The organism is Streptomyces sp. NPDC028711 (assembly GCF_055565415.1).
This window is the reverse complement of sequence record NZ_JBVHUJ010000013.1, coordinates 1-56,743: the sequence shown is the minus strand read 5'-3', so window position 1 is coordinate 56,743 and position 56,743 is coordinate 1. Positions and strand designations below refer to the sequence as shown.

47 protein-coding genes and 2 tRNA genes (1 of these 49 cut by a window edge) are annotated in these 56,743 nt (G+C 73.0%); 17 read left to right on the top strand and 32 right to left on the bottom strand.

The window, feature by feature from the left end; all coding sequences use genetic code 11:
* Positions 1–384, bottom strand: partial view of an SOS response-associated peptidase gene (locus tag ACZ4VK_RS31630; RefSeq protein ID WP_468359660.1) — the beginning only. 432 nt of this gene lie to the left of the window's left edge; 384 of the gene's 816 nt are visible here — the first part of the coding sequence; its start codon is at positions 382–384; its stop codon lies off the left edge, out of view.
* Between the two features lie 49 nt (positions 385–433).
* On the opposite strand from ACZ4VK_RS31630, the gene ACZ4VK_RS31625 reads away from it, so the two are divergent.
* The 4 genes from ACZ4VK_RS31625 (at position 434) to ACZ4VK_RS31610 (ending at position 3,939) form a co-directional block, all read left to right on the top strand.
* Positions 434–1,129: a M50 family metallopeptidase gene (locus ACZ4VK_RS31625; protein ID WP_468359657.1), complete on the top strand. Its 696-nt coding sequence runs from the start codon at positions 434–436 to the stop codon at positions 1,127–1,129.
* A gap of 21 nt (positions 1,130–1,150) precedes the next feature.
* Positions 1,151–2,506, top strand: a complete 1,356-nt coding sequence (gene aroA, locus ACZ4VK_RS31620) for a 3-phosphoshikimate 1-carboxyvinyltransferase (RefSeq protein WP_468359654.1) — start codon at positions 1,151–1,153, stop codon at positions 2,504–2,506.
* 3 nt (positions 2,507–2,509) lie between these two features.
* Positions 2,510–3,523, top strand: coding sequence for a ribosome small subunit-dependent GTPase A (gene rsgA / locus ACZ4VK_RS31615; RefSeq protein ID WP_468359651.1), 1,014 nt, complete (start codon positions 2,510–2,512; stop codon positions 3,521–3,523).
* Between the two features lie 92 nt (positions 3,524–3,615).
* Complete coding sequence (locus tag ACZ4VK_RS31610; RefSeq protein ID WP_468359649.1) at positions 3,616–3,939, top strand: DMT family transporter; 324 nt, start codon at positions 3,616–3,618, stop codon at positions 3,937–3,939.
* Here ACZ4VK_RS31610 and ACZ4VK_RS31605 read toward each other — a convergent pair.
* Positions 3,831–4,484: a TetR/AcrR family transcriptional regulator gene (locus ACZ4VK_RS31605; RefSeq protein WP_468359646.1), complete on the bottom strand. Its 654-nt coding sequence runs from the start codon at positions 4,482–4,484 to the stop codon at positions 3,831–3,833. The two genes, ACZ4VK_RS31610 and ACZ4VK_RS31605, sit on opposite strands and share 109 nt — an antisense overlap.
* Positions 4,485–4,600: 116 nt before the next feature.
* Between ACZ4VK_RS31605 and hisN the strand changes: the two genes are divergently transcribed.
* Positions 4,601–5,410: a histidinol-phosphatase gene (hisN, locus tag ACZ4VK_RS31600; protein WP_468359643.1), complete on the top strand. Its 810-nt coding sequence runs from the start codon at positions 4,601–4,603 to the stop codon at positions 5,408–5,410.
* Between the two features lie 139 nt (positions 5,411–5,549).
* Positions 5,550–5,939: a CBS domain-containing protein gene (locus ACZ4VK_RS31595; RefSeq protein ID WP_468359640.1), complete on the top strand. Its 390-nt coding sequence runs from the start codon at positions 5,550–5,552 to the stop codon at positions 5,937–5,939.
* A 76-nt stretch (positions 5,940–6,015) separates the two neighbouring features.
* Here the strand turns inward: ACZ4VK_RS31595 and ACZ4VK_RS31590 are convergent, their stop codons facing one another.
* Positions 6,016–7,485, bottom strand: coding sequence for a catalase (locus ACZ4VK_RS31590; RefSeq protein ID WP_468359637.1), 1,470 nt, complete (start codon positions 7,483–7,485; stop codon positions 6,016–6,018).
* Between the two features lie 148 nt (positions 7,486–7,633).
* Here ACZ4VK_RS31590 and ACZ4VK_RS31585 point away from each other — a divergent pair, with 148 nt between their 5' ends.
* Entirely contained in the window at positions 7,634–8,053 is a 420-nt protein-coding gene (locus ACZ4VK_RS31585) for a Fur family transcriptional regulator (protein ID WP_468359634.1), read from the top strand.
* A 168-nt stretch (positions 8,054–8,221) separates the two neighbouring features.
* Here ACZ4VK_RS31585 and ACZ4VK_RS31580 read toward each other — a convergent pair.
* The 4 genes from ACZ4VK_RS31580 to ACZ4VK_RS31565 form a co-directional block, all read right to left on the bottom strand.
* Positions 8,222–8,295, bottom strand: a tRNA-Met gene (locus ACZ4VK_RS31580).
* 72 nt (positions 8,296–8,367) lie between these two features.
* Positions 8,368–10,332, bottom strand: a complete 1,965-nt coding sequence (locus tag ACZ4VK_RS31575; RefSeq protein WP_468359631.1) for a tetratricopeptide repeat protein — start codon at positions 10,330–10,332, stop codon at positions 8,368–8,370.
* 204 nt (positions 10,333–10,536) lie between these two features.
* A tRNA-Met gene (locus ACZ4VK_RS31570) sits at positions 10,537–10,610 on the bottom strand.
* Positions 10,611–10,655: 45 nt separating this feature from the next.
* A complete protein-coding gene (locus ACZ4VK_RS31565; protein ID WP_468360182.1) occupies positions 10,656–13,553 on the bottom strand; it encodes a UPF0182 family membrane protein in 2,898 nt (965 codons plus the stop codon).
* A 135-nt stretch (positions 13,554–13,688) separates the two neighbouring features.
* On the opposite strand from ACZ4VK_RS31565, the gene ACZ4VK_RS31560 reads away from it, so the two are divergent.
* The gene (locus ACZ4VK_RS31560) at positions 13,689–14,240 is read left to right on the top strand and encodes a PPA1309 family protein (protein ID WP_030320796.1); all 552 of its coding nucleotides are present in this window, start codon (positions 13,689–13,691) and stop codon (positions 14,238–14,240) included.
* Positions 14,241–14,314: 74 nt separating this feature from the next.
* On the opposite strand, the gene ACZ4VK_RS31555 is transcribed toward ACZ4VK_RS31560, so the two are convergent.
* The 4 genes from ACZ4VK_RS31555 to ACZ4VK_RS31540 form a co-directional block, all read right to left on the bottom strand.
* The gene (locus ACZ4VK_RS31555) at positions 14,315–15,412 is read right to left on the bottom strand and encodes a YlbL family protein (RefSeq protein ID WP_468359628.1); all 1,098 of its coding nucleotides are present in this window, start codon (positions 15,410–15,412) and stop codon (positions 14,315–14,317) included.
* A 64-nt stretch (positions 15,413–15,476) separates the two neighbouring features.
* Positions 15,477–15,611 carry a hypothetical protein gene (locus tag ACZ4VK_RS31550; protein WP_468360222.1) on the bottom strand — a complete coding sequence of 45 codons (135 nt, stop codon included), beginning with the start codon at positions 15,609–15,611 and terminating at the stop codon, positions 15,477–15,479.
* Positions 15,612–15,909: 298 nt separating this feature from the next.
* Positions 15,910–16,371, bottom strand: a complete 462-nt coding sequence (locus tag ACZ4VK_RS31545) for a molybdenum cofactor biosynthesis protein MoaE (RefSeq protein WP_389683559.1) — start codon at positions 16,369–16,371, stop codon at positions 15,910–15,912.
* A 138-nt stretch (positions 16,372–16,509) separates the two neighbouring features.
* Positions 16,510–17,619 (bottom strand): SDR family oxidoreductase, encoded by a 1,110-nt coding sequence (locus ACZ4VK_RS31540; RefSeq protein ID WP_468359625.1) that lies wholly within the window; start codon positions 17,617–17,619, stop codon positions 16,510–16,512.
* 256 nt (positions 17,620–17,875) lie between these two features.
* Here ACZ4VK_RS31540 and ACZ4VK_RS31535 point away from each other — a divergent pair, with 256 nt between their 5' ends.
* Both ACZ4VK_RS31535 and ACZ4VK_RS31530 read left to right on the top strand, forming a co-directional pair.
* Complete coding sequence (locus ACZ4VK_RS31535; protein ID WP_468359622.1) at positions 17,876–19,306, top strand: zinc-dependent metalloprotease; 1,431 nt, start codon at positions 17,876–17,878, stop codon at positions 19,304–19,306.
* Positions 19,303–19,824, top strand: a complete 522-nt coding sequence (locus tag ACZ4VK_RS31530) for an NUDIX hydrolase (protein WP_468359619.1) — start codon at positions 19,303–19,305, stop codon at positions 19,822–19,824. The genes ACZ4VK_RS31535 and ACZ4VK_RS31530 overlap by 4 nt, the downstream gene beginning before the upstream one ends.
* 79 nt (positions 19,825–19,903) lie before the next feature.
* Here ACZ4VK_RS31530 and ACZ4VK_RS31525 read toward each other — a convergent pair whose 3' ends face one another.
* The 4 genes from ACZ4VK_RS31525 to ACZ4VK_RS31510 form a co-directional block, all read right to left on the bottom strand.
* Entirely contained in the window at positions 19,904–20,659 is a 756-nt protein-coding gene (locus ACZ4VK_RS31525; protein ID WP_468359616.1) for an AIM24 family protein, read from the bottom strand.
* Positions 20,660–20,678: 19 nt separating this feature from the next.
* Positions 20,679–21,359, bottom strand: a complete 681-nt coding sequence (locus ACZ4VK_RS31520) for an AIM24 family protein (RefSeq protein WP_468359613.1) — start codon at positions 21,357–21,359, stop codon at positions 20,679–20,681.
* 14 nt (positions 21,360–21,373) lie between these two features.
* Positions 21,374–23,065 (bottom strand): TerD family protein, encoded by a 1,692-nt coding sequence (locus ACZ4VK_RS31515; protein ID WP_468359610.1) that lies wholly within the window; start codon positions 23,063–23,065, stop codon positions 21,374–21,376.
* Between the two features lie 132 nt (positions 23,066–23,197).
* A complete protein-coding gene (locus tag ACZ4VK_RS31510) occupies positions 23,198–23,773 on the bottom strand; it encodes a M48 metallopeptidase family protein (RefSeq protein WP_468359607.1) in 576 nt (191 codons plus the stop codon).
* 234 nt (positions 23,774–24,007) lie between these two features.
* Between ACZ4VK_RS31510 and ACZ4VK_RS31505 the strand changes: the two genes are divergently transcribed.
* Entirely contained in the window at positions 24,008–25,204 is a 1,197-nt protein-coding gene (locus ACZ4VK_RS31505) for a TOMM precursor leader peptide-binding protein (protein ID WP_468359604.1), read from the top strand.
* Between the two features lie 41 nt (positions 25,205–25,245).
* Positions 25,246–26,595, top strand: coding sequence for an ABC1 kinase family protein (locus ACZ4VK_RS31500; RefSeq protein WP_468359601.1), 1,350 nt, complete (start codon positions 25,246–25,248; stop codon positions 26,593–26,595).
* A gap of 81 nt (positions 26,596–26,676) precedes the next feature.
* Here ACZ4VK_RS31500 and ACZ4VK_RS31495 read toward each other — a convergent pair whose 3' ends face one another.
* The 5 genes from ACZ4VK_RS31495 to ACZ4VK_RS31475 all read right to left on the bottom strand — a co-directional run bounded on the left by ACZ4VK_RS31495 (position 26,677) and on the right by ACZ4VK_RS31475 (position 30,565).
* Positions 26,677–26,859, bottom strand: a complete 183-nt coding sequence (locus ACZ4VK_RS31495) for a hypothetical protein (RefSeq protein ID WP_468359598.1) — start codon at positions 26,857–26,859, stop codon at positions 26,677–26,679.
* A gap of 108 nt (positions 26,860–26,967) precedes the next feature.
* Positions 26,968–27,291 carry a hypothetical protein gene (locus tag ACZ4VK_RS31490; RefSeq protein WP_468359595.1) on the bottom strand — a complete coding sequence of 108 codons (324 nt, stop codon included), beginning with the start codon at positions 27,289–27,291 and terminating at the stop codon, positions 26,968–26,970.
* Entirely contained in the window at positions 27,288–27,656 is a 369-nt protein-coding gene (locus ACZ4VK_RS31485) for a WhiB family transcriptional regulator (RefSeq protein WP_389683572.1), read from the bottom strand. Before ACZ4VK_RS31485 ends, ACZ4VK_RS31490 begins: the two co-directional genes overlap by 4 nt.
* A 172-nt stretch (positions 27,657–27,828) precedes the next feature.
* On the bottom strand, positions 27,829–28,212 hold the full coding sequence (locus ACZ4VK_RS31480; RefSeq protein WP_468359592.1) for a hypothetical protein: 384 nt from the start codon (positions 28,210–28,212) through the stop codon (positions 27,829–27,831).
* Positions 28,213–28,384: 172 nt separating this feature from the next.
* Positions 28,385–30,565 (bottom strand): ATP-dependent DNA helicase UvrD2, encoded by a 2,181-nt coding sequence (locus ACZ4VK_RS31475; RefSeq protein ID WP_468359589.1) that lies wholly within the window; start codon positions 30,563–30,565, stop codon positions 28,385–28,387.
* A 147-nt stretch (positions 30,566–30,712) separates the two neighbouring features.
* Between ACZ4VK_RS31475 and ACZ4VK_RS31470 the strand changes: the two genes are divergently transcribed.
* Complete coding sequence (locus ACZ4VK_RS31470; RefSeq protein ID WP_468359586.1) at positions 30,713–30,967, top strand: mycoredoxin; 255 nt, start codon at positions 30,713–30,715, stop codon at positions 30,965–30,967.
* Between the two features lie 103 nt (positions 30,968–31,070).
* Here the strand turns inward: ACZ4VK_RS31470 and sigJ are convergent, their stop codons facing one another.
* Positions 31,071–32,006: an RNA polymerase sigma factor SigJ gene (gene sigJ, locus ACZ4VK_RS31465; protein ID WP_468359583.1), complete on the bottom strand. Its 936-nt coding sequence runs from the start codon at positions 32,004–32,006 to the stop codon at positions 31,071–31,073.
* Positions 32,007–32,189: 183 nt separating this feature from the next.
* On the opposite strand from sigJ, the gene ACZ4VK_RS31460 reads away from it, so the two are divergent.
* On the top strand, positions 32,190–32,630 hold the full coding sequence (locus ACZ4VK_RS31460) for a YybH family protein (RefSeq protein ID WP_468359581.1): 441 nt from the start codon (positions 32,190–32,192) through the stop codon (positions 32,628–32,630).
* A gap of 98 nt (positions 32,631–32,728) precedes the next feature.
* Here ACZ4VK_RS31460 and nudC read toward each other — a convergent pair whose 3' ends face one another.
* The 6 genes from nudC to ACZ4VK_RS31430 all read right to left on the bottom strand — a co-directional run bounded on the left by nudC (position 32,729) and on the right by ACZ4VK_RS31430 (position 43,749).
* Positions 32,729–33,676, bottom strand: coding sequence for an NAD(+) diphosphatase (gene nudC / locus ACZ4VK_RS31455; protein ID WP_468359578.1), 948 nt, complete (start codon positions 33,674–33,676; stop codon positions 32,729–32,731).
* 53 nt (positions 33,677–33,729) lie between these two features.
* Entirely contained in the window at positions 33,730–35,157 is a 1,428-nt protein-coding gene (locus tag ACZ4VK_RS31450; protein ID WP_468359575.1) for a dipeptidase, read from the bottom strand.
* A 10-nt stretch (positions 35,158–35,167) separates the two neighbouring features.
* A complete protein-coding gene (locus ACZ4VK_RS31445; protein WP_468359572.1) occupies positions 35,168–38,623 on the bottom strand; it encodes an ATP-dependent helicase in 3,456 nt (1,151 codons plus the stop codon).
* Positions 38,624–38,716: 93 nt separating this feature from the next.
* The gene (locus ACZ4VK_RS31440; RefSeq protein WP_468359569.1) at positions 38,717–39,523 is read right to left on the bottom strand and encodes a hypothetical protein; all 807 of its coding nucleotides are present in this window, start codon (positions 39,521–39,523) and stop codon (positions 38,717–38,719) included.
* Positions 39,524–39,628: 105 nt separating this feature from the next.
* Positions 39,629–43,171, bottom strand: coding sequence for an ATP-dependent helicase (locus tag ACZ4VK_RS31435; protein WP_468359566.1), 3,543 nt, complete (start codon positions 43,169–43,171; stop codon positions 39,629–39,631).
* Between the two features lie 221 nt (positions 43,172–43,392).
* Complete coding sequence (locus ACZ4VK_RS31430) at positions 43,393–43,749, bottom strand: MGMT family protein (protein WP_468359563.1); 357 nt, start codon at positions 43,747–43,749, stop codon at positions 43,393–43,395.
* Positions 43,750–43,941: 192 nt separating this feature from the next.
* Here ACZ4VK_RS31430 and ACZ4VK_RS31425 point away from each other — a divergent pair, with 192 nt between their 5' ends.
* From ACZ4VK_RS31425 to ACZ4VK_RS31415, 3 genes are all read left to right on the top strand, one after another.
* Complete coding sequence (locus ACZ4VK_RS31425) at positions 43,942–46,575, top strand: lysylphosphatidylglycerol synthase transmembrane domain-containing protein (RefSeq protein WP_468359560.1); 2,634 nt, start codon at positions 43,942–43,944, stop codon at positions 46,573–46,575.
* A gap of 215 nt (positions 46,576–46,790) precedes the next feature.
* Complete coding sequence (locus ACZ4VK_RS31420; protein WP_468359557.1) at positions 46,791–48,356, top strand: alpha/beta hydrolase; 1,566 nt, start codon at positions 46,791–46,793, stop codon at positions 48,354–48,356.
* A gap of 94 nt (positions 48,357–48,450) precedes the next feature.
* Positions 48,451–50,013: an alpha/beta hydrolase gene (locus ACZ4VK_RS31415; RefSeq protein WP_468359554.1), complete on the top strand. Its 1,563-nt coding sequence runs from the start codon at positions 48,451–48,453 to the stop codon at positions 50,011–50,013.
* Between the two features lie 72 nt (positions 50,014–50,085).
* Here ACZ4VK_RS31415 and moeZ read toward each other — a convergent pair whose 3' ends face one another.
* The 5 genes from moeZ to ACZ4VK_RS31390 all read right to left on the bottom strand — a co-directional run bounded on the left by moeZ (position 50,086) and on the right by ACZ4VK_RS31390 (position 56,404).
* Positions 50,086–51,264 carry an adenylyltransferase/sulfurtransferase MoeZ gene (gene moeZ / locus ACZ4VK_RS31410; protein ID WP_389683587.1) on the bottom strand — a complete coding sequence of 393 codons (1,179 nt, stop codon included), beginning with the start codon at positions 51,262–51,264 and terminating at the stop codon, positions 50,086–50,088.
* Positions 51,265–51,327: 63 nt separating this feature from the next.
* Positions 51,328–52,074, bottom strand: a complete 747-nt coding sequence (locus tag ACZ4VK_RS31405) for a spherulation-specific family 4 protein (protein ID WP_468359550.1) — start codon at positions 52,072–52,074, stop codon at positions 51,328–51,330.
* A complete protein-coding gene (locus ACZ4VK_RS31400) occupies positions 52,062–53,033 on the bottom strand; it encodes an NAD-dependent epimerase/dehydratase family protein (RefSeq protein WP_389683589.1) in 972 nt (323 codons plus the stop codon). The genes ACZ4VK_RS31405 and ACZ4VK_RS31400 overlap by 13 nt, the downstream gene beginning before the upstream one ends.
* A gap of 202 nt (positions 53,034–53,235) precedes the next feature.
* Positions 53,236–54,666, bottom strand: a complete 1,431-nt coding sequence (locus ACZ4VK_RS31395; RefSeq protein ID WP_468359546.1) for a hypothetical protein — start codon at positions 54,664–54,666, stop codon at positions 53,236–53,238.
* Between the two features lie 13 nt (positions 54,667–54,679).
* Positions 54,680–56,404, bottom strand: a complete 1,725-nt coding sequence (locus ACZ4VK_RS31390; protein ID WP_468359544.1) for a glycosyltransferase — start codon at positions 56,402–56,404, stop codon at positions 54,680–54,682.
* Between the last annotated feature and the right edge of the window lie 339 nt (positions 56,405–56,743).

The following is a 56,743-nucleotide window of genomic DNA, read 5'->3' as shown; positions in this document are numbered from 1 at the left end:
CCCCTCGACCTCCAGGTCGCGCTCCCCCGCCCCGGTGACCCACTCGTAGTAGCCGTCGGCGGGCAGGATGCACCGGCGGGCGGCGAAGGCCCGCTTGAAGGAGGGCTTCTCGTCCAGGGTCTCCGCGCGCGCGTTGATCATGCGGGCGGCGCCCTCCGGCGACTTCGCCCAGGACGGTACGAGGCCCCACTTCAGCGCGCGCAGCTGGCGAACCGGACGGGGTGATCCGGCGTCCTTCAGAGGACGCTCCAGAACGGCCCAGACCTCTTTGGTGGGGGCCACGTTCCAGTCGGGGGCCAGGGTCTCCTCCGGCTCCCACTTCTCCACGCCGAAGACGTCGACGAGGTCCTCGGGCCGCCGACTCGCTGCATACCGTCCGCACATACGTGCCAGACTGCCACGATCCCCGACCCCCCGAGGAGCGGCCCGAACGATGGACCTCTCGCTGGACCTCTTCAGCCCGCAGGACGCCCCGGCCGAGTGGCTGGTGATCGCCACCGGTGTCGCCGCGCTCGCCGTCACCGTGCCCCGCCGCGTCTGGCTGCTCGCCCGCAACGCGATCACCATCGCCCACGAGGGCGGCCACGGGCTCCTCGCCCTCGCGACCGGGCGGCGCCTCGAAGCGATCCGGCTGCACTCGGACACCAGCGGTCTCACCGTGAGCCGGGGCCGCCCGACCGGGCTCGGAGTGGTCCTCACCCTGGCCGCCGGCTATCCCGCGGGCCCGCTGCTCGGCCTCGGCGGCGCCGCCCTGCTCGGCGTCCACCGGGTCACCCTGCTGCTGTGGGTCGCGACCGCCCTGCTCCTCGCGATGCTGGTGATGGTCCGCAACGCGTACGGGGTCCTCACCGTCGTCCTGACGGGCGCGACCTTCCTCCTCGTCTCCTGGCTGACCGCCCCCGAGGTCCAGTCGGTCTTCGCCTACGCGGTGGTGTGGTTCCTGCTCCTCGGCGGCGTCCGGCCGGTCTTCGAGCTCCAGTCGAAACGGCGCCGCGGTGGTGCCCCCGACTCGGACGCGGACCAGCTGTCGCGGCTCACCCATGTGCCCGCCGGCGTGTGGCTGTTCTTCTTCCACGCGGTGTCGATCTCGGCCCTGATCGGCGGCGGTCGCTGGCTCCTGGGCTACTGACTCCCCCGTACAGTGAGTTCCATGACCGCAGCTGCTTCCGCGCACACCGACCCGTCCACCGACCTCTGGCCCGCTCCGTACGCCCGCGGCGCCGTCGACGCGACCGTCACCGTGCCCGGCTCGAAGTCGGTCACCAACCGGGCCCTCGTCCTCGCCGCGCTGGCCTCCGAGCCCGGCTGGGTGCGCCGCCCGCTGCGCTCCCGTGACACCCTCCTGATGGCCGAGGCGCTCCGTTCCCTCGGCGTGCGGATCGACGAGACCGTGTCGTCCAGCTCCTCCGTCGGGGGCGGCCCCGAGGACTCCGGCGAGGCCTGGCGGATCATCCCGTCCCCGCCGCACGGCCCCGCGACCGTCGACGTCGGCAACGCCGGCACGGTCATGCGCTTCCTGCCCCCGGTCGCGGCGCTCGCCGACGGCCCGGTGCGCTTCGACGGCGACCCGCGGTCCCACGAGCGCCCGCTGCACGGCGTGATCGACGCGCTGCGCGCGCTCGGCGCCCGTATCGACGACGACGGCCGGGGCGCGCTGCCCCTGACCGTGCACGGCGCCGGCGGTCTGGACGGCGGCACGGTCGAGATCGACGCCTCCTCGTCCTCCCAGTTCGTCAGCGCGCTGCTGCTTTCCGGTGCCCGCTTCAACCAGGGCGTCGAGGTGCGGCACGTGGGGACGCGGCTTCCCTCGCTGCCGCACATCCGGATGACCGTCGACATGCTGCGCGCGGTCGGTGCCCAGGTCGACGAGCCGGAGCACGGCGGCGCGCCGGACGTGTGGCGGGTGTCGCCGTCGGCGCTGCGCGGCCGGGACCTGGTCGTGGAGCCCGACCTGTCGAACGCGCAGCCGTTCCTGGCGGCCGCCCTGGTGACCGGTGGCCGGGTGACGGTCCCGGACTGGCCCGCGCGGACCACCCAGCCCGGTGACGCGCTGCGGGAGATCTTCACCGAGATGGGTGGTTCCTGCGAGCTGACCGACGCGGGTCTGACGTTCACCGGCACGGGCCGGATCCACGGCATCGACGTGGACCTGGGCGAGGTCGGTGAGCTGACGCCGGGCATCGCTGCGGTCGCGGCCCTCGCCGACTCGCCTTCCACGCTGCGCGGGGTCGCTCATCTGCGGCTGCACGAGACGGACCGGCTCGCGGCGCTCACCAAGGAGATCAACGAGCTCGGCGGTGACGTCACCGAGACCGAGGACGGTCTCCACATCCGCCCGCGCCCGCTGCACGGCGGCGTCTTCCACACGTACCACGACCACCGCATGGCGACGGCCGGCGCGATCATCGGCCTCGCGGTCGAGGGCGTCGAGATCGAGGACGTGGCGACGACGGCGAAGACCTTGCCCGACTTCCCGACGATGTGGACCGAAATGCTCGGGGTCTGAACCATGCGGCGTTACGGCAAGCACACCGACGAGGACGACATCCGCCAGCGGCCCAACCGCAAGGGCACCCGTCCCCGGACGACCCTCCGCCCGAAGCACGAGGACGCCGTCGAGGGCATGGTCCTCACCGTGGACCGCGGCCGGCTGACCTGTCTGGTCGACGACCGGTTCGTGACGGCGATGAAGGCGCGCGAGCTGGGCCGCAAGGCCGCCGTGGTCGGCGACCGGGTCTCGATCGTCGGCGATCTGTCGGGCGAGAAGGACACCCTGGCCCGGATCGTGCGGATCGGTGAGCGCAGCTCGGTACTGCGCCGAACGGCCGATGACGACGACCCGTACGAGCGGGTGGTCGTCGCCAACGCGGACCAGCTGGCGATCGTCACCGCGCTCGCCGACCCGGAGCCGCGCCCCCGGCTGATCGACCGCTGCCTGGTCGCCGCGTACGACGGCGGGCTCACCCCGCTGCTCGTCCTCACGAAGTCGGACCTGGCGCCGCCGGACGCGCTCCTGGAGATGTACGGCGCGCTCGGTGTGCCGTACGTGGTGACGACCCGCGACGAGTTCGTCGACGGGGTGGCTGCCGAGCGGGTGCACGAGCACCTGAAGGGGCGGACGACCGCGTTCGTCGGGCACTCCGGTGTCGGCAAGACGACGCTGGTCAACGCCCTGGTGCCGGCGGACCGGCGGCGGACCACGGGCGTGGTCAACGCGGTCACGGGCCGCGGTCGGCACACCACCACCTCGGCGCTCGCGCTGCCGCTGAACGACAAGGAGGGCGGCTGGGTCATCGACACCCCGGGCGTGCGCTCCTTCGGCCTGCACCACGTCGATCCGTCCCGGGTGATCCTGGCGTTCCCCGATCTCGTGCCGGGTACGGAGGGCTGCCCGCGCGCGTGCGGCCACGACGAGCCGGACTGCGCGCTCGACGCGTGGGTGGCGGAGGGGCACGCCGATCCGGCGCGGCTCGAATCGCTGCGGCGGCTCCTCTCGACGCGGGAGCGACGCGAGGGCGACTGAGTCGTCCGCGTTTACGGCCGACCGCGACCGGTAAGTGCATAATCGCACCAAGTGCGACGAAGCAGTCACCGACGGCGTGGGAGGCACTGACGATGGCGTGGCTGCTGGTGGTGGTCGCAGGCTTCCTGGAGACCGGTTTCGCGGTCTGTCTGAAGCTCTCGCACGGATTCACCCGGTTGTGGCCGACGATCGCCTTCGCGATCTTCGCCATGGGGAGCTTCGGCCTCCTCACGCTCGCGCTGCGGAAGCTCGACGTGGGTCCGGCGTACGCGGTGTGGACGGGGATCGGCGCGGCCGGGACGGCGATCTACGGCATGGTCTTCCTCGGCGACCTGGTCTCCACGCTCAAGATCATCTCGATCAGCCTGGTGATCCTCGGAGTCATCGGACTCCAGCTCTCCGGCTCCTCGCACTGACCGTCGGTCCCCGCCCGCGGGTCGTACGGGACGGCGGGGGCCACGACATGGCTGAGGGCGAGCCGGACGGCGAGTTCGCAGCCCGCCGCCCACCGTTCGCCCGCGCAGGCCGCGGTCGCCGCCACCAGCTCGCCCGGCGCGGGCGGGCCCTCGTCGGCGCGGCGCTGGGCGGGTACGGCCGCCGGGCGGGCGCCGGGTCTGGCGGGCCGGGGCGCCGGGAGGCGCGCGTCCCAGGCGCCGGTGAGCAGGGCCCGGAGGACGGGCCGTGTGGCGGCCCTGGTCACGATCCACTCGGCGACGGCGATCAGGTTCCGCTCGGGCGGTGCCGGGGCGGCGAGCAGCTCCCGGACGCCCTGGAGATAGGCGTCGGCCTCCCGCCGTACCAGGGCGCGGGCGAGCCCCTCCTTGCTGCCGAACTCGTTGTAGAGGGTCTGCCGGGAGACCCGGGCGGCCGCGGCGAGGTCGGCCATCCGCACGGCGGACCAGGGCCGGTGCGCGAGCGCGGCGAGGGCGGCGTCGAGCAGGGCCTCGCGGGCGGTCGCCATCGGCACCTCCGGGAGGGAACGGTTCTCCGCCCAGCGTCGGCAGCCGTTCACGCCCTGTCAAGGGCGCCGGTGGACGGTTCTCCGGTCGGGGTTCGCACGGGGATAGAGTGCCGACCATGGCCGATTACCACGATGATCTGCGTCTCGCCCACGTCCTCGCGGATGCCGCCGACGCGGCCACCATGGACCGTTTCCAGGCGCTCGACCTCAAGGTCGAGACGAAGCCGGACATGACTCCGGTGAGCGAGGCCGACAAGGCGGCCGAGGAGCTGATCCGGGGACAGCTCCAGCGGGCCAGGCCGCGGGACGCGATCCTGGGCGAGGAGTACGGCGTGGAGGGCTCGGGCCCGCGCCGCTGGGTGATCGACCCGATCGACGGCACGAAGAACTATGTGCGCGGGGTGCCGGTCTGGGCGACCCTGATCGCGCTGATGGAGGCCGGCGAGACCGGCTTCCAGCCGGTGGTCGGCGTGGTGTCGGCCCCGGCGCTCGGCCGGCGCTGGTGGGCGGCGAAGGGCCTGGGGGCGTACACCGGGCGCAGTCTGGCCTCGGCGACCCGGATCGGGGTCTCGAAGGTCGCCTCCCTCGAGGACGCCTCCTTCGCGTACTCCTCGCTGAGCGGCTGGGAGGAGCAGGGCCGGCTCGAGGGTTTCCTGGACCTCACGCGCGCGTGCTGGCGGACCCGGGCGTACGGCGACTTCTGGCCGTACATGATGGTCGCCGAGGGTTCCGTGGACATCTGCGCGGAGCCGGAGCTCTCGCTGTGGGACATGGCCGCGGTGGCGGTCGTGGTGCAGGAGGCCGGCGGTACGTACACGGGGCTCGACGGCCGGCACGGCCCGCACAGCGGCAACGCGGCCGCGTCGAACGGGCTGCTCCACGGTGAGCTGCTGAGCTACCTCAACCAGGAGAACGCGGAGGGCTGAGCGCCGCCGACACCACCGGGGCGCGCCTCGCGCGCCCCCTTGTCAGACCCCGCGCGCGGTGCCACGCTCAGCATCATTCCCCTTGTGAACTTGTGAACCGATTCCCATGGGGCGGTTCACCAAGGAGGTGGCTCCGTCCATGCTCGTTCGTGACGCCATGAGTTCGGTCGTCCTCACCATCGGCCCGGCCCACACCCTCCGGCAGGCGGCCCGGCTGATGTCGGCGCGCCGCGTCGGCGCCGCCGTCGTCCTCGACACCGACGCCGGCGGGCTCGGCATCCTCACCGAGCGCGACATCCTCAACTCCCTCGCCGTCGACCAGGATCCCGACGTCGAGACGGCGGGCTCCCACACCACCCGCGACGTCGTCTTCGCCGCGCCCACCTGGACCCTCTCGGAGGCGGCCGAGGCCATGACCCACGGCGGCTTCCGCCACCTCGTCGTCCTCGACGACCGGGGGCCCGTCGGCATCGTCTCCGTACGCGACATCATCCGCTGCTGGATCCCGGCGCACAGCGTGGCCGGCTGAGGCGCCCGCGCGGGCACGCGGAAGCGGGCCGGATCCCGTACGGAAATCCGGCCCGCTCCCCCTACGGCAAGCGCCCTCAGCCGCGCAGGGCCTGGACCGCGGCCTCCAGCCGCTTGCCGAAGTCACCGTCCGCCTGGCGGAAGTTGTTGATGGCCCGCTCGGCGATGTCGTCACGCGAGACCTTGGCGATGAAGCCCGCCAGGTTCTCGACGAGACGGCCCTTCTCGTCCTCCGACATCAGGCGGTAGAGGTTGCCCGCCTGCACGAAGTCGTTGTCCTCGGAGTGGATCGGCGCCGCCTGGTCGCCGGTGACGCCGGTGACCGGGAGCGGCTGCCACAGCGGACGGTCCGTCTGGAACGGGCCGCCGAAGCTGTTCGGCTCGTAGTTCTTCGCGCCCTTGTGGCGGCCGTCGTAGAGGAAGCCGTCACGGGAGTTGGTGCGCGCCTCGGTGGCGTGCGGGCGGTTCACCGGCAGGTGGTCGGCGTTGATGCCGACGCGGTAGCGGTGGGCGTCGCCGTAGGCGAAGAGCCGGCCCTGGAGCATCTTGTCCGGGGACGGGCCGATGCCGGGCACGAAGTGCGCCGGGCTGAAGATGGACTGCTCGACCTCGGCGAAGACGTTCTCCGGGTTGCGGTTGAGCTCCAGCTTGCCGATCTCGATCGGCGGGTAGTCCTCGTGCGGCCACACCTTGGTGAGGTCGAACGGGTTGAAGCGGTAGTTCGCCGCGTCGGCCGCGGGCATGATCTGGACCTGCACGGTCCAGGTCGGGAAGTCGCCGCGCTCGATGGCCTCGCGCAGGTCGCGCTGGTGCGAGTCCGGGTCCTCGCCGGCGAGGCGGTTGGCCTCGGCCTGGGTGAGGTTCTTGATGCCCTGGTCGGTCTTGAAGTGGTACTTGACCCAGAAGACCTCGCCGGCCTCGTTGTTCCACTGGAACGTGTGCGAGCCGTAGCCGTTCATGTGGCGGTACGAGGCGGGGATGCCGCGGTCGCCGAAGAGCCAGGTCACCTGGTGGGTCGACTCCGGGGAGAGGCCCCAGAAGTCCCAGACGTTGTCCGCCTCCTGCGAGCCCGTGTACGGGTCGCGCTTCTGGGTGTGGATGAAGTCGGGGAACTTGATGGCGTCCTTGATGAAGAACACCGGGGTGTTGTTGCCGACGAGGTCGTAGTTGCCCTCTTCGGTGTAGAACTTCAGCGCCCAGCCGCGGGGGTCGCGCACCGCGTCCGCCGCGCCGAGGTTGCCCGCGACGGTGGAGAAGCGCAGGAAGGTCTCGGTCTCCTTGCCGACCTCGGAGAGGAACGCGGCACGCGTCCACTGCGAGACGTCACGGGTGAGCGTGAAGGTGCCGTAGGCGCCCGCACCGCGGGCGTGGACCACGCGCTCCGGGATGCGCTCACGGTTGAAGTGGGCGAGCTTCTCGAGGAGGAGCTGGTCCTGCACGAGGACCGGACCGCCGACGCCCGCCGTCTCGCTGTTCTGGTTGTCGGCGACCGGCGCGCCGGCCTCCGTGGTGAGCGGTCCCTGCGTCACGTGCGCCTCCTGCGTCATTCCTGCGTGTCCTGTCCTTCGGCCGAGCCCGGTGGGCCTCTTGGCCGATGCCGTTTCAGATCCTACGATAGACATTGTCTAAGTCAAGTGAACTTCCAAAGTCACACCCGTTCGGGATCAAGGTCCCGCGACTGTTAGGCTGGCCCTCATGAGTGACCTGTTGGAACGACTGCGCGGACGCGGCTGGCGGATGACCGCGCAGCGGCGTGTCGTGGCCGAGGTCCTCGACGGGGACCATGTGCACCTGACCGCCGACGAGGTCCACGCGCGCGCCGTGTCGCGACTGCCCGAGATCTCGCGTGCGACCGTCTACAACACGCTGGGCGAGATGGTCACCCTCGGCGAGGTCATGGAGGTCGCGACCGACGGACGCGCCAAGCGGTACGACCCCAACGCCCACCGGCCGCACCAGCACCTCGTCTGCGGGCGCTGCGGCGCGATCCGCGACGTCCACCCGGGCGGCGACCCGCTGGCGGACCTGCCGGACACCGAGCGCTTCGGTTTCACGATCTCGAACGTCGAGGTCACGTACCGGGGCATCTGCCCGAGCTGCGCGACGACCGCCTGAGCGACGACCGCCTGAGCGACAGACACAGAAAGCCCCCGCCGGTGCGGGGGCTTTCTGCGTGGTTGCGGCGTTGCGCGAGGGAAGAGCACATTCCCTGGAACAACGACGGAACAACGACGAAGGCCCGGATCCGATCGGAATCGGATCCGGGCCTTCGTTGCTACTGAGTAGCGGGGACAGGATTTGAACCTGCGACCTCTGGGTTATGAGCCCAGCGAGCTACCGAGCTGCTCCACCCCGCGTCGGTAAACCTGACTCTACGGGACCCCCGTCACCAGCGCAAATCCGTTAACGCGGGGGGTGCGGCGGACGCGCTACGCCGTCAGCTCCTGGTGCAGCGCCTCGCTCAGCCGGGCCGCCCGCTCGGCGACCTCCGCCGGCCCGAGCTCCACCGCGCGGGCACACCAGCGGCGCCCCTCGGTGAGCTCCCCGCGGCGCGCCGCGAGCAGCGCGAGCCGGAGGGCGGCGCGGCCGTGCCCGGCCCGGGCGGCCCTGGTCCACCAGAGGGCGGCCTCCCGCTCACTGCCCTCGCGGGCGAGGAGCAGCCCCAGGTTGAAGGCGCCGTTGCGGCTGCCCGCCTCCGCCGCCTCCCGGTACCAGCGGTCGGCCTCCGCCAGGTCGCCGCGCCCGGCGGCGAGCATGCCGACCCGCACCTGGGCACGCCGGTGCCCCTGCTGGGCGGCCCGCTCGTACCACTCCTCGCACTCGGTCTTCTCCTCCCGGGACGCGCCGAGGACGGCGGGGCCGGGGTCGGGGCGACGCGCGTCGAGCACCGAGGCGAGCCGGAAGGCGGCCTCGGCGCTGCCGCCGCCGGCCGCGCAGCGCAGGTGCCGCTCGGCGGTCCGCTCGTCGCCGTCGCGGAGGGCTGCGATGCCGACCTGGAGGGCGGCCTCGGTGTGCCCCGCGGCGGCGGCCCGCTCGTACCAGACGAGGGCCGTACGGTCGTCGTCACGGCCGGCGTGGAGGATCCCCAGGTTGAAGGCGGCGTCCACGCTGCCCGCCTCGGCGGCCTTGGAGAACCAGGGCTCCGCGCCGTTGGCGTCGCCTGCCTGGAGGAGCAGCACGGCGAGCGCGTTGGCGGCCTCGCGGTGGCCCGCGTAGGCGGCGCGCCGGTACCACTGCTCGGCCTGCGGGATGCGGTCCTGGGCGGCACAGAGCAGCCCGAGGTTGTACGCGCCGTTCACGTCGCCCGCGTCCATGGCGGCCCGGTACCAGCGCTCGGCGGTCTGCTGCTCGCCCCTGGCGGCGTGCAGGGCGCCGAGGGCGTTGGCGGCATTGCCGTCGCCGTCCTGGGCGGCCCGCAGCCACCACACGGCGGCGCTCTCCTCGTCGCCCGCGTCGCGGAGCAGGAAGCCGAGCGCGCAGGCGGCCTTGGCCTCGCCCTCCTTGGCGGAGCTGAGGTACCAGCGGCCGGCCTCCTTGAGCTCGCCCCGCTGCTCCAGGATCGCGCCGAGGTGCAGCGCGGCCCGCCGGTGGCCGCGCGCGGCGGCCTGCCGGAACCACTGCTCGGCCTCGGTCGGCTCTCCCCCGGGCTCGCCGACGGCACGCCCGGCAGCGGCGCCCGTGGCGCTCGCGCCGGTGGGCACGAGGGCGCCCGTGCCGGGCACCCTGAGCCGGGTGCCGGTGTCGTGGGGTCCGCGGGTCGTCTCGGTGGCGCGGCGCTCCAGGGCGAGGGCGAGCCGGTACGCGGCCTCGCGGTGGCCCTGTTCGGCGGCGGCGCGCAGCCAGCGCTCGGCGCCGACGTCGCTGCGGTGCTCCAGGAGGTCGGCGAGGGCGTACGCGCCGAGGGCGTGGCCCTGCTCGGCGGCCTGGCGCAGCCAGTACTCGGCGGCCGGCTCGTCGCCGCGCTCGCGGTGGTGGCGGCCGAGGGCGTGGGCGGCGGGCGCGGAGCCCGCGACGGCGGCGACCCGCCACCAGCCGGCGGCCTCCTCGGTGTACCCGCGCTGGTGCAGCAGGACCCCGAGGTTGTTGGCGGCGGCCCGGTCGCCCTCGGCGGTGGCGCCGCGCAGATAGGGCTCGGCGCCGTCGAGGTCTCCGCGGCGCAGCAGCAGCGCGCCGAGGGCGCTCATCGAGGCGAGGTCGCCGTGCTCGGCGGCCCGTCGGTGGCGGGCCTCGCTCTCGGTCTCGTTCTCGGTGTCGGCATCGGTCTCGGCGGTGGTGTCGACGGCCGCATCGACGGCCCCTACTGCCTCGATGATCTCGTCCGCGGCGTTCCTGGCGTGCCGCTGCACAAACCGCCCTGTCTCCAACAGAGTTGCCCTGTCCCCCATAAATACCATCGTCGCACCACCCGCAACCCGAGCACACCTGGTATACCGCAGCCAGTGAGGTCACTCAGCGTTTTGTCGACATGCCCACAGAGAGACAAGTCAAACACGACTCACGCCAACTCGCCCCCTCCCTACCGCTCTTCGGACCCCCCGTGCACGCCGACACACGACGAGGGCCCGGATCCTTATGGATCCGGGCCCTCATCCTCTGAGTAGCGGGGACAGGATTTGAACCTGCGACCTCTGGGTTATGAGCCCAGCGAGCTACCGAGCTGCTCCACCCCGCGTCGGTGAACCAACAGTACCACGGACGCGGGATGGAAAACCTCAGGTCAGCCGCTTGATCCCGTCGCCTTCAGCTTCGCTCCGGCCTCCGCTGCCCGCTGGAGGGCCGCCTGGAGCTCGTCCTGCGCCTTGCCGTACGCGGCCCAGTCGCCCTTCGCCAGGGCCGCCTCGCCCTCGTCGTACGCCTTCTGGGCGTCGGCGATGGCCTTCTTGAGCGCGGCGTCGTTGGTGACCGGCTGCTCGGGGGTGCCCGGCGGGTCCGTGGGCGACGTGGGCGGAGCCGTGGGGGCGTCCACTCCGAAGACCGCGTTGAGCGCCCCGGTGAGGGTGTCCTCGAACACCGTGGTGTCCTTGGTCGTGTCACCGTCCGGCTGGTCCGCGTCCACGTACGACACGGCGACCTTCTTCAGGAGCGGGTAGAGCGCGTTGCGTCCCTGGGCGTACACCGGCTCCACGTACAGGAAGCCGCCGTCGAGCGGGACGGTCAGCAGGTTGCCGTACTGGATGTCGGAGTCGGCGCCCTTCATGTCCCGGACGAACGTGGCGACCGCGGGCAGACCGTTGAGCTTGCTCTGCACCTGCGCCGGACCCGGCACGTCCTCGGTGACCCGCAGCAGCCTCAGCCGGCCGTACTCCTTGCTGGTGGCGTCGGCGTCGACCGCCATGAAGCCGCCCAGGTTGGGGCGTCCGTTCGGCGTGAACGTCGTCGTCAGCGAGAAGCGCTGCGCCGTGTCCCCGGGCATCTTCATGCTCAGGTAGTACGGCGGGACCGCGTTGCCCTCCTTGTTGGTCGGGTCGTCCGGCACCTGCCAGGCGTCCGAGCCGCTGTAGAACTGCGCGGGGTCGGTCACGTGGTAGCGGGTCAGCAGCTCGCGCTGGACCTTGAACATGTCCTGCGGGTACCGCAGGTGCTCCAGGAGGTCGCCCTTGATCTCGGCCTTCGGCTTGACGGTGTCCGGGAAGGCCTTCATCCAGGTCTTCAGGACCGGGTCCGCGGTGTCCCACTCGTAGAGGGTCACCTTGCCGTCGTAGGCGTCGACGGTGGCCTTCACCGAGTTCCGGATGTAGTTGACCTGGTTCTGCTGGGCGACGACCGTGCGCTGCTGGTTGCCGACGGTCAGCGAGTCGGCCGTGGTGTCGCCGAGCGTGGTGCGCGAGGCGTACGGGTAGCCGTTGGTCGTCGTGTAGGCGTCGATGATCCACTGGATCCGGCCCTCGACGACGGCCGGGTAGGCGTCGCCGTCGATGGTCAGCCAGGGCGCGACGGCCTCGACGCGCTCCTTCGGGGTGCGGTTGTAGAGGATCCGCGAACCGTCGCCGATGGCCCCCGAGTAGAGGATCTGCGGCTCACTGAAGGCCACCGCGTACGCGGCGCGGTTGAAGGCGCTGGAGAGGCTGACGCCGCTCTTCTCCTTGTAGCTGGTGGTCTTCTCGCCGTTCTCCTCGTAGTCGAGCTCCTTCTGCGGGCCGCCCACGATCGAGTACTGGTCGGTCTTCTCGCCGTAGTAGATCCGCTGCTCGTACGGGCCGAGCGTCCCCTTGGTCGGCAGGCCGGCCTCGGTGAAGACCGGGGAGCCATTGGCGTCCGTCTGCGTACCCGAGGCCATGATCGCCCCGTAGCCGTGGGTGTACGTGAAGTGGTCGTTGATCCAGTTGCGCTTCGGGATGCCCCTGATGTTGAGCTCGCGCAGACCGACGACGGTGTCCTTGCCCTGGTAGCGGTCCACGTCCAGGGTCGTCGGGAACTGGTAGTACTTCCGCTTCTGCTCCAGCTGCTGGAACGTCGGCGACACGATGTTCGGGTCGAGGACGCGGTAGCTGGCGGCCCCGTCCGCGTTCGCCCGCAGCTGGTCCTTGGCCTTCACCGTCGACTTGCCCGAGTAGTTCTCGGGCTTCGTCGCGTCGATCGCGTACGCCTTGCGGGTCGCGTCGATGTTCTTCTGGATGTACGGCGCTTCCTTGGCCTGCTCGTTCGGCTGGACCTGGAACTTCTGCACGATGGCCGGGTACAGGCCGCCGATCAGGATCGCGGAGAGCACCATCAGGCCGAAGCCGATCACCGGCAGCTGCCAGGTGCGGCGCCAGAGCGTCGCGAAGAACAGCACGGCGCAGATCGCCGCGATGCAGAACAGGATGGTCTTCGCCGGCAGGTACGCGTTGGCGTCGACGTACCGCAGGCCCGTCCAGTTCCCGGTGGCCTTGAAGTCGCTGGACTTCACGGCCAGGCCGTACCGGTCGAGCCAGTACGCCACGGCCTTCAGCGACACGAAGACGCCGAGCAGCACGGACAGGTGCCCGGTGGCGGCGGCGGTGGCCCGCGCGCCCGGGCTGGTGATCCGCAGACCGCCGTACAGGTAGTGCGTGAGCGCGGCGGCGATCAGCGACAGGACGGCGGCGGCGAAGCCGAAGGCGAGCAGGAAGCGGTACCAGGGCAGGTCGAAGGCGTAGAACGCCACGTCGAGCCCGAACTGCGGGTCCTTCTCGCCGAACTTCACGCCGTTGACCCACATCAGCCAGGTGCGCCACTGGCCGGACGCGGAGGCACCGGCGATCAGCGCCACCAGGGCGGTGACCGCGAGCAGCACCCACTTCTTGAACGGTGCGAGGCCCATCCGGTACCGGTCGAGGCTCTGCTGCTCCAGCGACATCGCGCTGAGCGGCGGCCGCAGCCGGTACGCCAGCCAGATGTTCAGGCCGACGGCGAGGCCCATGAGCAGACCGAAGACCGCGAAGAGGCCGATCTTGGTCCACAGGGTGGTGGTGAACACGGACGAGTACTGGACCGAGCGGTACCAGAGCCAGTCCGTCCAGAACCCGGCGAACATCACGAACGCCATGGCCAGAACGGCCAGCACCCCGACGGTCATGAGCAAGGTACGGGCCCGCCGGGACGGCCGGCCGACTCTCATCCTCGGCCCGGACGGGCTACCGCCGCGGTCCGGCATCTGGAAAGCCAACGTGCGCCCCTCGATGTTGATGCGTCTGAAAGCAGGCCCCGCGATCGTAGAGCCCACTGGTGCAACTTACTGAGGCTTTACCTAGTTCCCGTGTTCCGGGGAAGAGGAGGCAGGATATTGGTCATGTCCAACGTTTCCCCCTCCGGCCCGGCGATGGCCGCGAGCCCCCTCACCCGCGCGGTGCTCGAGATCGACGAGTACGCGGCGGGCCTCGGCTGGGATCAGCCGGCCCGTCTCTTCGCCCTTGTCGACACCGCCCGCCTGCGTGCCAAGGAACCCGCGCTCGCCTCCCAGCTGGGCCTGGGTGACGACGCCACCGCCTACACCCCGATCGAGCAGGACAAGCTGCCGCGCGGAAAGCCCCTCGACGAGTTCCTCGGCACGATCGCCTGGCCCGCGGGCGTGGCCGGCTGCGCCATGACGGTGGAGCGGCTCATGCTGCCCCCGTCGGCGGAGGCCCAGGTCCCGCAGGGCCTCAACGAGAAGCAGCTCGCCAAGTGGGTGGCCGCCCACCCGGACCGTCAGGAGGTACGCATGACCGTGGCCGTGCTGCGCGGCGGCGCGCGCGAGGCGGCGATCCGGCTGCGCGAGAAGGACACCGCGACCGAGGTCCTGACCGGCCCCGACCTGGTGCCGGGCCTCGCCGAGGCACTGGCGGCGACCTTCGAATCCTGATCCGCCCCCCGTACGGGAAGGGGCGTCCGGTCGTGTCGACCGGACGCCCCTTCGACGTATCGGCACGCGCGTGTTCAGTTCTTCGGGCTCTTCGAGCAGCTCGGCAGGGACGCCGTGTCGCCCTCGCGGAGCTTCTCCAGGGACTTCGTGGCGTCGTCGATGGTGTCGACCTTGACGAGGGTGAGCCCCTCGGGGGTGTCCGAGACGGCGGTCGCGCAGTTGTCGGCCGGGGTGAGGAAGTACTCCGCTCCGGCGTTCCGCGCGCCGACCAGCTTCATCTGGATACCGCCGATCGGGCCGACCTCGCCCGCGTCGTCGATGGTGCCGGTGCCGGCGACGAACCGGCCGCCGGTGAGGCTCTCCGGGGTGAGCTTGTCGACGATGCCGAGGGCGAACATCAGCCCGGCGCTGGGCCCGCCGACGTCCGCCAGGTTGATGTCGATCGTGAACGGGAAGACGTGGTCGGTACCGGCCTGGATGCCGACGACGGCCCGGTCGCCCTCCTCGGACGTCGTGGTCGTGATGACCACCTTCTTCGTGACGGTCGGCTCCCTGCGCGCCTTCTCGGCCGCGGCCGCCTCCTTGGCGGGCACGATCGTGAACTCGACGTCCTGGCCCGGCTCGCGCTTCGTGACCTGCTTGGCGACATCGGCCTGCGCGGCGATCGGCACCCCGTCGACGGCCTTGATCACGTCACCGGCGTGCAGCTTGCCCTCGGAGGGCGAGCCCTTGACCACGGTGCCCACGACGACCCGGGAGACCACCGGGATCCCCAGCTCCCTCAGGGCGGCCACCTTGGCGCTCTCCTGGGACTGGCTGAACTCCTCGGCGTTCTCCTGGCTCGACTGCTCCTCGGTCTTGCCGTCCGGGTAGAGCGTGTCGTGCGGCACCACCACGTTGTCGTGGGCCAGCCAGCCGTAGACGGCCTCGACGGCGTTCATCTTGTAGTCCGCGCTGGTGACCCGGACCGTCGTCATGTTCAGGTGCCCGTCGGTCGGGTACGTCTTGCGTCCCGAGATCTGCAGGACGGGCTCTCCCCTGGCGTCTCCGAGGGTGTTGACCGTGGGGCCCGGGCTCATCTCCGCGTACGGCACCGGGATCAGAACGCCCGCGATGAGCAGACAGATCAGGACCAGGGTGGAGGCGAGCATCGTCGCGGTGCGGCGTGGCATGGAACGACAGTACGGGACTCGTCTGTGGGTGCACCCGTGGGGCGGGTCCGTACGAGGCGGGCCGTCAGCTCGACGGCGAGGTGGTGACACCGCCGGCCGCGGCGGCCGGTTCGAGGTCCGTGCGAGCGGAGAGGGGGGTCGTGGCGTGGGCGCGTTCCATCGCGTCCCGGAAGCGTGCGTAACCGGCGAGCTCCGCCACGTCACCTATGGTCTTGTTCCTCTGCGCCCAGCTTCCCCATATCGCCGCGCCGACGACTGCGAAAAGCGGAATCAGCAACCAGGCCAGCGCTGCCATCCCGACCTCCCATCCCCAGTGAGCTGCTCAGCAGACTCTGTCATCCGTGAGGTCAACGCTCGCGCTTGGGGGCCGGTTACGCAAATCGGGCGTTCGGCTACGGGGTGTCGGCGCGTCGGCTTGCGTGGATGGTGGACGCTCAGCAGGCGCCGACCCTCCCCCAGCCTCCGGCCGGGGGGACCCCCGAACAGGGGGCGGAGGCTCAGCAGGCGCCGACCCACTCTTCGGTGCCGTCGGAGAACGTCTGGTGCTTCCAGATCGGGACCTCGTGCTTGAGGTCGTCGATGAGCTTGCGGCAGGCCTCGAAGGCCTCCCCACGATGCGGGCAGGAGACGGCGACGACGACCGCCAGGTCGCCCACACGGAGGTCGCCCACGCGGTGGACGGCGGCAAGCGCGCGGACCGGGTAGTCGGCGACGACCTTCTCCGCGACCCGGCGCAGCTCCGCCTCCGCCGTGGGGTGGCAGGAGTAGCCGAGGGCGTCGACGTCCGCGCCGCCGTCGTGGTTGCGCACGGTGCCCACGAAGAGCGTCGTGCCGCCGGAGGCGTCGTCCCCGACCGCCCGGAAGACCTCGTCGAGGGAGAGCGGGGTCTCCCGGATCGCGAGGAGCTTGATGGGGTCGGCGGCGGCCTGCTCGCCGGGGTGGTCAAACGTCGGTGCCATGGCCCCATCGTGCCGCACGCGCGCGAGATACCGGAATAGCGGTTTCGACCGGCGGTCGGCGGCCGCCGTAGGAGGGTCCTACAGACCGCGCGGGCCCGGCCCCGCCCGTCGATCCCGCGCGGGTCCGGCCCCCGCCCGTCAGATCCCGCGCCGCTTCCGCATCTGCCGGACGAGCGCCGCCGTGCCGAGCAGCGCCACCGTCGCTCCCGCCGCACCGGCCGCCGTGGCGTCCTTGCGGCCCAGGCGGCGGCCGGCGACCGTGTGGCGGCCCTCGACCTCGTCGAGGAGCGCGGTGAGGACCTCCTCGTTCGTCCACTTCGGCCGCCAGCCGGCGTCGTGCAGCCGTCCGACGCTCACCACCCAGGGGTGCATGGTGTACGCGAGGTCGCCGGCCGGGGACGGGGTGAGGCCGATGCGGTGGAGGCGGGCCGCCGCGCCGAGGGCGACGGCGGAGGGCAGCTCCATGCGCCGGATGCCGGAGAGCTCCTCGACCTCCTCCTGTTCCAGCCAGCCCTCGCAGCCGACGGCGAGCTCCCCTTCGACCTTTTCGAGCGCCGCGTACTCCAGGGCGCTGACCAGGTCGTCGACGTGGCAGAACTGCCAGGTGGGCCGGGAACCGGCGACGACGAGCAACCGGGGCGACTCGAAGTAGCGGGTCAGCGCCGTGTCCGTACCCCCGACGAGGACGGCCGGGCGGACGACGGTGACGTGGAGGCCGGGGTGCGCGCGGGGCGCCCGGCGGCCGAGGCGCTCGATCTCCAGCATGTCGCCCACGCCGGTGGCCTCGGCCGTGGCCCTGAGCTCGGCGTCCTCGGAGAGCGGGATGTCGTTGTCGGGCAGGGCGCCGTAGACCATCGCGGAGGTGCAGAGGACCACCCGGTGGACACCGGCGGCCGCCGCGGCGGTCAGGACGGTCTGCGTGCCGCGCACGTTGTAGGCCGTCCGGGCGGCGGGATCGGTCTCCAGGTCGAGATCGACGGCGAGGTGCACGACGACGTCCGCGCCGCGCAGCTTCTCGGCGATGGCCGGGTCGCGCACGTCGAGGATGTGCCACTGCGCCTCGGCGACCTCGCCCCGGCGCTCGTCGATGGCGACGACCTTCTTGATCTCGTCGGAGGCGGCGAGGCGCCTGGTCAGCAGGTCACCGACGCCGGACGCGGCACCGGTGACCGCGACGACGGGCCCGCGCGCGGCTGACCGGGTTGAGAGGTTTCGCGCTCCGCGAACCTGAGGATCTGGGGAACTCACCGGGCGTCTCCAGCGGTTGTCTTCAGTACGTACACGCATGACGCGTACGGACCAGGTGGCGTCCATCCTGCCGCAGGGCACGGCCCGGCGGAGCACCGAGCCCATTTCCGGCCCGGATGTCGGGTGGTGTCCCGCCGACCGGGCCGGACCGGGGCCGCGAGCCCGGCCCGGTCGGAGGGACACCACCTACGCTGGTGGTGTGTAAGGGGCAGTCGCCGTCGGCAGGAGCCGGCGGCCCGAAGAGCCGAGGAAACCTGTGAGTGACACCCCATTCGGATTCGGCCTTCCGCCGGAGGAGCCGGAGGACGGCGACGAGGGCAAGAAGAAGGACCCCGCCGGAGGTGGCCAGGGGTCCGGTGGCCAGGGCGGCAACCCGTTCGGGGCGAACCCGTTCGGCTTCGGCGGGCTGCCCGGCATGGGCGGGCCGGGGGGCGCGGACAATCCGTTCGCGGCGATGTTCGGCTCGCTCAACCCCAACGACCTGGGTGCGGCCTTCCAGCAGCTCGGCCAGATGCTGAGCTACGAGGGCGGTCCCGTCAACTGGGACATGGCCAAGCAGATCGCGCGCCAGGTGGTGGCCCAGGGCACCGCCGACGGCACCAAGGACGCCAGCGTGGGTCCGGCCGAGAAGTCCGCGGTCGAGGAGGCCGTGCGCCTCGCCGACCTGTGGCTCGACCAGGTGACCTCGCTGCCCTCCGGGGCGAACACGGCGGTGGCGTGGAGCCGCGCGGAGTGGGTCGAGGCGACGCTGCCCGCGTGGCAGCAGCTCGTGGACCCGGTCGCGGAGCGCGTCGGCGCGGCGATGGGCGATGTCCTGCCGGAGGAGATGCAGGCCATGGCGGGCCCGCTGATCGGCATGATGCGCTCCATGGGCGGCGCCATGTTCGGCCAGCAGATCGGGCAGGCCGTCGGCGCGCTCGCCGGTGAGGTCGTCGGGTCGACGGACGTCGGGCTGCCGCTCGGTCCGCCCAACCGGGCCGCGCTGCTGCCGCTGAACATCGAGGCCTTCGGCAAGGACCTCGGCGTGCCCTTCGACGAGGTGCGGCTCTACCTGGCCCTGCGCGAGGCCGCCCACCAGCGTCTCTTCGCGCACGTGCCGTGGCTGCGGGCGCACCTGTTCGGCGCGGTCGAGGGGTACGCGCGCGGGATCAAGGTCGACACCTCGAAGCTGGAGGAGGCGGTGGGCCAGCTCGACCCGACGCAGCCGGAGCAGCTTCAGGAGGCGCTCCAGCAGGGCATGTTCCAGCCGGAGGACACCCCGCAGCAGAAGGCGGCCCTCGCCCGTCTGGAGACGGCGCTCGCCCTCGTCGAGGGCTGGGTGGACGCGGTGGTCCACGAGGCCGCGAAGTCGCGGCTGACCTCGGCGGACGCGCTGCGCGAGACGCTGCGCCGGCGCCGTGCGTCGGGCGGTCCCGCCGAGCAGACCTTCGCGACCCTGATCGGTCTCGAACTGCGTCCGCGCCGACTGCGGGACGCGGCGCGACTGTGGGCCTCGCTGACGGACGCGCGGGGGGTCGACGGCCGGGACGGGCTGTGGGAGCACCCGGACATGCTGCCGACGGCGACCGACCTGGACGACCCGGACGGCTTCGTGCACCGCGAGCACCTGGACTTCTCGGAGCTGGACAAGATGCTCGGCGAGGCGGCGAAGGGCGATGCCCCGGAGGACGGGGACGGCAAGGAGTGAGCCTCCACGACGACGCGGTCCTCGTACTGAAGGAGTACGGGGGCCAGGAGGAGCTGCGGCAGCTCTATCTGGAGCATCTGGACGCCCATCCCGACGGCATGTACAAGCCGTGCGGTGCCGGTCATCTCACGAGCAGCGCGCTCGTGATCGACCCGTCCCGGGCCCGGGTGCTCCTCACCCTGCACAGGAAGCTGGGCATGTGGCTGCAGATGGGCGGCCACTGCGAGCAGGGCGACGCGACGGTGGAGGCGGCGGCGCTGCGCGAGGCGACGGAGGAGTCGGGGATCGCGGGTCTGAGCCTGCTTCCGGGCGGTCCTGTGCGGCTCGACCGGCACCCGATCCCGGCGCCCTGTCACTGGCATCTGGACGTGCAGTACGCGGCGCTCGCGCCGGCCGACGCGGTGGCGGCGATCAGCGAGGAGTCGCTGGATCTGCGCTGGTTCGCGTACGAGGAGGTGGCGGGCGTGGCGGACACGTCCGTGGTCCGTCTCCTGGAGAGCACGCTCGCCCGTCTGTAGCGGGACAGCGGGACATGAGGAAGGGGCGGTCGCCCGGGCGACCGCCCCTCATCCGTGTCCGGTGCTCTGTGTCCGGTGCTCAGTTCCAGGCGTTGTTCTGGTTCTGGGCGTGGGAGCCGTGCTGGCCCGCGCCGAACTGGGCGGCGATGCCCTGGCCGATGGCCGCGTGCTGCGGGGGCATGACCTCGCTGGGCTGGACGAGCGCGAAGCCCTGGCCGAGGAAGCTGAGTTCCCAGCCCTCGCCCGTGTCACCGCGACGGCGACGGACGCTGGAGTTGGTCGTCTGCGCCTGCATCTGGACGCGCAGCGAGGTGGACCAGGCGACGATCGCGTCCGCGTCGACGTTGACGTACTTGTCGGGCGTGACGTGCATCATCAGCGGCTGCCCCGAGGTCATCAGGGCGACCTTGCCGCGGCCGGAGATGTTGAGCTGGTACTTGCCGGAGCCGGAGATGCCGTACTGGCTGTCGACGGCGATGACCTCGGTGTTGAGGGTCGAGTCGAGCGCCAGGACGTAGGCGCTGTCGACGGTCAGGCCCTCCTGCTCGACCTCCACGACGTGGACGTACTGGGCGAGGTTGGCGAAGTAGACCGTGCCCTGGCCGGAGCAGCGCATCAGGTCGAGGCCCTCACCGGTGCGGGCCTGGGCCCGCCGCTGGCTCGGGGTCTTGTACTCGCCGTCGAAGTCGAGGAGTCCCTGGTACGCCACCATGGCGCCCTTGCGGGCGAGGACGTCGTCCTGCCCGGTGAGGCTGACCCGCAGGAGCTGCGGGTTCTGGAGGACGTACCGCTCCTGGCTCTGCTGTTCGGCGTGGTTGAAAAGCGGGCTCTGCATGGTGTGTTCTCGCTCCCCCTCAGCCCCGGACCCGCAGGCGGTCGGTGCTGTCCTCGCTCGGCTGTACGACGACGATGCCCTGGCCCGAGAAGGCCATCTGGTAGGCCTCGCCGCTGCCCCGCCCGATGAGGGAGGAGGCCTTGAAGCTGCGCTTGCCCTTGACCTTGAGCGACGGCGACCAGGCGACGAGCGCGTCGGGGTCGACGTAGGTCTCGTCGTCGCCGCGGCCGCAGTCGACGACGATCGGCGTGCCGCGCGAGGTCAGCGCGACCCAGCCGGTTCCGGCGATCTCCACGTTGAACAGGCCCTGGCCGGCGAACTTGGCGAGGCCCTTGACCTGCTCGACGCCCCACTGGAGGTGGGCGTCGAAGGCGAGCACGTTGGTGCCGTTGACGGAGATCGAGTCGTTCTGGAGGTTGATCACGACGACGTCGGCGCCGTAGTCGGCGAGGTAGAGCAGTCCGTCGCCGGAGCACTTCATGATCGGCGCGCCCTCGCCGGTGGCCCACTGCTTGGCCACCTGGCGGGCGGCGGGCGGGTTGGGCTCGTAGGTGATGAATCCCTCGTAGGAGACCATCGAGCCGGTCCTGGCGTAGAGGTCCTGGCCGGAGGCCATGGCCACCTTGAGCATGGTGCGGCCGTGGTTCTCCATCCGGGCCGCGACGGGGGTCGGGGCGTAGCCCGCGAGTTGCTGGTTCATGACTTCGGGCTCCCTCAGACCTCGTAGGGCTGGACGACGATGAAGTTGCCGGGGGCTCCCCGGAACTGGAGGTTCACGGTCTCCCCGCTGTGGCCGGGGTAGGCGTTGCGCCGGAGCCGGACCTGGCTGGAGAGGATGACCTGGGACGCGGACGACCAGGCGACGACGGCGTTGCAGTCGGCGAAGGTCGTCGGCGTGACGGGCAGCACCACGGGGACGCCGTGGGTCTTCACGACGACGGTGCCGGTGCCCTGGAACTGCATGGTGAACAGGGCTCCGCCGGGGATGCCGTGGCCCTCGATGCGCCGGACCTCGTACTGGAGGGACTCGTCGAACGCGAGGACGTTCTCGGCGGAGACGCAGATGCCGTCGCCCTGGAGCTCGATCGGGTGCAGATGGGCACCTTCCTCGGCGAGGAAGAGCTGACCGCGACCGGTGCAGCGCATCAGCTGCATCTCCTGACCGGTGGCGTTGCCGACGATCCGGCCCGCGAAGCCCGCGCCCTTGTGGGAGAAGTCGACCTTGCCCTGGTACATGACCATGGAGCCCTGCCGGGCGAGGACGGGCGTGCCGCCCATGGCGAGGTCGACCCGCATGAGCTGCTGGTTCTGCGGGGTCCAGCGGGCGCCGGTGGCGGTCTCCTTGTACGGCGCGAGAGCGGCCGCGAGTCCGGGGCCGGTCGCCGGCACGCCCTGGGGCACGCCGTGCGGGACGCCGGGCTGCTGGCCGTACGGCGCCTGCTGCCCGTACGGCTGCTGCTGCCCGTACGGAGCCGGGGCGGCCTGGCCGTACGGCACCTGGCCCTGGCCCGGGACCTGGCCGGGGTACTGGCCGGGCGGCTGGCCCGGAACCTGGCCGTACGGGGACGGCTGAGGCGGCTGGGGCGGCTGCCCGTACGGCCCGGGGGCCGCCGGGGCGGGAGCGGGCGGCGGAACCGGCGCGGGAGCCATCGGCGCCACCATCGTGGGCGCCGTGTGCACCGGCTGCGCCGGGGCGGGCGGCGGCGTGGGCGCCTGCGGGGCGGGCGGCCCGCCGAACGCGGGAGCCGGTGCGGGTGCCTGAGGCGCGCCGAAGCCGGGCGCCGGGGCCGCGGGTGCGCCGAAGGCCGGAGGCGCCGCCGCCTGCGGCGGCGGGGCGAACCCGGGAGCCGCGGCCTGCTGCTGCGCCGCCGGCTCCTCCTCGGCGACCTCGCCGCCGAAGTTCCGCAGGAGCGCGTCGAGGCCACCGTCGAAGCCCTGGCCGACGGCGGCGAACCGCCACACGTCCTTGAGGTAGAAGTCGCCGAGCATCACGGCGCGCTCGGTGCTGAACTCCGCGCCCGTGAAGGAGTATCGGGCGACCTCCTCGCCGCCCGCCACGATGCGCAGGTGACCGGGGCCGACCTGGGACATCTGGCCGGCGCCGTCGATCGTCGCGGTGAACGACAGCTTGTGGATGTTGGCGGGGATGCGGTCGAGGGTGACCCGGAACGACTCGGTGTCGCCGGACTGGGCACCGAGCAGCTGGACGGACTCCTCCGGAGTCTTCGGCTGGTTGAAGAAGACGAAGTAGCGGTCGTCGGAGAGCCGCTCTTCCGCGTCGAGACCGAAACAGCTGATGTCGAAGGTCAGCCCGGGCGCCGCGATCTGCACGCCCACGTACAGATCGGTTCCCGCGGTGAGATCACTGATCTTGGCCTTGTGGCCGCGTTGGAATTCCCTGGCCATGCGTAACGACCGTCCCCCATCCCGAATGGCGATTGCTCGCGCCAGGCTAGCCGCTGTGTACGACATTGAGACAGGGCAGGTCGTTTTCGGTACGGAATCGGGAAACCCGCTCACGCGCGCGTACCGGCTCCGTCACTCCTCGCGAGCGGCGGGAAGGTGCGGCAGGCGCTCGGCGGCGACCACGCCCTCCAGGTAACCGCGCGCCCGCTCGGTGCGGGGATACGCCTCGAGGAGCCGCCAGAAGCCGGGCCCGTGGCCGGGGACGAGCAGATGGGCCAGCTCGTGGAGGAGGACGTAGTCGACGACGTACTCGGGCATGCCCTGGAGCCGGTGGGAGAGGCGGATGCTGCCCTCGGAGGGGGTGCAGGAGCCCCAGCGGGTGTTCTGGTTGGTGACCCAGCGCACGGAGCGGGGGCGTGCCCGGCCGCCGAAGTACTGCTCCGACAGACGCAGCGCCCGCTCGGTCAGCTCACGGTCCCCGAGGACGCTCCGGCTCTCCTTCGCGGCGAGCTTGTCCAGCATGACGCCGACCCAGCGGCGCTCCTCCGCCTCGGACATCCGTGCCGGGATGAGCACCACGGTCCGGTCGCCCTCGCGGTAGGCCGAGACGGTTCTGCTCCGCCGCGGGCTTCTGCGGACCTCGACCGCGCTCGTCCCGGCACCGGGGTGCGGGGAGTCGGTCACGCTGCGCTGTGGGTCGGCGGGCACGGCCCCGACGTTACCCGCTGCCGGCGGGGGAAGTCCCACCCGAGGAGGGGTTTCGCGGGCGATCCGCGCCCGCTCCACACCATTCGAATGACTAATCCCCTCGCCTGTGGACAACTTTCGGCGGCCCTCACGTCGACGGGGCATTCTCGCCTCGGGACGGCGAATGGACCGTCGACGATCTCGACGTCGTCGATCTTGAATGCGGATCGGGACGGGAGCGGGGGGGCGAGGGAAATGCATCCGATGGTGAAACCCGCGCTGCGGCGGACCTGGCGGGGTCTCCGCTGCGTCCAGTTCGGGGTCACCCCCGCTCACGCGGTGGTGCTCGACCCCGTCGACCAGGACACGGAAGCCCTGCTCGGACTGCTCGACGGCACCCGTGGGACGGAACTGCTGCGCGCCGAGGCGCGGGAGCGGGGCCTGCCGGACGGACGCCTGGACGCGCTCCTCGGCCGGCTGGAGTCGGCCGGACTGCTCGCCGACGCGGGCACCGGGCGGCCGGGGAGAGCGGGACCGGCGGCCGGCGCGGTGGATCCCGCGCTCGATCCGCTCCGCGCCGACCTCGCCTCCCTCTCCGTGGTGCATCCCGGGCCGGATCAGGCGGCACGGATCCTGGCGGCCCGGCGGGCCCTGCGCGTCCAGGTCCGGGGCGCCGGGCGGGTGGGGGCGACGGTGGCGGCGCTCCTGGCCGCCGCGGGCGTGGGCGAGGTCGAGGTACGCGACTCGGGCCGGGTCGAACCCTGGGAGACGGCCCCCGGCGGACTGCCGGCCGAGTCCGTCGGCGAGCGCCGGGCGACCGCGGCCCGGCGCCTGGTCGGCCGCTGGCGGACCCGCCGTACCGCACCGGGTCCGTCGAGAGCACCGGCACCGGGCGGCGGGAGCGGACCGGCGCGGGGGCGGGTCGGATCGGGTGAGGGTTCCGGCGGCCTCGGTCTTTCACTCGTCGTGGTGACGCCGAGGGACGGTCTCGGCGCATACGTCCCCGATCCGCTCCCGGCCGAGCGGTGGGTCGCCACCGGTACCCCGCACCTGTACGCCGGGGTGCTCGAAGCGACGGGGACGGTCGGTCCGCTCGTCCTGCCGGGCGGCACCGCCTGCGCGCGGTGTCTCCAGGAGGGGCGGACCGACCGGGAGCCGGTCTGGCCCCGGCTGCTCGCCCAGTGGCGCTCCGGCGCCCCCCACCCGCTGCCCGCCTGCGACGTGGGTCTGGCGACGGCGGTCGCGGGGCTCGCCGCCGCGCACGCGCTGGCCTTTCTGGACGGGGATCTCCCGGCGAGCACGGGCACCCGATGGTCGGTGTCGCTGCCGTCGCTGGAGTGGCGCGCGGAGCGGCTCGGCCCGCACCCGGCGTGCCCCTGCGGGGCGGCGCGCGCACGAGAGGGGGAGCGCGTCTCGGCAGCCGGAAGGGCGCAGGACACAATGGCGGGGTAACGGCCCTACGCAGCAGGACAATCTGGGTTTTGGAGGGGCGTATGTCTGATCTTCCCCGGAAGGCGGTCACCCGGACCGCCAAGTTGGCCGCGTTGCCACTGGGCTTCGCGGGCCGGGCCACCTGGGGCCTGGGCAAGCGGATCGGCGGCAGGTCGGCGGAGATCGTCGCCCGCGAGCTCCAGCAGCGCACGGCCGAGCAGTTGTTCAAGGTGCTCGGTGAGCTCAAGGGCGGGGCCATGAAGCTCGGTCAGGCGCTGTCCGTCTTCGAGTCCGCGCTGCCGGAGGACGTGGCCGGGCCGTACCGGGCGGCGCTGACGAAGCTTCAGGAGGCGGCGCCCCCGATGCCGACGCGGACCGTGCACACCGTTCTCGAGGAGCGGCTGGGGTCCGAATGGCGGGAGCTCTTCCTGGAGTTCGAGGACAAGCCGGCGGCGGCGGCCTCGATCGGGCAGGTGCACCGGGCCGTCTGGCACGACGGTCGCGAGGTCGCGGTCAAGGTGCAGTACCCGGGCGCCGGGGAGGCGCTGCTCTCCGACCTGACGCAGCTGAGCCGCTTCGCCCGGCTGTTGGGTCCGCTCGTGCCGGGCATGGACATCAAGCCGCTGATCGCCGAGATGCGGGACCGGGTCTCCGAGGAGCTGGACTACGGCCTGGAGGCGGAGGCCCAGCGGAGGCACGCGGAGGAGTTCGCCGACGACCCCGACGTGGTGGTGCCCGCGGTGGTGCACCAGTCGGAGCAGATCCTCGTGACCGAGTGGATGGACGGGTTGCCGCTCTCCGAGGTGATCGCGGACGGAACGGAGGAGCAGCGCGACCGGGCGGGCCAGTTGTTGGCCCGCTTCCTCTTCTCGGGTCCCGCGCGCACCGGGCTGCTGCACGCCGATCCGCATCCGGGGAACTTCCGTCTGCTGCCCGGCTCCGGCGAGGACGACGGGCCGGAGGACTGGCGGCTCGGAGTGCTCGACTTCGGCACCGTGGACCGGCTGCCGGGCGGACTGCCCGAGACGATCGGCACCTGTCTGCGGATGGCGCTCGCCGGTGAGGCCGAGACCGTCTACGAACTGCTCCGCGCGGACGGCTTCGTCAAGGATTCCGTCGCACTCGACCCGGAGACGGTCCTGGAGTACCTGCTGCCGATCATCGAGCCGGCCGAGGCGGAGTCGTTCGTCTTCACCCGCGCCTGGCTGCGCAGCCAGGCGGCCCGGATCGCCGATCCCCGTTCGCCCGCACACCAGTTGGGCAAGCAGCTCAACCTGCCTCCCGCGTATCTGCTGATACACCGGGTGACGCTGAGCACCATCGGGGTGCTGTGCCAGCTCAACGCGACGGTGCGACTGCGGGACGAACTGGAGGAGTGGCTGCCGGGCTTCGTGGCACCCGCCGCCGACTGACACGGAGACCGGAGACGGCAGACCGGCGGCCGGGAGAACGGCGGCCGGGCACCCCCGGCCGGAGACCGGCGGTCGGCGGCATCACCACCAGGAGGAGTCGAGACGGCCCTCGATGGCGCGGATGTTGGCGCGGGCGCAGTCCTCGCAGAAGTACGTGCGCCGGCCGTTCTCCACCGAACAGGTCCAGGTCAGCGGCAGGGTGTCGGTGGTCTTGCCGCAGCGCGCGCAGGCGAGGGGTCCCTCGGGGGTACGGGCGTCGTTCATCTTCGTGACGATAACCCGGCAGGGCGCCGCGGCCCCGACAACGCACCGCGGGGGCCGGTCCCTCAGGACCGGCCCCCGCGGCGGCGCCCCTGGGGGGCGCGGGATCACTCAGTGCATGACGGCCATGGCCAGCGCGCGGCGGGCGCGCAGCGAGACGCGCTCGGCGCGGCGCTGCATGCGTCGGGCGGCGACCAGGCGCACGGCCTGGCGTTCCGCGTCGACCTCACGCTGTCGCTCGTGCATATGGGCACGGGCCAGGGCTTCTGGGATGAGTTGCATTTCACGGGTCCTGTTCTGACGCGCGGTGGGCGCGGCGGAGGGGGAGAAGACTGAGGTCGCGAAGCCGGCGGGCTCGCTGGTGGAAGAGGTCATCGGGGCCTGCTTCTGGGGATCGTGCGTGAGGGGGCGGTCGATGGTTCCGGTGGCGCTCATGCCGCGACCGGGTTCTTGCGCGGGCGGCCACGCGGCCGCTTGCGGGCCACGACCACGCCCTGGACGAAGAGCTCGCCGCCCCAGACACCCCAGGGCTCGCGGCGCTCCTTGGCACCGGCCAGGCAGGCCGCCACGAGCGGGCACGTCCGGCAGAGGGACTTCGCGTACTCGACGTCGGCCGGGGACTCCGCGAAGAAGACCTCGGGGTCGTAGGCGCGACAGGGAACGGGTACGCCGAGGTTCTCGATGGCGTCGTCGAGCGCGGTGAGCGCGGTGAGGGGGGTCAAAGCGGGGTCCTCCGTGAGGCCGGGCAGGGGGATCGAATCGGAAGGCGGTACGGACGGGGCGTGCGCTTCGAGTTGCACGGTGGTCTTTCCTCGTCTGGTCGTTCCGGCCTGTTGGCCGGGGTTTCGGCTGGTACCGGGTGTGTCTGTCCCGAGGCGCCTTCACGCCGTCGTCCCCGTTCGGGGACAAACAGAAGGGCCGCGGATCCCGGGTGGGGTTCCGCGGCCCTGAAGGCGCCGGTCTGATCATGGATCAGACTGGATCACTCCAGGGTTCGAGCCCACGGAAGGCCCACATCATGTGGTGGTGCTTGGTCGTCTGCTGCTGGTTTCCGGCACCGGTCGCCGCAATGCCATAGGCCGTGGCCTTGCCTGCTGCTACTGCTTCCAGTGCCTTGGTCGGTCGCTCGTCGCGCCGCTCGATGGCGGCCTTGCCGAGACCGGAGAGACCGGTGACGGGCAGGGCAGCGGCGGGCAGGGCGGCGACGGACAGACCGGTGCCGAGGAAGGCGGAGGCGGAGAGGCCGAGCGTGCAGGCGGAGACGACCGAGAGATCGGTCATTTTGGCGGTGCTGGCAAAGCTGACGGTGCTGACGAAGCGGGCGGTGTTGCCGGCCTGAATCGTGGTGCTGATCACTGGAATCGCCTCCTCTCGGCGTCTCGGAGGGCTCGGGTGTGAGCCGGACCCTCATGTTTATTTGGACAAGTACAGCACGAACACAGGGCTTCGAAGAAGCCGCTGTTTCCGTGGTTAAGAACCTATGGGGCTTGACGGGGCAGGCGCAAACTATTTTTCCGACGAGTTTTCCTCAGCCCTCGCCCTCTCCCGCCCCACCATCCCCACCTGCGCAGATGGCCAGGACGTCGTCCCCGAAGCGGTCCAGCTTGCGGGCGCCGACGCCGGAGATCGAGGAGAGCTCCCCGCCGGTCGCGGGGACCCGCTCGGCGATGGCCATCAGCGTCTTGTCGGTGAACACGCAATACGCGGGCTGGCCGAGCTCCCTGGCCTGTTCCGAGCGCCAGTCGCGCAGCCGCTCGTAGAGCGCCTCGTCCATGTCCGAGGGGCAGTCCTCGCAGCGCATGAGCTTCATCGCGCCCGCCTCGGTGAGGGTGGTCCCGCAGACCCGGCACCGGACGGGGCCGCGCTGCTTGCGCCAGCCGCTCGTGGCGCCACCCCGCTCGATCGAGCCGGTACCGCCGGTGACGGTGGAGCCGAGGGAGCCGGAGCCGGGCCGCAGCCCCTTGAGGAAGCGGCTGGGGCGCCGGGAGGCCCGGCCGCCCGGGGAGCGGGCGAGCGCCCAGGACAGCGTGAGGTGGAGGCGCGCGCGGGTGACGCCGACGTACAGCAGGCGCCGCTCCTCCTCGACCTGCTCGTCGGTCTTGGCGTACGTGATGGGCATCATGCCCTCGGTGAGGCCGACCAGGAAGACGGCGTCCCATTCGAGGCCCTTGGCGGCGTGCAGCGAGGCGAGGGTGACGCCCTGGACGGTGGGGGCGTGCTGGGCGGCGGCCCGCTCGTCGAGTTCGCCGACCAGGTCCGAGAGGGTGGCGCCTGGCTTGGCGCGGGCGAAGTCCTCGGCCAGTCGGACCAGGGCGGCGAGGGACTCCCAGCGGTCCCGGACGGCGCCGGAGCCCGCGGGCGGCTCGCTGGTCCAGCCCTTGGTGGAGAGGACGGCCCTGACCTGCGAGGGCAGGTCGTCGGCGTCGTCGAGGAGGGAGTCGTTGCCCCCGGCGCGGGCGGCGCCGCGCAGGGCGATGCCCGCCTCCCGTACCTCCTGGCGCTCGAAGAAGCGCTCGGCGCCGCGGAGCTGGTAGGGCACTCCGGCGTCGGCGAGGGCCTGCTCGTAGACCTCGGACTGGGCGTTGATCCGGTAGAGGACGGCGATCTCGCCGGCCGGGACTCCGGCGGCGATGAGGTCGCGGATGCGGCGGGCGGTGCCCTCGGCCTCGGTCGGCTCGTCGGCGTACTCCGTGTAGACGGGCTCGGGGCCGGGGTCGCGCTGGGAGATCAGCTCCAGGCGGTGCTCCGCGGCCCGGCCGCGGGCCTGGCTGAGCAGCCCGTTGGCCAGGTGGACGACCTGCGGGGTGGAGCGGTAGTCGCGGACGAGCTTGACGACGGTGGCGCCCGGGTGCCGGGTGCGGAAGTTCAGCAGGTGGTCGGGGGTGGCGCCGGTGAAGGAGTAGATGGTCTGGCTGGCGTCGCCGACGACGCAGAGGTTGTCCCGGTCGCCGAGCCACAGGTCGAGCAGCCGCTGCTGGAGCGGGGAGACGTCCTGGTACTCGTCCACCACGAAGTGCTGGTACTGGCCGCGGATCTGGTCGGCGATGTCGTGCCGGTCCTGGAGGATGCCGACGGTGAGCAGCAGCACGTCCTCGAAGTCGATCACCGAGCGGTCGCGCTTCAGCTGCTCGTACATGGCATAGATCTGGCCAATTTCGGCCGGGTCCCGGGGGGCGTCCCTGAGGGACTTGGCGACGACGGCCGGGTAGTCGGCGGGGACGGTCTGGGTGACCTTGGCCCACTCGATCTCCCCCGTGACGTCCCGCAGCTCGTTCCGGTCGAGCCGGACCCGGCAGCGGGCCGCCGCCTCGGCGACCAGCTGGACCTTCCGCTCCAGGAGCCGGGGCAGATCGCCACCGACGGCTTTCGGCCAGAAGAACTGGAGCTGGCGGAGGGCCGCCGAGTGGAACGTACGCGCCTGGACACCGCCCGCGCCGAGCTCGCGGAGCCGGCCGCGCATCTCGCCGGCGGCGCGGTTGGTGAAGGTGACGGCCAGCACACTGCCGGGCTGGAGTATGCCCGCCCGCACCCCGTACGCGATGCGGTGGGTGATGGCCCGCGTCTTGCCCGTGCCGGCTCCCGCCAGCACGCACACCGGGCCGGTCAGGGCCAGGGCGACCTCGCGCTGCTCGGGGTCGAGCCCGTCGAGCACCGCGTCGGCCGTCTCCGGGACCTGCGGGAAGAGAGTGGAGTGCGTTGCTGCTGTCACCCCCCAATGCTGCCAGGTCGCGCGCGATCGGTGCCGATGCTTGTCCACAGGTGCGTGGGCCCGGTCATACGAATGCCGGGAATGGGGCGGCCGGGGCGTACGTTCTCCTTCTCGGCACCCGTCCGCGAACAAGAGGAGCGCCAGGCCATGCAGGGCACTGTGACGATGTACAGCACCACGTGGTGCGGCTACTGCCGTCGGCTGAAGAGCCAGATGGACCGCGAGGGCATCGCGTACACCGAGATCAACATCGAGCAGGACCCCGCGTCGGCGGCGTTCGTCGAGAAGGCCAACGGCGGCAACCAGACCGTGCCGACCGTCCTGATCGTCTCCCCGCAGGGCAGCGAGTCGGTCATGACCAACCCCTCTCTCGCCCAGGTCAAGCAGGCGCTGAGCGTCTGAACCCCGGCCTCCGCGACAGCGAGCCCCCGACCACGACGGCCGGGGGCTCCGCTGTGTCCGGGAGTGACGGACGCCGCTGTGGCCCCACCCGGCGGGGCCGGTGTCACTCCCTCGTCCACGGCCGGAGTTTCTCGGGGTTGAGCACGGCCCAGATCCGTCGGATCCGGCCGTCCGCGATGTCGAACGCGTACACCGACAGGACGGCGCCGTCCAGGTGGGCCGCCAGACCGGGCTGACCGTTGACCGTGCACTCCCGGACCGCGAGGCGGCCGGGGAGGGTCCGGTCGGCGAAGAAGCGGGCGATCCGCTCGGCGCCCTCGATCGGGTGGAGCAGCGCCGTGACGACTCCGCCACCGTCCCCGACGGCCGTGGCGTCGGGGTCGAGCAGGCCGATGAGGGCGGTGATGTCCTTGGCCTGCCACGCCAGCCTGAAATCCCTGACGACACGGGCCCGCTGGGCGGTCGGCGACAGGGGAGCCCGCGAGGCGTCGACGCGGCGGCGGGCCGAGGACGCCAGCTGGCGGCAGGCCGCCGGGGTGCGGCCGACGATGTCGGCCACCTCGGAGAAGGAGTAGCGGAAGACGTCGTGGAGGACGAACGCCACGCGCTCCGCCGGGGTCATCGCCTCGAGCACGACGAGGAAGGCCATACCGACCGACTCGTCGAGCGTGACCCGGTCGGCCGGATCGGCCGTGCTGTCGTCCATCGCGCCGGCGGACCACTCGCTGCGCGCGGGCAGCGGCTCGGGAACCCATTCCCCCACATAGCGCTCCCGCCGCGCCCGTGCCGAACGCAGCACGTCGAGGCAGATGCGGCCGGCGACCTTGGTCAGCCACCCCCTGGGGGACGCCACCGCCTCCTGCTGCCGCCGGGACATCGCGTACCAGCGGGCGTACGTCTCCTGGACGACGTCCTCGGCCTCGGCCAGGGAGCCCAGCATCCGGTAGGCGAGGTTGATCAGCCGGCGGCGTTCACCCGTGAGCGCGCTCGCCATCGGGTCGATTCGGCCGTCCTGCGGCGCGGTCGGGCTGGGCGTCATGGTCGTGCGGCTCCCTCGGTCGGCTCTTCCCTCACCCCTAGGACGAGACAGCGCCCCGGAATGTGAGAGCGGCGCCCCGCCTCACATTCCGCCGGGCCGCCTCGTCCTACCGAAGGAGACAGGCGGAGGTGCCGCGCCCCGCCGCACACGTTCCTCGGCACATCACCACCGAAGGAGTACGCGATGACCACCCACGAGTCCGAGATCCGGGCGCTTCTGGCGAGCCGCGCCGACGCCCAGCAGACCAAGGACATCGATCGGCTCATGTCGTTCTACGCCGCCGACGCCGTCTACTTCGACGTCGTCCCCCCGCTGCGGTTCACGGGAACCGACGAGATCCGGCGCAACTTCCTGCGCTGGTTCGACGGATACGTCGGCCCCATCAGCCTGGAGACGCACGACCTCACCCTCGCGACCAAGGGGGACACCGCGTTCGCGCACATGCTCCACCGGGACTCGGGCGAGCGTAAGGGTGGGATCCAGGCCTCGATATGGGTACGGGAGAGCGTCTGCCTCCAGCGGTCGGACGGGACGTGGTCGATCACGCACGAGCACGTCTCGATCCCGATCGACCCGGCGACCATGACGGTCTGGCTCCCGTCCGACAAGGACCAGCTCGCCTGACGCCCCGGCCGGGACGGCGGCTCCCCGGAACCTTCGCGGCGCGGGTCGACCGTCCCGCCGAGCCCCCGACCGCCCGGTCGGGGGCTCGGCGGGCCCGGTCAGAGCACGTCGCCCGGCTTCGGCAGCGGCTTGCCGTACCAGCGTTCGATCAGGCGGGAGGCGATCGAGATGCCGTACGGGGGCAGCACCTCGCCCGACTCGAAGGCGGCGGTCAGGTCCTCGCGGGAGAACCAGCGGGCCTCCTGGATCTCCTCGCCGTCCACGGTGATCTCCGAGGAGGTCGCGCGGGCGAAGAAGCCCAGCATGAGGCTGGACGGGAAGGGCCAGGGCTGGCTGGCGATGTACTCGACCTCGCCGACCGTGACGCCGGCCTCCTCGAAGACCTCACGGACGACCGACTGCTCGATGGACTCGCCGGGCTCGACGAAGCCGGCGAGGGTCGAGAAGCGGCCCTCCGGCCAGTGGACCTGGCGGCCGAGGAGGATGCGGTCCTCCTCGTCCATGACGGCCATGATCACGGCCGGGTCGGTGCGCGGGTAGTGCTCGGCGCCGCAGGCCTGGCAGCGGCGGATGTGTCCGGCCGCCGCGATGACCGTGCGCTCGCCGCAGCGCGAGCAGAAGCGGTGGAGGCGCTGCCAGTTCTCCAGGGCCACCGCGTGCACCATGAGGCCCGCGTCCCGGTCCGAGAGCAGCAGCCCGGCCTCACGGAGGCCCGCAGGGCGGGCGGACTGGTCCATGCGGCCCGGCAGGGAGTCCTTCTGGAGCGCGAAGTACGAGACGCCGTCGGCGCCCGTGCCCAGGAAGTAGCGATGGGTCTCGGTGACCGGGGCCTCGAACGCGGGGGTCATGACGAGCGCGGTGGTGCCGTCGGGCAGGTCGTCGATCAGCACCTGTCCTCCGGAGACCACGAACACGCGGGTGGTGGGGTGGCTCCAGGCCGCTGCCAGCCACGCCTCGTCGAGGCGGTGGTGCGCGGCGCGGTCGATGCCGCTCGGGGCGGTGAGCGAGATCGGGCGGTCCGCCGGCGCGTTCTTCAGGGCTGACACGTTGTTCAAGGTGCTCACAGGTGCTTCCAACTCCCCCGGTTCGGTATGTGGGTTCAGCGCTCGACGGCGTGGAGGGCCTGGAGGGCGGCAGGCAGGTCGCCCCACAGGTGAGCGGTCGTCTCGACGCCCTTCATGAGGAGATCGAGTTCGATCTTCTCGTTCGGGGCGTGCCAGCCGTCGGACGGGACGGAGATGCCGAGGAACAGGACGGGTGCCCCGAGCACGTCCTGGAGGTCGGCGGCCGGTCCCGAGCCGCCCTCGCGGGTGTAGCGGACCTTGGCGCCGTCGAAGGCCCGGCTCATGGCCCCGGCGACCGCCGTGAGCGCGGGGTGGTCGAGCGGGGTGAGGCAGGGGCGGGTCGGGGCGCCGAAGACGATGTCGTACCGGATGCCGGCGGGGACGAGACCGGCGAGCCAGTCCCGTACCGCGAGCTCGATCTTGTCCGGGTCCTGCCCGGCGACGAGCCGGAACGACAGCTTGAGCTGGGCGGAGGCGGGGACGATCGTCTTGCCGCCGGGGCCCTGGTAGCCGCCGCCGATGCCGTTGACCTCTGCGGTGGGGCGGGCCCAGACCCGCTCCAGGGTGGAGAAACCCGCTTCGCCGAGGGTGCCGTGCGACTTCGCCGTACGCAGCCAGGCCGCCTCGTCGAAGGGCAGCTCGGCGACGAGGGCGCGCTCGGCGTCGGTGAGCTCCGTCACGCCCTCGTAGAAGCCGGGGATCGCGACGCGCTCCTGCTCGTCGTGGAGGGCGGCGACGATCCGCCCGGCGACGGTGGCCGGGTTCGGGACGGCGCCGCCGAAGGAGCCGGAGTGGATGTCCTGGTCGGGGCCGTACAGCTCGATCTCGCAGTCGGCGACTCCGCGCATGCCCGTGCAGACGGTGGGCGTGGTCTCGGACCACATGCCGGTGTCGGAGACGATCACGGCGTCGGCGGCGAGCCGCCCGGCGTGCGTCTCGACGAGCTCGCGGAAGTGCGGGGAGCCGGACTCCTCCTCGCCCTCGACGATCAGCTTGAGGTTGACGGCGGGAGTCGTACGGCCGGTGGCGGCGAGGTGGGCGCGGACGCCGAGGGTGTGGAAGAACACCTGCCCCTTGTCGTCGGCCGCTCCGCGCGCGTACATCCGGCCGTCGACGACCGTCGGCTCGAAGGGGTCCGTGTGCCAGCCGTCCTCGCGGTCCGCGGGCTGCACGTCGTGGTGGCCGTAGACGAGGACCGTCGGGGCGTCCGGGTCTCCGGAGGGCCACTCGGCGAAGACGGCGGGGGCACCGGCGGTCTCCCAGACCTCGACGGTGGTGAAACCGGTCTCGGTGAGCTTCGCGGCGAGCCACTCGGCGCTGCGCCGTACGTCCCCGGCCCGGTCCGGCCGCGCCGACACGGAGGGGATGCGCAGCCACTCGGTGAGGTCGCCGAGGAAGGCGGCACGGTGCTGCTCGATGTACGCGCGTACGGCGTGGACGGCGCTGTCCGGGGTCTCGCTCATGTCCCCGAGCCTATCCGGCGTCCGGGGGTGCTCCGCCAAGCAGGATGGCCTCAAGGTCGGCACGGACCGGCAGGCGAGCGGGGCGGGCCACCTCACCCGTACGGACGTAGACGAAGGCGGCGGCGACGTCCTCGGGCGGGAGGCCGTGCTGCTCGGCCCAGGCGAGCCGGTAGAGGGCGAGCTGGAGGGGGTCGGCGGTGCGCACCCGGCTGGTCTTCCAGTCGACGATCTCGTACGCGCCGGATTCCGGGTCCCGGTAGACGGCGTCGATCCGGCCCCGGACGACCCGGCCCGCGAGCGAGAGGTGCACGGGGACCTCGACGCGGTACGGGGTGCGGTGGGCGTACGGGGTGCGGGCGAAGGCCTCCTTGAGCTCGTCGAGGTCCCGCTCGTCGAGGATCTCGGGCTCACCCGCGAAGTCCTCGCCGCCCGGCAGCTCCTCCGGGCCGAGGAACGGCAGGGGCAGCTCCTCGAAACGGGACTCCACCCACGCGTGGAACCGGGTGCCCCGGCGGGCGGCCGGCTGCGGCGCCTTGGGCATGGGCCGGGCCAGCTCCTGGGCGAAGCCTTCGGGGTCGGCGGCGAGGCGCAGGACCTGGGAGGCGGAGAGGTACGCGGGGAGCAGGACGTCACGGGTGGTCGCGCGGGCACGGCGGAGTTCGGTGGTGAGGGCGGTGAGGTCGCGGTCCCAGGAGGCGAGGGTTCTCTCGTCTTCGGGGGTGAGGTCGCCGTACGGCTCCGAGGGCGGGGCCTCGGGCTCCCTCGGTGCGGGGACCGCGTCCGCGTGGGTGTCCTTGGGGAGGGTCTCCTCGTCCTCCTCCCAGACAGGCTCCTCGTCTTCGGGCCAGGGGTCCTCCGGGTGGGGGTCCTGGGGGTCGGGCGCCGCGCGGTGGGTGTTGTGCCCACCCGTCCCGCCCTGCGGGACGATTGCCCACAACGCGGCCAGGACGTCGTCTGCCGCCTTGCGACGGAGTCGGAGCGCATCCTGGTCGAGCGGGAGCGGCCAGACCTCGTCCCCGGTCGTCTCCGTCAGGCACGGGTTCTCCGCGTCCTTCTCCGGTTCCTCCGTCCAGGCCTCGATCTCGCCGTGGCCCGCCGCGCAGTGGTCGTACAGGGCCTGGAGGAAGTCCGAGGGGCCCCGGGGCTTCTTCTGGGAGGGGCCCCACCAGTGGCCGGAGCCGAGCAGGAGGGAGCGGGGGCGGGTGAAGGTGACGTAGCCGAGGCGGAGCTCCTCGGTGTGCTGGTGGTCCCGCATCTCGTTCTTGAACGCGGTGAGCGACTTGGCGTTCCAGGTGTCGATGTCCGGCAGCGTCGCCGCGTCGCCGCGCAGGGCGTGCGGGAGCACCTGAGGCTGGGAGGTCCACGACTCGCGGGCGCGTGCGCTGGGGAACTGGCCGCTGACCAGGCCGGGGACGGCGACGACGTCCCACTCCAGACCCTTGGACTTGTGGGCGGTGAGGACCTTGACGGTGTTCTCGCCGCCCGGGAGCGCGTTGTCGAGGCCCTTCTCGAACTGGACGGCCGTGCGCAGGAAGCCGAGGAACGCGAGCAGGCTCGCCTCGCCGTCGAGGGAGGCGAAGCCGGCGGCGATGTCGAGGAAGTGGCCGAGGGTCTCGCGGCGGCGGGCGGCGAGCGCCTGGGGGGAGGCGGACAGCTCGACCTCCAGACCGGTGGCCGTGAGCACCCGGTGCAGCACGTCCATGAGGGGGTCGGCGAGCGAGCCGCGCAGGGCGCGCAGTTCGGTGGCGAGGCGGGCGAAGCGGACCCGGGCTTCGGGGGAGAACGCCAGGCCGTCGTCGGTGGCGCCGCCGGAGTCGAGGAAGGTGTCGAGGGCGTCGGCGAGGGAGATGACCTCGGCCGGGTCGACGCCCTCGACGGCGGCGGCGAGCCGCTGCTCGGGGTCCGGGTCCTCTCCGCCCCGGTGGACCAGGAGGCGGGCGCGGCGTCCGAGGAGGGCGAGGTCGCGGGGGCCGATCCGCCACCGCGGGCCGGTGAGGAGCCGGACGAGGGAGGCGTTGGCCCCGGGGTCCTGGAGGACCTCGCAGACGGCGACGAGGTCGGCGATCTCGGGAAGGTGGAGGAGGCCGGAGAGGCCGACGACCTCGACGGGCACCTCCCGGGCGACGAGGGCGGCGTGGATGGCGGGGAAGTCGGTGGCGGTCCGGCAGAGGACGGCGATCTCGCCGGGTTCGCGGCCGGTGCGGACGAGGTGGGCGAGGGAGTCGGCAAGCCAGTCGATCTCCTCGGCGTGGGTGGGGAGGAGGGCGATGCGGACGCTGCCGTCGGCCTCGGCACCCGGTGCGGGGCGCAGCGCCTCCACGCCCGCGTGCATGGCGCGCAGGGGGGCGGCGAGGCCGTTGGCGAGGTCGAGGAGCCGGCCGCCGCTGCGCCGGTTCTCGGAGAGTGAGTAGCGGCTGGCGGGGCTGCCGTCCCGGTGCGGGAAGTGCTCGGGGAAGTCGTCCAGGTTCGCGACGGAGGCGCCGCGCCAGCCGTAGATGGCCTGGCAGGGGTCGCCGACGGCGGTCACCGCGTGCCCCGTGGCCGGGCCCCGGGTGCCCTGGCCGAAGAGGCCGGAGAGCAGCAGCCGCTGGGCGACGGACGTGTCCTGGTACTCGTCGAGGAGGACGACCCGGAACTCCTCGCGGAGGATCTCGCCGACCTCGGGGCGGGTGGTGGCCAGCTCGGCGGAGCGGGCGATCTGGTCGCCGAAGTCGAGCAGGTCGCGGGAGCGTTTGGCGGCGCGGTAGCGGACGACGAGGTCGAGGAGCTCCCGGCGGGCGGTGGCGGCCTCGGGGATCTTGCGCAGTTCGGCGTTGCTGAGCTTGGCGCCGGCGAGGGCGGTGAGCAGCTCGGAGTCGTACGCCTGGAGCTCTTCGGGCCGTACGAGGTGTTCGGCGAGCTCGGCGTCGAGGGCGAGCAGGTCGGTGATGAGGGTCGGGAAGGACCGGGTGAGGGCCGGGTACGGACCGGGGGCCTCGCGCAGGACGCGGGCGGCGAGCTGGTAGCGCGTGGCGTCGGCGAGGAGCCGGGAGGTGGGTTCGAGGCCGATGCGGAGGCCGTGGTCGGTGAGGAGCTGTCCGGCGAACGCGTGGTACGTGGAGATGCGGGGCTCGCCCGGAACGTCATAGGGGTCGGCGGGCACCGCCGTCGCTGAGGAGTGGGGGGCGGGGTGGATGGCGTCGGGGTCGGTGACTCCGGCGCGGACGAGGGCGGTGCGGACGCGCTCGGCGAGCTCTCCGGCGGCCTTGTTGGTGAAGGTGAGACCGAGGACCTGTTCGGGGGCCACCTGGCCGGTGCCGACGAGCCAGACGACCCGGGCGGCCATCACCGTCGTCTTGCCGGAGCCGGCTCCGGCCACGACGACCTGCGGAGCGAGCGGCGCGGTGATGCAGGCCGTCTGCTCCGGGGTGAAGGGGATGCCGAGGAGCTCCTTGAGCTGCTCCGGGTCGGTGATGCGTGCGGTCACCTCAAAGAGGCTAACGGGGACCACCGACAGCGCGGTCCGGTACGCCCCCCGGCGGTGGCGCACGTCACGCGGGCGTCGTGCGGGTGGCACCTCTCACGCGGGCGTACCGCGCTCCAGCTTGGAGAGGTCGACCGTCTCGTCGGCGGGCGGGACGACCACGTCGACGGGCTTGTCGTAGTCGGAGAGCGTCATCGAGCCGGGCTCGTCGCCGCCCGCCTTGACCATCTTCAGGATGTACGGCTTGCCCTCCTGGGACACGGACACGGTGGTGGTCTCCCCGCCGGCCTTCTTCTTGACCAGGGTCGCGACCGGAGTGCCGTCGACCTCGGCGTCGGGGCCCCTGGTCAGTCCGGTGCGCTCCTCCTTGTCCTTGTCGAGGTCGGAGAGGAGTTCCTTCAGGTCGCAGAAGCCGCCGATGTCGCCGCTGCCGGGCTGCCCCGGGGCGATCTTCAGCCAGCGGCCCTTGATCAGCTCGATCGTGACGTCGATCTGTGCCTGGGACATCCCCTGGGAGGCCATGGAGACGCGCCAGAAGGTCTCGTCGCCCTTCATGTACGTGATCCGGTCGGCCTGCCGGAGCTCGGCCGTGCCGCCCTTGATCTTCATCACGCCGGTGCATTCGTCGCGGTCGTTGAGGGCGAGGTCGATGTCGAGCGGCTGCCCGTCCGTGACGACCCGGCCGGCCATGCGGAGCGAGGTCGCCGACTGGGTCGCCGTGACGGCCCTGTCGCCGATCTCGTCGGCCGTGAGGCCCTCGAACGGATCGGGGGACGGCGCCGAGACCACGACAGCGGCGGCCGGAGGGCCGGCCGTCGCCCAGGCCGCCACCGGCGCGGGACCCGCGACGACGGCCACCACGCAGACCACGGACGCGGCGCGGAGCTTTCGGTGGGACGCCATGAGAGCCTCCTCGCGGATTCCCCGACCCCTGTCCCACCAGGGTCGCCCCGCGCGCGCGTGGCCGCTACTCCGCGCCCCCGCCGGTCCCGCCCGGTCCCGCCGGGGTCAGTCGACGACCTGGCGGCCCTCCGGCCGGGCGCTGCACGAGGACCGGAACGAGCAGGTCGTGCAGTGCTGTCCCGTGGTGGGCGTGAAGCGCTCGTCGAGGACCCGGCCCGCGGCGTTGGCGAGCAGCTCACCGACCCACTCCCCCGCAAGCGGCTCCTGCGCCTGGACCTTCGGGAGGGCGTCCCCACCCTCCTTCTGCGGGGCGCTCTGCCGCAGCTGGACGAGTTCGGCGCCGCCCGGTTCCGGGCGGCGGCCGTCGAAGACCTCGTCGAGGGCGCCCTCGCGGACCGCGAGCTGGTAGACGGCGAGCTGCGGGTGGTGGGCGACCTCGTCGCGGGTGGGCGCCGACTTGCCGGTCTTGAAGTCGACGACGTACGCCCGGCCCTGTTCGTCGGTCTCGACCCGGTCCATGGAGCCGCGGATGCGGACCTCGTACGCGCCCGCCTCCAGGGTCACGTCGAAGTCGTGCTCCGAGGCGGCGGGGGTGCGGCCGCCGCGGTCCATGACGTGCCAGCTCAGGAAGCGTTCCAGGGCCACGCGCGCGTGCTGCTTCTCCTGGGCCGACTTCCAGGGGGCGTCGAAGGCGAGGGCGTCCCAGACGGAGTCCAGGCGGGCCATGAGGACGTCGAGGTCGGCGGGGGTACGGCCGGAGGCGACCTCGTCGGCGAGGACGTGGACGACGTTGCCGAAGCCCTGGGCGGCGGTGGCGGGGGCTGCGGCCTTGACCTCGCGGCCCAGGAACCACTGGAGGGAGCAGGTGGTGACCAGGTTCTCCAGGGAGCTCGGCGAGAGGGCCAGGGGCCGGTCGCGCTCGCGCAGCGGCACCGTGCTGAGCGTCGGCTCGAACAGACCCCACCAGCGGTCCGGGTGCGCGGCGGGGACGAGCGGCTGCCCGTCCTCGTCGGTGAGCGCGGCGAGCCGGGCGAGACGGTGGGCGGCGGCGTCGCGGAGCGCGGGCGAGGCGTCGGGGTCGACGGTGGTGGCGCGCAGCTCGGCGACCAGGGCGGAGACGGCGAGGGGGCGGCGGGGGCGGCCGGGGACGTCCTTCGGTTCGGCGCCGAGCTCGGTGAGGAAACGGGAGGGCTGGTCGCCGTCCTCGGCCGCGGCCTTCACGGCGGTGACGACGAGCCGGTCCCGCGCGCGCGTGGCGGCCACGTAGAAGAGGCGGCGTTCCTCGGCGAGGAGGGCGCCGGGGGTGAGGGGCTCGGCGAGGCCGTCGCGGCCGATGCGGTCGGCTTCGAGGAGGGAGCCGCGGCGGCGCAGGTCGGGCCAGAGGCCCTCCTGGACGCCGGCGACGACGACGAGGCTCCATTCGAGGCCCTTGGAGCGGTGGGCGGTCATCAGGCGGACGGAGTCGGGGCGGGTGTGGCGGCGGGTGAGGGTGTCCGCGGCGATGTCCTGGGCGTCGAGCTCTTCGAGGAAGTTGAGGACACCGCGGCCGCCGACGCGTTCCTCGGCGCGGGCGGCGGTCTCGAAGAGGGCGCAGACGGCGTCGAGGTCGCGGTCGGCGTTGCGGCCGGCGGGGCCGCCGCGGAGGGCTGCGCGCTCCAGACGGCCGGGCCAGGGGGTGCCGTTCCAGAGCACCCAGAGGGCCTCCTCGGCGGTACCGCCCGCGGCGAGCAGCGTCCGGGTCTCCTGGAGGAGCCGCCCGAGCCGCTGGGCGCCCCGGGCGTACGCCGGATCGTGCGCGACCAGGCGCTCGGGCTGCGCGAGGGCGCGGGCGAGGAGGACGTCGGAGGGGGGCGGGACCTTGTTGCCCGCGGCGCGCTCCTCGTCGCGGAGGGCGCGGCCCAGGCGGCGGAGATCGGCGGGGTCGACGCCGGCGAGGGGGGAGGCGAGGAGTTCCAGGGCGGTCTCGACGGCGAGCCAGTCGGCCCCTTCGGTCCCGGGCGCGCCCGTGCCGGGGGTGCCGTCCGGTGCGGGCTCGGCGTCCGGGGTCGGGGCGGGCTCGGCGTCCGGGGTCGGGGCGGGCTCGGCGTCCGGGGTCGGGGCGGGCTCGGCGTCCGGGGCCGGTGCGGCGCCGTCGTGGGTTGTGCCCACCCGTTCCGCCCTGGGGGCACCTCCCGGACGAAGTCCGGGGGAGGAACGTATGCCCACAACGGGGTCAGAGCCCGATACCGCCCGCAGCGCCAGCAACAGCGGCGCCACCGCCGGCTCGTGGCGGAGAGGGGTGTCCGCCACGTCCGTCTCCACCGGGACGCCGGCCGAGGTGAGGGCGCGGCGGAGGGGCGGGAGGGAGGCGGCGGCGCGGGTGAGGACGGCCATGTCCTGCCAGGGGACGCCGTCCTCCAGGTGGGCACGGCGCAGCAGGTCGGCGATGTTCTCGGCCTCCGCGGAGGCCGTGGAGTAGGTGTACGCCTCCGCCCCGCCCCCCTCCCGCGCCGCCGTGAGTGCGCGGTGGGCGCGGACCTTGTCGGCGGGGAGCCGGGGCATCGGCATCCGCTGGGCGAGCAGCCGGGTGGCCTGGAGGAGCCCCTCGCCCGAGCGGCGCGCGGTGCGCAGGACGCGGACGTCCGCGCCGCCGAAGGAGGAGGGGAAGTCGAGGATGCCGTTCACGTCGGCGCCCCGGAAGGCGTAGATGGACTGGTCGGGGTCGCCGAAGGCGACGACCGTGCGCCTCCCGCCCGTCGTCCGACCACTGCCCCTCACGGACGCCCCTCGGGCGGCTCCTGTCGAATCGCCGGCGAGCGCGTGGAGGAGCCGGACCTGCGCCGGGTCGGTGTCCTGGTACTCGTCGACGTACACCGCGTCGTACGCGGGCAGGCTGACGTCCTCGGCGAGGAGGACGGCCCGGTGGACGAGCTCCGTGTAGTCGAGGACGCCCTGGAGGTCGAGGACGTCGAGGTACTCGGCCAGGAAGCCGGCGGCGGCCTTCCAGTCCGGGCGGCCGACGCGGTCGGCGAAGCGGGCGAGGGCGTCGGGTCCGAGGCCCAGCTCGCGGGAGCGCGCGAGGACGGCGCGCACCTCGTCGGCGAAGCCGCGGGTGGTGAGGCAGGCGCGGAGTTCGTCGGGCCAGCGGATGCTGCCGAGGCCGGTCTTCTCCAGGTCGACGTGGCCGGCGAGGAGTTCGCGTACGGCGAGGTCCTGCTCGGGTCCTGAGAGCAGCCGCAGCGGTTCGGCGAAGAGTTCGGCGTCCTGGTGGGCGCGGATCAGGGCGTAGCAGTACGAGTGGAAGGTGGTGGCCTGCGGGGGGCGGCGGCCGCCGAGCCGGGCCGCCATGCGGTCGCGGAGTTCGACGGCGGCCTTGCGGCTGAACGTGAGGACGAGGAGGCGTTCGGGGTCGGCGCCGTTCTCCATGCGGGCGGCGACGGACTCGACGAGGGTGGTGGTCTTTCCGGTGCCGGGTCCGGCGAGGACGAGAAGAGGTCCGCCGGTGTGGTCAACCACTTCGCGCTGGGCTGCGTCCAGCTGAGGGGGATCCATCGGGGCCGGCGTGGTACGCACCAGTCGGTACGCGCCCGGGGTCCGCTGCCGTCCCGGGCCCGGGTACGGCTGTCCCTGGTGCGGCGGCGTACGCCGGGTGGTCGAGGAGGTACTCACGTGGGTCGCCGGTCCTGGTGGGAGTGGTGGTGCGGGTGAGACGGCCGTCCGCCACGGCCGGCCACCGAGCTCGTCGGCCCGCCGCCTCGGGAGACGCGAACGTCGACGTTACGCGAAACGGACCGTCGCCGAGCCGTACTCCGTGCCCCGTTCCGTACCGTGTGCGCCGCCCGGGGCGCCGCTCGTACGCCGTCCGGCCCGTGCTCCCCCGGTCGGCGGGCTCAGGTGTGAGTTCCGTCCCAGCGTGCCCGTCGCATGTCGATCCTCGGTATGTGACCCTCGGCCGCCCGGCCCGCCTCGCGCAGCGGGGTGCCCTCCTCGCGGTAGTGGCCGAGGGCCCTCAGTTCGTGCCCGGGCAGCAGCGTGCCGTCGGCGCGGACCACCCGCCACCAGGGCGCCGTCCCGCCGTACAGGGCCATGACCCGGCCGACCTGGCGCGGCCCGCCCTCGCCCAGCCATTCGGCGACGTCGCCGTAGGTCATCACCCGGCCGGGCGGGATCCCGTCGGCCACGTCGAGCACCCGTTCCGCGTACTCGGGCAGTTCTGCGGTCTCCCCCACAGGTTCCTCCATGCTCATCGGCACCATCGTGCCTCACCCCACCGACATGGCCCTGCTGCCTCCGCGGGGCGGCTCTTCATGCCACCATCGTGCGGGCGGTGACTGGTGATACGAGATCAAGAGCGACACGTACAAGAAGAAGAACACGAGCACGAGCACCGACGAGAACGAGAAGAACGACACGACGCGCATGCGGAGACGGACAGGGTGATGGGCCAGGACACGCAGCCTCCCGAGGGGGGCCAGGCCGACGTGCCCGAGCGGGTCTCCGGCGACGAACCGCTGCTCGCCGCCCGCGTCCACCGGCCCTCCGACCTGATGCGGCTGCTCTCCGGTCTCCTGGCCATCGGTCTCGTCATCGCCATCGCCGCGTTCGCCCACGCGACGACCTCGGGTCTGGAGAAGGACATCAACGAGGGCGCCGGCGGCGCCCCCGACGTCTTCGTCAAGATCGCCGGCCTGGTCTCCTCCATCGCCGTCCTGCTCGTCCCGGTGGCCTTCGCCATCGAGCGCCTGATCAAACGCGACGGGCTGCGCATCGCGGACGGCGTCCTCGCCGCGGTCCTCGCGCACGGCGTGACCCTCGCCACCGACCTCTGGGTCGCCCAGGCCGCGCCCGGCACCATCCAGGACGCGCTGACCCAGCCGCAGTCCGGCGGCGGGCTCACCGACCCGGTGCACAACTACCTCGCCCCGGTGATCGCGTACATGACCGCCGTCGGCATGGCCCGCAGGCCACGGTGGCGGGTGTCGCTCTGGGTGGTGCTGCTGCTCGACGCGTTCACGATGCTCGTGGCCGGCTACACCACGGCGCTCTCGATCATCCTGACCGTCCTGATCGGCTGGACGGTGGCGTACGGCACGCTGTACGCGGTCGGCTCCCCGAACGTCCGGCCCACCGGGCAGACGCTCCTCGCCGGCCTGCGCCGGGTCGGCTTCCGGCCGGTGACGGCGCTGCGCGCCGAGGGCGTGCCCGACTCGGCGGACAGCGGGGACCGGGGCCGCCGGTACATCGTGACCCTGGAGGACGGGCCGCCGCTCGACGTCACCGTCGTCGACCGGGAGCAGCAGGCGCACGGCTTCTTCTACCGGGCATGGCGCCGCCTCACCCTGCGGACGATCACCACCCGCCGTTCGATCGTGTCGCTGCGGCAGGCCCTGGAACAGGAGGCGCTCCTCGCGTACGCGGCGATCGCCGCCGGGGCGAACGCGCCGAAGCTGATCGCCACGTCGGAGCTCGGCCCGGACGCCGTGATGCTCGTGTACGAGCACATCGGCGGCCGCAGTCTGGACTCGCTCGACGACCACGAGGTCACCGACGAGCTGGTCACCAGCGCCTTCCGGCAGGTACGGGCGCTCCAGTCGCGCCGGATCGCGCACCGCAGGCTCACGGGCGACGCGATTCTGGTGGATCGTTCCGGCAAGGTGATCCTCACCGATCTGCGGGGCGGCGAGATCGCCGCCGGCGACCTGGTGCTGCGCATGGACATCGCCCAGCTGCTCACCACCCTCGGTCTGCGGGTCGGGGCGGAGCGGGCGGTCGCCTCGGCCGTCGAGGTGCTCGGCCCCGACACGGTCGCCGACTGTCTGCCGCTGCTCCAGCCCATCGCGCTGAGCCGCTCCACGCGCGCGACGCTGCGGAGACTGGCCCGCGAGCGGTCAGCCCGGGAGCGGGAGGCGGTGCTCGCCGCGTCGGAGGCCGCCAAGCACGAGCGGGAGCTGGCGAAGGCCCAGGCCGCGGAGACCACCACCGACCCCACGGCCGCACGCGCCGAGAAGAAGGCGGACAAGAAGGCCGACAAGCGGGCCCTCGACACGGCGCTCGACGAGGCCCGCGAGGAGGACCTGCTGGCCCAGATCCGCCGGCAGGTGCTGCTCATCCGGCCGCAGGCCCCGGTGGAGCCGGTCCGTCTGGAGCGGATCAAGCCGCGGACCCTGATCAGCCTGATCGCCGGCGCGGTCGCCGCGTACTTCCTGCTCTCACAGATCGCCCGTACGCCGCTGTCGACGATCAGCGAGGCGGACTGGCGTTGGGTGGCGGCCGCTGTCCTGTTCTCGGCGCTCAGCTACGTGGCGGCGGCGATGAGCCTGCTGGGCTTCGTCCCCGAGCGGGTCGGGTTCTGGCGGACGGTGGTGGCGCAGGTCGCCGGCTCGTTCGTGAAGATCCTCGCCCCGGCGGCGGTCGGCGGCGTCGCCCTGAACACCCGCTTCCTCCAGCGCGCCGGGGTACGGCCGGGGCTCGCGGTGGCGAGCGTCGGAGCCTCGCAGCTCTTCGGGCTCGGGGCGCACATCCTGCTGCTGCTCTCCTTCGGCTATCTGACGGGGACGGAGAAGTCGCAGTCCTTCAGCCCGTCGAGGACGGTCATCGCCGGTCTGCTGACGGCCGCGGTGCTCGTCCTGGTGATGACGGCGATCCCGTTCATGCGGAAGTTCGTCTCGACCCGGCTGCGGTCGCTCTTCGCCGGTGTGGTGCCGCGCATGCTGGACGTGCTCCAGCGGCCGGTGAAGCTGCTGACCGGCATCGGCGGGATGCTGCTGCTCACCGCCTCGTTCGTGCTCTGCCTCGATGCCTCGATCCGCGCCTTCGGCCACGGCCACCCGTCGATCAGCTACGCGAGCGTGGCGGTCGTCTTCCTCGCGGGCAACGCCATCGGCTCGGCCGCGCCGACGCCGGGCGGTGTCGTCGCGGTCGAGGGCGCGCTGACCCTCGGTCTCCTGGCGGTGGGCCTGCCGATCGAGGTCGCTACCCCCGCGGTGCTGCTGTACCGCCTGCTGACGCTGTGGGTCCCGGTGCTGCCGGGCTGGCTCTGCTTCAACTGGCTGACGCGGCGCGAGGCACTGTGACGGCGGAAGCGCGGTAGGCAGCGTCGGCCGTCAGCACGGCCCGGCCGCTGTGCCGGCGGGAGGCCGGTAGTACGGGCTCTGGCGGCGCCAAGCCGCCGGAAGCCGGCAGTACCGGCTATGGCGGCGCCAGGCGGTCCGCGACCCCGCCCGCCCCCGGCCACCCGCATGGACCCCCGTCCCGCGCGGGGGCCGGGCCCGCGGCCCACGATGGGTTCATGCCGATCTCCGCCGCCCAGCGCGCCGCTCTGCTGACCGCCACCACCGTGCTGCTCGCCGCCGGGTGCTCGGACGGGGGAGACGAGGCGGCGGATCCGTCGAGGCCGAGCGGCGCGGCCGGGCTCACCGCGCAGAAGCTGTCCTGGGCCCCCTGCCCCGCGCCGTCCGCCGCCGAGGGCGGTGGGGAGCCGCCCTCGGCGCTCCCCGGCGGCACGGCCTGGGAGTGTTCCTTCCTCCAGACGCCGCTCGACTGGTCGGTACCCGAGGGCGAGACCATCGAGCTGGCGCTCATCCGGGCCCGCGCCCGGGACAGGGACCGGCGGATCGGTTCGCTCGTCTTCAACTTCGGCGGGCCGGGCGGCTCCGGCGTCACCGGCCTTCCCGGCTTCGCCCCCGACTACGAGACCCTGCGCGCCCGCTACGACCTGGTCTCCTTCGATCCCCGGGGGGTGGGCCGCAGCGAGCCGGTCGAATGCGCGACCGACAAGGAGCTCGACGCGTACTACGCCCTGGACTTCACGCCCGACGACCAGACCGAGGAACGAACGCTCTCGGACGCGCAGAAGAAGTACGCCACCGGCTGCGAGAAGGACGCCGGCCCGACCCTGCCGCACCTCGGCACCGAGAACGCCGCCCGGGACATGGACCTGATGCGGCAGGTCCTCGGGGACGACAAGCTCCACTACTTCGGCATCTCGTACGGCACCGAACTCGGCGGCGTCTACGCCCACCTCTTCCCGAAGAACGTCGGCCGGGCCCTCTTCGACGCCGTCGTCGACCCCGAAGCGGGCGTCGAGGAGGGCGCGCTCGGCCAGGCGAAGGGCTTCCAGCTCGCCCTGGACAACTTCGCCCGGGACTGTGTGGACCGCGGCGACGAGTGCACCCTGCCGGGCACGAGCGTCGCCGAGGTCGAGTCCTTCGTCACGGAGCTGCTCGCCGCGCTCGACAAGAAGCCGATCGCGGGCATCGGCGAGCGGAAGCTCACCCAGACGCAGGCCACGAACGGCATCGCGCAGGCCCTGTACTCCCAGGAGTACTGGAAGTACCTGGAGCAGGGTCTCGACGCGGCGGACGGCGGCGACGGGGCACTGCTCCTCTCGCTCTCCGACTCGATGAACGGGCGCGGCCAGAACGGCTCCTACAGCAACATCCAGGCCGCCAACGCCGCCATCAACTGCGTGGACTTCAAGGAGCGCTACACCCTCGGCCAGGCGAAGGAGCGGCTCGGCGAGTTCCGCGAGGCCTCCCCCGTCTTCGGCGACTTCATGGGCTGGGCCCTCTCCAGCTGCTCGCAGTGGCCGGTGGCGGGGACCTGGGACCACCCGGACGTCTCCGCACCCGGTTCGGCGCCGATCCTGGTCGTCGGCAACACGGGCGACCCGGCCACGCCGTACGCGGGCGCCCGGTCGATGGTGAAGGCGCTCGGCCAGGGCGTAGGCGTGGAGCTGACCTTCGAGGGCGAGGGCCACGGCGCCTACAACAGCGGCAACGCGTGCGTGAAGAAGGCGGTCGACGCGTACCTCCTGGACGGCAAGGTCCCGGCCTCGGGCACGGTCTGCAAGTAGACCGGTCCCGCCCGGGACACCCGCCCACCCGACCAGGATCCGGTTCGCCCGCCCCGCCTAGGATGGCCGCCTTGCCGGGATCCTGGGGGAACGCATGTCCATACGTGTACGCATGACCGTGCTGGCCGCGACCGGGGTGCTCGTCGCGGGCTGTACGAGCACGGAGGGCGGGGCTCCGGGCACCACGTCGGCCCCGCCGCCGGCCGGTGACAAGCCGTCCGTCACCGCCACCGCGACCACCCCCGCGGCCGCTCTCCCCCCGCTCCCCGCCGCTCTCACCGGCCAGCGCCCCGACTGGAAGCGCTGCCCTGCCCCGGAAGGCGGACAGGGGCCCGGCACGCAGTGGCGCTGCGCCACGGTGACGGTCCCGGTGGACTACGCGAAGCCGGAGGGCGCCACCCTCCCGGTCGCGCTGGTCCGCAAGGAGGCCGGCGACGAGCGTGGCCGCATCGGTTCGCTCCTCTTCAACTTCGGCGGCCCCGGCGTCTCCGGGGTCGCGATGCTGCCGCAGCTGGAGGAGGAGTACCGGACGCTCGGCGAGCGCTACGACCTGGTCGGCTTCGACCCGCGCGGGGTCGGCCGCAGCGCGGGCGTGGTCTGCCGGAGCGACGCCGAACAGGCCGCCGCGGAGGCGACCGTCGACGCCACCCCGGACACGGCCGCCGAGGAGGCCGCGTACCTCAAGGACGGGGCGGACTTCGGCGCGGGCTGCGCCCGCCGCTCCGGGGCGCTCCTCGCCCACACCACGACCAGCGCCACCGCCCGCGACCTGGACCTGGTCCGGCAGGTCCTCGGGGACGAGAGGCTCCACTACTTCGGCGTCTCGTACGGAACCCAGCTCGGCGGCACGTACGCCCATCTCTTCCCGTCGCGCGTGGGCCGGCTCGTGCTCGACGCGGTCGTCGACCCGACCGCGGACACCGTCGGGCACGCCCGCCATCAGACGATCGGCTTCCAGCGGGCCCTGGACAGCTACCTGAAGAGCACCGGTCAGGACCGGAAGGCCGGGACCGATCGGATCAGCAGGCTGCTGCGGAAGCTGGACCGGCAGCCGCTGGCCGTCGGCGAGCGGCGGCTCACCGAGAGCCTGGCGCTCACGGGCATCGCGATCACGCTGTACGGGCAGGCCAACTGGCCGCTGCTCGGCGAAGCCCTCGACGAGGCCGAGCAGGGGGGCGGCGGCGCCCTTCTCCAGCTCGCCGACTACTACAACGACCGGGACGAGCAGGGCCGTTACTCCACCCAGTCGCACTCCCAACGGGCCATCTCCTGCGCCGACTCCAGCGCCCGGCCGACCGCCGCGCAGGCGAGGGCGCTGGTGCCGGAGTTCCGCGAGCTCTCGCCGGTGTTCGGCGCGTTCCTCGCCTGGGACACGGCCGGCTGGTGCGCGGACTGGCCGGTGAAGGGTGAGCGGGCGACCCCGGAGGCGAGCGCCCCGGGCGCCGCCCCCGTCCTGGTCGTCGGCACCACGGGCGATCCGGCCACCCCGTACGAGGGCGCGGAGAAGATGGCGAAGGAGCTCGGTGACGGCGTCGGTGTCCTGGTCACCAACAAGGGCGAGGGCCACGGCGCCTACGGCACCTCGCGGTGCGTGACGCGGACGGTCGACGCGTACCTCCTGGACGGAAAGGTCCCCGCCTACGGCACGACCTGCTGAGCCCGTGGGAAAGGCCCCGGACCTCGCGAGGAGGTCCGGGGCCTTTCCGTGTGCCGTCTGTCCGTGTGCCGTCTAGTAGACCGGCTTCTCGGGCTCGATCTGGTGGACCCAGCCGATCACGCCGCCGCCGACGTGCACGGCGTCCGCGAAGCCCGCGGACTTGAGCACGGCGAGGACTTCCGCACTGCGGACACCCGTCTTGCAGTGCAGGACGATCCGCTTGTCCTGCGGGAGGTCCTGGAGGGCCGTGCCCATCAGGAACTCGTTCTTGGGGATCAGACGCGCGCCCGGGATCGACACGATCTCGTACTCGTTCGGCTCGCGGACGTCGATGATGTCGATGGTCTCGCCCTCGTCGATCCACTCCTTGAGCTGCTTGGGAGTGATCGTGGAGCCGAGCGCCGCCTCCTGGGCCTCCTCGGACACGACGCCGCAGAAGGCCTCGTAGTCGATGAGCTCGGTGACGGTCGGGTTGTCGCCGCAGACCGCGCAGTTCGGGTCCTTGCGGACCTTGACCTGGCGGTACTGCATCTCCAGGGCGTCGTAGATCATCAGACGGCCGACCAGCGGGTCGCCGACGCCGGCGAGGAGCTTGATCGCCTCGGTGACCTGGATGGAGCCGATGGACGCGCAGAGCACGCCCAGGACACCGCCCTCGGCGCAGGAGGGAACCATGCCCGGCGGCGGGGGCTCCGGGTAGAGGCAGCGGTAGCAGGGGCCGTGCTCGGACCAGAAGACCGACGCCTGGCCGTCGAAGCGGTAGATCGAGCCCCAGACGTACGGCTTGTTCAGGAGCACGGCCGCGTCGTTGACGAGGTAGCGCGTGGCGAAGTTGTCCGTACCGTCGACGATCAGGTCGTACTGACCGAAGATCTCCATCACGTTCTCGGCTTCGAGCCGCTCCTCGTGAAGGATCACGTTCACGTACGGGTTGATGCCGAGCACGCTGTCGCGTGCGGAGGCCGCCTTGGAGCGGCCGATGTCGGCCTGGCTGTGGATGATCTGGCGCTGGAGATTCGACTCGTCGACCTCGTCGAACTCCACGATGCCGAGCGTGCCCACGCCGGCGGCGGCCAGGTACATCAGCGCCGGGGAGCCGAGGCCACCGGCGCCGACACACAGCACCTTGGCGTTCTTCAGCCGCTTCTGCCCGTCCATCCCGACGTCCGGGATGATCAGGTGGCGGGAGTACCTGCGGACCTCGTCTACGGTGAGCTCGGCAGCCGGCTCGACCAGGGGTGGCAGCGACACGGGGACTCCGGTTGTCGGTATGTCAGTACGGTTGTTCTCCCCGTAACACTGCCACGCTCCTTCTCATTCCGAGACACCCGGTCCGATCCGCGAGACGATTTCGTCCCAGTAGCCGGGCAGCGAGTGGAATGGCGCGGTTTGTCCCACGTCCCCCGTCCGGTCGGTGAAGAAGATCGTTCCGGCCCCCTGCCAGCGGGCGATCCGCAGGGCTTCGTCGAGGTGGGTGCGCGGGACCCCGTGCACGAGATGGACGAACTTCGTCTCCGTGTACTCAGCGGTCCACTCGGCCACCTGCGACCAGCGGTAGTCCACCCAGGCGCCGGAGAACGTCACCAGCTGGTCGGCGGTCTCCGCGTACCCGGGGTGGGGGTGGGTTCCGTGGCCGAGGACGAGATGGGCCTCGCCGCCGAGGATCGCCTCCAGGGTCGCGGTGACCCGCCGCACCCCGGCCAGGTCCGCCCGGTCCGCGGGGCAGCGGTCCAGGTAGTAGCCGTCCACCTTGTACCAGTCCAGGAAGCGGTGGGCGTCGGAGACGAGCTCCCCGAAGGGCCGGGAGCCGTGCGCCGCGTCCAGGTGCCCGAGGACCCTGACCCCGGCGTTACGGAGCCTCCCCGCCGCCTCGAGGCAGTGCGGGTCGGGGCGGCTGCCCGGCCCGTCCGCCACGTTGAGCACCGCCCAGTGCAGCGGGGTCCCGGGCCGGGTCAGCTCGCCCCACTCGACCGGGGCGAGCAGCGGGTGGGCGTAGCCGGGGACGCCCACCCCGAGGGCCTGCACCGCCCCCGTCGCCGTGCTCGTCGTCAGATGCGACACGCCGCCTCCATCCAGATGTCGGCGAGGGACTCCTCCAGGTTGATCCGGGGCCGCCAGCCGAGCCGGTCGCGGGCGGTGCGGACATCGGCCTGCTGCCAGGGGCCGCAGCCGTCGGGGTACGGGTAGGGGGCCGAGGCCAGCTGGTCGGCGATGGTCCCCTCGGTGCGGGGGGCGCCGATCATCGGGCGCTGCGGCATGCCGTGCGGGGCGTCCAGCTCGTGCAGGTTGCCGGCATAGCCCGCGACCCTGGCGAGGACGGCGGCGGCGTCGCGGAGCCGGACCGCGCGGCCGGTGCCGATGTTGACGACGCCCTGCGCGGCGGAGAGCGAGGCCGCGTGGACGGCCCGCGCCACGTCCCGTACGTCGACGAAGTCCCGCTGCACCCCGAGACCGCTCAGCTTGAGCTCACCGTCCCCGGCCTGCATGGCCCGGCGCATCGCCTCGGCGAGACGGCCGAGCGGCGAGCCGGCGGGCGTGCCGGGGCCCACGGGCGAGAACACCCGGAGGACCACGGCGTCGAGCCCCGACCCGAGGACGAGTTCGGTCGCCGCCAGCTTCGACACGCCGTACGGGCCGCCGGGGCGGGGTACGGCGTCCTCGGCGGTGGAGGAGCCGGCCTGGCTCGGCCCGTACTCGGAGGCGCAGCCGACCTGGACGAGCCGGGCGCCGCAGCCGCTGCGGCGCAGGGCCTCGCAGACCGTGGCGACGGCGACGGTGTTGTGCCGGGTGAGGTCGCGGGCGCCGCCGCGGGTGGCGCCGGCGCAGTTGACGACGACCCCGGGGTGGACGGCGTCGAGGAAGCGGGTCAGCGCGCCGGGACTCCCCGAGGCGAGGTCGAAGCGCACGTCGGCGTCGTCGCCCCGGCCGAGCGCGGTGAGGTGGACGGCCGGGTCGGCGAGCAGCCGGTCGGCGACGAAACGCCCGATGAAGCCGTTGGCTCCGAGCAGCAGCACCCTCATCGTGCGGCCCCTTCGTGCCGACCGGCCGGTGCTGGGAGTTGCGGGGTCATGGTCTTCGGTCTCCTTGCGGGGTGATGAGAGAGGTGACGGGGCACGCCCGCGGCGTCGGCTCCGCGGGTGCGAAGAGGTTTCCTGGCGTGAGGCTCGGTGGGGCGGGGGTTGCCGCGGTCGCCCGGCCTCCGACGGGGGTGGCAGCGGGTTCTCACGGGGTGGCGTGGGCCGAGGCCCGGGCAAGAGAGGCGGTCGCGTGGGCCAGCAGGCCGAGCGCGGCGGCGCCGCAGACGAGGGTGGGCACGGCCCCGGGGCCCCAGGCGTCGACGACGGCGCGCACCGGTACGGCGAGCGTGTCGAAGCCGGGGACGGGGACGCGGGCGGCGAGGACGCTCGCGAGGGCGAGCGCCTCGGCGGCGCCGGCGGCGGCGAGGGCGGCGGCGGCCGTCCCGGGGAAGCCGTGGACGGTGAGGAGCCGGGCGAACAGCAGGAGCGCGCCGAGGGCCAGGGCTCCGGAGCTGAACCAGGTGAGCCCGAGCAGGACGGTGAGGGCGAGGAGCTGGAGGGTCACGGTGCCGAGGAGCAGCGGCCGGATGCCGGCGGCGAAGTCGGCGAGCCCCCGGCTGTCGGCGATCCTGCGGCGCGCCCGGTTCGCGAAGAGCCGCGCGCACCAGGCGGCGGGGGCGACGGCGAGGGCGAGGCCCAGGATCGGCCCGGGGGTCAGCTCCCAGGGGCCGTCGGGGCCGCCGCTGAGCACCTGGGTGAGGAGGCCGTCGCCGCAGACCGCGTACGCCAGGAGCCAGAGGGTCCAGAGCCGTGCGGCGGGCACGGTGCCGCCGACGGGGGCGCGGAAGGGGCCGCGCCGGACGGCGAGCACGAGGGCCCCGGTGAGCAGGAGCGCCCCGGCAGCGCCGACGGAGAGGCGTACGGACCCGTGGGTGACCGCGAGCCCGATGCCGGTGAGGGCGGCGGCGGCTCCGGGGGTGAGGACGGCGAGCATCCAGGCGTCCGTACGGTGCTCCGCCGGTGCCGGGGGCGGGGCGGTCCCGCCGGCCCGGGGCACGCGCGCGTAGAGCTCCTCGGCGAGCGAGAAGACGTCCCGGTGGCGGAAGCGTGCGGCGGTCCGGTCGGTGAACCCCTGGGCTTCGAGCCCGGCGGCGATCTCCAGGGAGTCGACGGCACGCGCGCAGAGCGCCTGGTGCCGGTGCATGAGCACCTTGACGGGGTCCGCGTTCCCGCGCCTGGCGCGGGGGGCGGGGGCGGGGGTGCCGGACGGACTGCTCGGGCCGCTGCCCGCACCGGCCGGGGCGTCCTGGTCATCCGGGGCCGGGGCCGGGGTCGGCGGGAGTGACGGGGCGGGCGGGGCCGTGGGGGCCGCTGCCGAGGCAGGCGGGGCCGTCGGGGCCGGGGCGGGCGGGGCCGGTGGGGCTTGCGGGGCCGTCGGAGCAGGGGCCGTCTCCGTCGCCGCCGAAGAAGCGGGCGAGGCGGCTATCCCGGACGGTGGGGCCTCGGCGGCGGGGCCCTCCGGGGCGTGCGGTTCGAGGGTTCCGCCGCCGAGCGGGGTCAGTGCGGGGGCGCCGAGGAGCGCCTCGGAGCGGGCGTCCCAGGCTCCGGGGCTCGTCGGGGCGGCGGAGCCGCGCATGGGGGTGCCTCCTTCAGGCATCGGGGGCTCCTGTCCCGGCGGCCACGGCCTTCTGCGCCCAGCTGCCGCGGACGTGCGCCTCCGCGGGATGGGCGAAGGGCACACCGTCCCCGGGGCGGTGGCGCACCGGCGCGTGGGAGAGGAGTTCCAGGTAGATGCCGCGGAACGCGGCGAGGTTCTGTTCGACGGTGAAGAGTTCGAGCGCGCGGGCACGGGCAGCGGCGCCCAGGCGGTACCGGCGCTCGGGCTCGCGGAGCAGCGCGAGGCAGGCGTCGGCGAGCGCCCGCGGGTTGCGCGGGGGGACCACGAGGCCGGTGCCGCCGATGATCTCGACGACGGCGCCGACGTCGGTCGAGACGGTGGCGCGCGCGCAGAACATCGCCTCGACGAGGCCGGCGGGGAAACCCTCGACGACGCTGGACAGGACGACGACCGCGCCGGAGGCGTAGACGTCCTCCAGGGTGGGCGCCTCGGGGCCGCCGAGCTCCTCGAAGCCGACCGGGTTCTCGCCGACGGCGTGGGCCCCGGCGGCCTCGTCGGGGAAGAGCTGGGCGGCGAGCGCCTCGCAGTGCGCAAGGTACGCGCCGGAGCCCGGATCCCGTCCGGGCACGGCGACGATCCTCAGCCGGGCGTCGGGCTGCTGGGCCCGGACCTCGGCGAAGGCGTGCAGGAGGGCGACGAGGTCCTTGGCGGGTTCCACCCGGCCGAGCCAGACGAGCGTGGCGGGGTCGCCGCTCTCCTCGTCCTCACCGACCTCGGCGAAGCGGTCGGCCGCCATGCCGGGGTGGACGGTGCGGATCCGGGCCCGGTCGGCGCCGCACCTCTCCTGCCAGCGGCGGGTGTGGGCGTTGCCGGGGGTGAGGAGAGCGGCCTGGCCGTAGACCTCGGCGGCGATCCGGCCGTGGAGGGCGGCGAGCAGGGTGCGCAGCGGGGCGGAGCGGTCGGCGCCGGCGGCCGAGAGGTAGTGGGACCGGAGCTGTACGCCGTATTCGGTGACGAGCAGGGGGGTTCCGAAGAAGCGTTTGGCCAGGAGGCCCGGGAGGGCGGTGGTGCCTCCGGCGGCGGCGTGGCAGAGGTCCGCCGCGCCGAGTGCGTCGTCCCCGTACCAGTCGAGGGAGAGCGGGCGCAGGGCGCGGGCCAGGTGCTCGGCGAAGGCGAGGTGGTCGGGGAGTCCCGCCGCGGCCGCGCCGCGTCGTGCGCCGGGGGCGCGGCAGGCGGTTTCGAGGACGCGGACGGCGTCGTCGGAGCGGAGCGCGCCGGTCAGCCCGCCGCGTTCGCGGGCGAGTTCGGCGAGTGCGTACAGGCCGGTGGCGAAGGCGCTCTGCCCACCCGGCCGCTCTCCGGCGACGACGCCCGCCCCGCGAGGCGCGCCCGACTCCGCGCCGGGCCCGCCCGCCATCGTGTCGTCCTCCGCGCAGAGGCCGAGCGCCAGCTGCTCGAAGGCCTCGGTGAAGCGGCGGCGGTCGCGGCGGCCGTAGGCGCGACGGGCGGCGCGATGGTCGCCGAACGCGGTCCGCTCCAGGAGGTTCCGGGCGCCCGGGGCCGTGTCCGGGCCGCCGAGGTCGGCGGCGCGGGCGACACGGGCGTTCGGGGGGAGCGCCGAGGCGATGCCGGTCCCGCCGAGGGCGTACAGGTCGAACTGGTGCTGTTCGAGCCCTCGTACAAGGCGCTCGCACCAGAGCCCGGACTCACCGCCGGCGTACGGGTAGCCACCCTCCGTGAGCAGTCCGATCCGCACGAGTGCACCCCCGTTCTCCGTTGACGGCGGCCACCGTTGGTCCGGCGACTCGCAGCGGGACGAACGTAAGCGGAGACACCGGTGGTGGGGGGGGGGGGGGGGGGGGGGGGGCGGCGGGGGGGGGGGGGGGGGGGGCGGGGGGGGGGCGGGGGGGGGGGGCGGGGGGGGGGGCGGGGCGGGGGGGGCCGGGGGCGGGGGGGGGGGGGGCGGGGGGGGGGGGGCGGGCGGGGGGGGGGGGGCCGGGGGGGCCCGGGGCGGGGGCGGGGGGGGCGGGGGGGGCGGGGGGGGGGGGGGCCGGTGGGGCTTGCGGGGCCGTCGGAGCAGGGGCCGTCTCCGTCG

Coding starts and splice junctions, on each gene's coding strand:
- ACZ4VK_RS31625 (WP_468359657.1), top strand. CDS start 434: ATGGACCTCTCGCTGGACCTCTTCAGCCCGCAGGACGCCCCGGCCGAG.
- aroA (WP_468359654.1), top strand. CDS start 1,151: ATGACCGCAGCTGCTTCCGCGCACACCGACCCGTCCACCGACCTCTGG.
- rsgA (WP_468359651.1), top strand. CDS start 2,510: ATGCGGCGTTACGGCAAGCACACCGACGAGGACGACATCCGCCAGCGG.
- ACZ4VK_RS31610 (WP_468359649.1), top strand. CDS start 3,616: ATGGCGTGGCTGCTGGTGGTGGTCGCAGGCTTCCTGGAGACCGGTTTC.
- ACZ4VK_RS31605 (WP_468359646.1), bottom strand. CDS start 4,484: ATGGCGACCGCCCGCGAGGCCCTGCTCGACGCCGCCCTCGCCGCGCTC.
- hisN (WP_468359643.1), top strand. CDS start 4,601: ATGGCCGATTACCACGATGATCTGCGTCTCGCCCACGTCCTCGCGGAT.
- ACZ4VK_RS31595 (WP_468359640.1), top strand. CDS start 5,550: ATGCTCGTTCGTGACGCCATGAGTTCGGTCGTCCTCACCATCGGCCCG.
- ACZ4VK_RS31590 (WP_468359637.1), bottom strand. CDS start 7,485: ATGACGCAGGAGGCGCACGTGACGCAGGGACCGCTCACCACGGAGGCC.
- ACZ4VK_RS31585 (WP_468359634.1), top strand. CDS start 7,634: ATGAGTGACCTGTTGGAACGACTGCGCGGACGCGGCTGGCGGATGACC.
- ACZ4VK_RS31575 (WP_468359631.1), bottom strand. CDS start 10,332: ATGGTATTTATGGGGGACAGGGCAACTCTGTTGGAGACAGGGCGGTTT.
- ACZ4VK_RS31565 (WP_468360182.1), bottom strand. CDS start 13,553: ATGCCGGACCGCGGCGGTAGCCCGTCCGGGCCGAGGATGAGAGTCGGC.
- ACZ4VK_RS31560 (WP_030320796.1), top strand. CDS start 13,689: ATGTCCAACGTTTCCCCCTCCGGCCCGGCGATGGCCGCGAGCCCCCTC.
- ACZ4VK_RS31555 (WP_468359628.1), bottom strand. CDS start 15,412: ATGCCACGCCGCACCGCGACGATGCTCGCCTCCACCCTGGTCCTGATC.
- ACZ4VK_RS31545 (WP_389683559.1), bottom strand. CDS start 16,371: ATGGCACCGACGTTTGACCACCCCGGCGAGCAGGCCGCCGCCGACCCC.
- ACZ4VK_RS31525 (WP_468359616.1), bottom strand. CDS start 20,659: ATGCAGAGCCCGCTTTTCAACCACGCCGAACAGCAGAGCCAGGAGCGG.
- ACZ4VK_RS31520 (WP_468359613.1), bottom strand. CDS start 21,359: ATGAACCAGCAACTCGCGGGCTACGCCCCGACCCCCGTCGCGGCCCGG.
- ACZ4VK_RS31515 (WP_468359610.1), bottom strand. CDS start 23,065: ATGGCCAGGGAATTCCAACGCGGCCACAAGGCCAAGATCAGTGATCTC.
- ACZ4VK_RS31505 (WP_468359604.1), top strand. CDS start 24,008: ATGCATCCGATGGTGAAACCCGCGCTGCGGCGGACCTGGCGGGGTCTC.
- ACZ4VK_RS31500 (WP_468359601.1), top strand. CDS start 25,246: ATGTCTGATCTTCCCCGGAAGGCGGTCACCCGGACCGCCAAGTTGGCC.
- ACZ4VK_RS31495 (WP_468359598.1), bottom strand. CDS start 26,859: ATGAACGACGCCCGTACCCCCGAGGGACCCCTCGCCTGCGCGCGCTGC.
- ACZ4VK_RS31490 (WP_468359595.1), bottom strand. CDS start 27,291: ATGAGCGCCACCGGAACCATCGACCGCCCCCTCACGCACGATCCCCAG.
- ACZ4VK_RS31470 (WP_468359586.1), top strand. CDS start 30,713: ATGCAGGGCACTGTGACGATGTACAGCACCACGTGGTGCGGCTACTGC.
- sigJ (WP_468359583.1), bottom strand. CDS start 32,006: ATGACGCCCAGCCCGACCGCGCCGCAGGACGGCCGAATCGACCCGATG.
- ACZ4VK_RS31460 (WP_468359581.1), top strand. CDS start 32,190: ATGACCACCCACGAGTCCGAGATCCGGGCGCTTCTGGCGAGCCGCGCC.
- ACZ4VK_RS31450 (WP_468359575.1), bottom strand. CDS start 35,157: ATGAGCGAGACCCCGGACAGCGCCGTCCACGCCGTACGCGCGTACATC.
- ACZ4VK_RS31440 (WP_468359569.1), bottom strand. CDS start 39,523: ATGGCGTCCCACCGAAAGCTCCGCGCCGCGTCCGTGGTCTGCGTGGTG.
- ACZ4VK_RS31430 (WP_468359563.1), bottom strand. CDS start 43,749: ATGAGCATGGAGGAACCTGTGGGGGAGACCGCAGAACTGCCCGAGTAC.
- ACZ4VK_RS31425 (WP_468359560.1), top strand. CDS start 43,942: ATGGGCCAGGACACGCAGCCTCCCGAGGGGGGCCAGGCCGACGTGCCC.
- ACZ4VK_RS31420 (WP_468359557.1), top strand. CDS start 46,791: ATGCCGATCTCCGCCGCCCAGCGCGCCGCTCTGCTGACCGCCACCACC.
- ACZ4VK_RS31415 (WP_468359554.1), top strand. CDS start 48,451: ATGTCCATACGTGTACGCATGACCGTGCTGGCCGCGACCGGGGTGCTC.
- ACZ4VK_RS31400 (WP_389683589.1), bottom strand. CDS start 53,033: ATGAGGGTGCTGCTGCTCGGAGCCAACGGCTTCATCGGGCGTTTCGTC.
- ACZ4VK_RS31395 (WP_468359546.1), bottom strand. CDS start 54,666: ATGCGCGGCTCCGCCGCCCCGACGAGCCCCGGAGCCTGGGACGCCCGC.